Origin of the sequence: Niallia sp. FSL W8-0954 (assembly GCF_038005605.1) — a bacterium.
Lineage (GTDB): Bacteria > Bacillota > Bacilli > Bacillales > Cytobacillaceae > Niallia > Niallia circulans_A.
Window position 1 is genome coordinate 1,032,167 of record NZ_JBBOTN010000001.1, and the last position, 57,671, is coordinate 1,089,837.

Genomic DNA, 57,671 nt, shown 5'->3' on the forward strand with positions numbered 1-57,671 from the left:
TTAAACATCAAGCGAAACGTACTGTTACCGTTGCAGAGTGGGTTAAAAAAGGAAATCAATAATTTGTAAACATAGGAAAACCAGGAGTAGATAGCTTCTGGTTTTTTGTATGCTGCTATTCCAAAGAGGCTTCCGGTGGCAGGACATGAGGTAATTCCTTTTTTGAATGGAGCTTAAAATAACACCGATAATGACACTTGCTCCGCCAATGATCTGGGTCAATGTAACGGTTTCCTCTAGAAGAAAAATGAAAAAGACTATCCCAAGTACAGGAACAAGATTCATTAAGGAAACGGAAGCACTTGCAGACAGCTTTTTTAATCCATAATTATATAAAAGAAAGGCAGCCACAGAGCAGCCAATGCTAATGATCCATGATTTATACTTAATGGAAATATTGGAGAAACATCGTGATATATTAGAAGACTCATTTGGAAAGAATCTGATTGATTTGCGAAGAAAATTCTCTATCTATCCTGATTTCAAAAAGCAAGGATACCTTTACTCCTATGGTGAAGGTATCTTTTTATTTTTAATTACAAAAATAAAAATTTATATTGACACAAATTGAAAATACCATTAAGATGAAAAAAGCAATTCCGACTATATTAATAGGGAAAGGGTGTTTTGGAGTGGCAACTTCAGCAAATGTTCAGTCGACTCAAAAGATAAAGAGTCAAAAAGAACAACCAAAAGGATTAAAGGCTCCACAGATGCCTTTAATCATTGGTGGACTCATTGTAACAGCGATTCTACTAGTCTATTTATTAATGACACAAAAAAGTATGCAGCCGATATTATTAGTTTTGGGCCTCTTACTAGGATATACATTATTTCATGCTCGTTTTGGTTTTACATCCGCATTTCGCAGACTTGCGTCAGTAGGAAATGGGCAGGCGTTACGTGCGCATATGCTGATGTTAGCAGTGGCGGTAACGCTATTTGCCCCAATTTTAGCATACGGCGTTTCCTTTTTTGGAACAGGAGCGACTGGCTATGTATCACCGGTTGGTGTTAGTCTTGTCGTTGGTGCCTTTATGTTTGGGATTGGCATGCAGCTTGGGGGCGGATGTGCTTCTGGTACCTTGTATGCAGTAGGCGGCGGACGTTCTGTTGCATTTGTAACATTACTATTCTTCATTATCGGTTCTACAATTGGTGCAGCTCATCTGTCGTTTTGGACAGAAGACTTACCATCTTTTGCCCCAATTTCATTAGCGACATCAACTGGTCTTGGCTATGGTGGTGCTTGGATTGTATCCATTATTCTATTTGGTGTAATTGCATGGATTACATTGGTTGTGGAAAGAAAAAGAAAAGCGCCAAAAATGGCTCCTCTTCCAACAACAACTGGCTGGAAACGTATTTTCCGCGGTTCATGGCCATTATTTGCGGCAGCGATCGTGTTAGCTGTTCTTAATGCTTTAACCTTAATGACACGCGGTACTCCATGGGGAATTACCTCTGCCTTTGCTTTATGGGGTTCAAAAGTGGCCCAATTTTTTGGTATGGATGTAGCAAGCTGGGGATTCTGGCAAGGGGCAAATGCTCAAGCTTTAGAAGCTTCTATTTTTGCAGATTCTACAACGATTCTAAACTTCGGTGTTATCCTTGGCGCCTTTTTGGCATCGGCAGCTGGCGGTCTTTTTAAATTTTCAAAAGTGACGCTTGGAAATGTGCTTGCTTCCATCATTGGCGGCTTACTAATGGGTTATGGCTCACGTTTAGCATTTGGATGTAACGTAGGTGCTTACTTTGGCGGGATTGCATCATTCAGTGTTCACGGTTATGTGTGGGGAATATTAGCATTAGCTGGGACATTTGTTGCCTTGTATCTTCGTCCATTATTTGGACTTTCTGTACCAAAGTCAAAAGATACATTTTGTTAAGAGAAAAAGCAGGTATCATTTAGCTGATGCCTGTTTTTTTTGGGTGTGAAAATACTTAACTTTTTAAAAAAAGCGTCTAAATAGAAGCTAATAATTTATTGGAATTTGCGCAATTCTTATGTTGGAATCTCACTTATTTCGGGAAGGTACAAATATTTTAGTATATAAGATGATATCTCTTTTTAATAATAGTATGTCTATATTCTGAGATTAGTTTAATTTAATTTTTCTTTCAAAAATTCCTGAAAAAATTTTCGCAAAAGTGTAGACAAAACAAAAAGATGCGTGTAAAATTATCTTTAATTAGAGATAATTTATTTCAAAGTATTTTTGATAGGAATATCTCTAATAAGTTTGCCTTAATATTCAATAAGATTGAGGGAAACTAATTTTTTTAATAAATATCTTGAATTCAAAGTAAATAATAAGAGGAAAATGGGAGGAATTTTAAAATGGCAAAATGGACAGTAGATCAATCACATTCTAGCGTAGGATTTGAAGTAAAACATATGATGGTATCAAAGGTGAAGGGTCAATTCGATTCTTATACAGCAGACGTAGAAGCGGCAGATTTAGCAGATTTAACAACTGCTAGCATTGCATTTAAATTTGATGTAGCAAGCATTAACACACATAGCGAAGATCGTGATAATCACTTGAAATCAGCAGATTTCTTCGATACAGAAAAATACCCAACAATTGATTTTAAATCAACATCGATTACAAAAGATGGCGATGACTATAAAGTAACTGGTGATTTAACTATTAAGGATGTTACAAAGCCAGTAACATTTGACGTAGAATATGGTGGGAAAGGTACAAACCCATGGGGCGTAGAAGTTTACGGTTTCGAAGGAGAAGCAAAAATCAACCGTGAAGACTTCGGACTTACTTGGAACGCAGTATTAGAATCAGGCGGCGTGCTAGTAGGAAAAGACATCAAAATCAAAGTAGAATTAGAAGTAAACCCAGCATAAGGAAACAGAGGGAGGACGGTTCTTATGTATCCTATTGGATGCGGAAGAACTGTCCTATTTAGATAAAAAACTGTTTGGGAAGAAACTTAATTTTTTCTATATAATGAGAATAATGGGACTGCTGACATGAAGAGGATGAAAGCTGAAAAACCGTCAGCAAGAGGGAAAAATGGTGTTCATGAAGAGGATGAAAGCCGAAAAACCGTCAGTAAGAGGGAAAAGTGGTGTTCATGAAGAGGATGAAAGCCAAAAGCTCGTCAGGAAGAGGGAAAAGTGGTGTTCATGAAGAGGATGAAAGCCAAAAGCTCGTCAGGAAGAGGGAAAATGGTGTTCATGAAGAGGATGAAAGCCAAAAGCTCGTCAGGAAGAGGGAAAAATGGTGTTCATAAACACCTAAATTCAAAAGCTCACCAACCACTGTATTCCATCCAAACTTCATACATAGCCACACTCTAAAAATGGCAAGCTATAAACTAAATGAGCATATAAAATCCTTATTTATAATAACACCAACAAGCAGAATAATTGCCATAAAACACCATCACCCTTAATATAGCAATCAAGACAAGTCATTTCGAAGCAGTAAGTTAGTTTTCCGAAAATACCTTATGTAGTTGGTCTAAATAAGAAAAAAGCATAAGGGACTTGTACAAAAAGGAGGAGTTAACGCAAATATGGACAACAAAAAGGAAGGTTCATCCAAAAAAAATGCACAATTTAATATCTTGCGGAATGATCCAACAAAAGGTGATGGCGGCTATGGAGTAGGTTCTATCTCTTTAGAGAATGTTACGCCAATCATTATTGATCGAGAAAGCCAGGAAGTATTTATTGATATAGGCGCTATGCATGGCAGAAGTAAAGTGGAACAAAAAGTATTTTTTAAGAATGTGACAAAAGAAGAAGTACTAGATTTGGATCCGCATAAATATTGGGTTATTTGGATTGCGTTGGACAGAAATGAAGAGGGTGCTTATTATTCTGGTGCTGGTGCTTGCGAAATCTTGGTAGCAAAGAAAATGAAAGAAGGAAGTAGAAAACGTTTTGGCTACAAGGCGATGCCAGAGCACGTAAATAGCCTTGATAGAGCTATCAAACGAAGATTTGCGTTAAATAATATGGATTACGATTCCAAGCAGTCGTTAAAAAAGTTCCTTGTTGATTTTAACAATGAATATTGGGAGAGATCGCCTAAGGAATTAAAGAATAGTTTAAATAATGATGAATAGAAGAAAGGTGAAGAAATTGAAAAAATACGGATTAGATCCAAGCAAAGGATTAGAGTTTGGTATCTATACATTAGGGGATCATTTACCAAACCCACTAACAGGGGAACGAATTTCTGCAGAAGAACGTGTACACGAGATTATCGAATACGCAAAATTAGCAGATCAAGCAGGTCTTGATTTCTTTAGTGTTGGAGAGAGTCATCAGGAATATTTTGTTACACAAGCGCACTCAGTGGTGTTATCAGCTATTGCACAAGCTACGAAAAATATTAAAATAGCTAGCTCGTCTACTATTATAAGTACATCAGATCCAGTCCGGGTATATGAGGATTTTGCAACAATTGATTTAATTTCTAAAGGCCGTGCTGAAATTATTGCTGGTCGTGCTTCAAGAGTTGGTTTATTTGAATTGTTAGGTTACGATCTTCGTAATTATGAAGAATTGTTTGAAGAGAAATTTGAATTATTAATGAAAATTAATGAAGAGGAAGTAGTGAACTGGAGTGGAGAATTCCGTGCACCGTTAAGAAATGCGAGAGTGTTACCACGACCTAAAGATAGTTTTATTCCGATTTGGCGTGCAGTTGGAGGGACACCAGCAAGTGCAATCAGAGCTGGAATGGCAGGAGCTCCAATGTTTATGGCACATTTAGGTGGTCCAGCATCTGTATTCAAACGAACAGTAGATGCTTATCGTGAAGCAGCTCGTAACAGCGGATTTGATCCAGCTGAATTACCAGTAGCTACAGCAGGCTTCTTTTATGCAGCAGAATCATCCCAGCAAGCTTTAAAAGATATGTACCCACATATTAATGAAGGCATGAAAAAAACAAATGGGGCAGGATTTCCAAAACAGCATTTTGCCCAAGGGGTAGATCCGCATAATATTATGAACATCGGAAGTCCACAGCAAATCATAGAAAAAATTCTTTATCAACATGAAATGTTTAATCATCAACGCTATATTGCCCAAATTGATTTTGGTGGTATGCCGTTTAAAAATGTTATGAAAAATGTGGAGATCATTGGTACGGAAATTTTGCCGGCTATTAGAAAATACACAAAAAAATCGGAGGCATAAGGTTATGAAAATTGTTGGATTATCCGGATCAAAGGTCGGATCTAAAACGAGAACAGCGATGGATTACACAATGAAAGCTATTGCGGATAATTATCCCGATATTGAGATAACGTTACTCGATTTGGCGGATTATGATATCCAATTTAGTGATGGGAGAAACTATTTAGAATATGAAGGGGACACTGGGGTTGTTACCAAGACATTGATGGAAGCAGATGCGATTATTATAGGCACACCAGTTTTCCAAGCATCTATTCCTGCTACATTGAAAAATATTTTTGATTTGTTGCCGCAAAATGCGTTTCGCGATAAAGTAGTTAGTATAATTGTAACGGCAGGTTCATCTAAACATTATTTAATTGCTGAACAGCAGTTAAAACCGATTTTGGCTTATATGAAAGCACAGATCGTCCAAACATATGTATTTATTGAGGAAAAGGATTTTCAGCGCAAAGAAATTACAGATGATGATGTGTTATTCCGCATTGAACGATTAGTGGAAGATACAATAGTATTAACAGAGACATATACGGAAATACGAGCGAAAAAGGAAGCCCAATACGATTTTTAATAAGTGAAAATATTTGTAGGATATTTTTTATATATTTTAGTCTAATTAGTATTTATAATTGAGGAAGAAAAATGAAGGAATTAGAAGGAATCGTTGTCATTCAACGAGATATCGGTTCAGATGTATTAGTTATTAATAATGTCCCTGTATCACAGTATTATATGGGCTGCAATGGGGAAGAAATTAAGCTTACTATTGTTTGTGCAAAGGGGAAAACTTATACATTTGAAGGAACAGCTGATATTTTTTACTTTGAAGGCAAGCAACATTACTACAGAGGAACGAAATATGTAGATGACTTTTTTATCGATGATATCGATATTAGAGAGTTATTAGAGCAGCATGAAAATGAATTTGTCAAAATAATCGTTTCAAGTTGAATTCTAAAAAAAGCTAGTACTTTTCGTTGAAGAGTACTAGCTTTTCTGTTCTTAAGAAAGGAAAAATCATTATCTATTATATATAAACGAAATAAAAATTTTCTTTCTCTATGTTTTTCTAGACATTTCCTTACTCACCAGTTTTAAATTTATGCTATCATCAACATAATAGACTAGATAAGACATGGAGGGGCATATGAAACGAACCTTGCTATATAGCTTTTTCCTTCTCTCTTTTCTGATAGCGGTTGCATATTCCTTGTATTTTTATAAGCAAGCTCATACTTTTGATAAGAAAATGAAAGAAGTTCTTTCTGATGAGGTATCTCTACCAACCTATCATTTTGCTTTTATTGGCGAGGAAATGGATCATGATTATTGGCGCTTAGTAGGAGCTGGAGCAAAAAAAGCTGCAGCGGAAAATGATGTTTTTGTTGAATACGAGGGTCCAAAGCGATCCAATCCCGAGGAACAATTAAAACTTCTAGATATGGCCATACAGGCTAAAGTGGATGGAATAATTGTGCAAGCGCTTAATGATTCGTTTACGCCTCTAATTAACAAGGCAGTAAAAGAAGGTATTCCTGTTATTACGATTGATACAGATGCACCAGATAGTTTGCGTCTTGCTTATATTGGCACAGATAATTATGAAGCTGGTCGATTGGCAGGACAAACATTGGTAAAGGATACTGCGGGAAAAGCGAAGATAGGGATTATTACAGGCGGAGTGGATAATGCTTATAAACAGCATCAATTAAGAGTACAGGGATTTAAAGAGGCAATCGAAAAGATAGAAGGAATCAAGATTATTGCGATAGATGAATCTAATCTCACAAGAGTTCAAGCAGAAGAAAAGGCCTATAAGATGCTAAAAAAGCATAAAGATATCACTGCTTTTTATGGAACAAGTTCGTTAGATGGTATTGGAATTGCAGCAGCAGCAAGATCATTAAATAGACAAAATGATTTATATGTCATTTCTTTTGATTCGTTAGAAGAGAATCTTGATTTATTACATAAAGAAGAGATAAATGCCATTGTTGAACAGCAGCCATACGAAATGGGACAAAAAAGTATTGAATTAATGATGCATCTGGTCAAACAGAAGTCTGTTCCTCAGATGCATCATATGAATGCTGCTATTATTCATTCGAAAGATTTAGATAGTATGGTAGAAAAAATGGGGAATGGCCATGATTAAAATTCGTACGAAGCTGCTTATATATTTTGGGGTCATTCTATTGTTATTATTACTATTATTTTGGATTCGAGAAACTAGCAATCAACAAGTAAAGAAATTATACGATGAGAATATGGCCTCTTTCTTCTTACTGAATGAAATGACGAAAGAAACGAATCAGGCCTATCAATCGCTGCAAATCTATGTTCATGAACCATTACCGGAGAATTTAGCCTTGTACAAGGTGGAAATAGAAAAGATAAGCAGGGTGGAACAACAATTTAGAGCAATGGAAAAAGAGGGAATACCGAAGAAAAATCTATTAAATATGATAAATAATTTTCGGAAACAAACAGAAAAAACAGTGCAAGGGATTGAAAACGAAGATATTCAGCAATATTCCACTTCTCTAAAAGAAGTAGAAAAAATATCAGCCTACATTCATGAAAAAGCACTTGATTTAATTGATGAAAAACTGACAAAATACCAAGCAGCCTCTTATTTTTTAGATGAAAAAATTACCCAAACAAAAAATATGGGAACCGCTATTCTTCTATCTATTATTCTCTTGAGTATTTTATTTGCATTATGGTTTTCGAATGGAATCACAATAACTATTGGTCGCTTAACAAAGGAAGCAGAAGAAATTTCTGCTGGCAGATACAATAGGGAAGATATTGTCGTTTCACAAAAGGATGAGCTTTGGTTTTTAACGAAAACATTTAATGAGATGAAAAAAAATATTTTAGAGTCTGTTAAACAAATAGAAGAAAAGGCAAAATTGGCTCAGTTGCTTAAAGAGATGGAATTGAAGAGTTTACAAAATCAAATCAATCCCCATTTTCTTTTTAATACACTTAATACTATCTCTAAAACCGCTTATATTGAGGGAGCTGACAAGACGAGTGATTTAATCTCATCGGTTTCGGCATTGCTTCGCTACAATATAGGCAGTCTTGACCGCCAAACATTGTTGAAAGATGAAGTTGCAATTGTGAAGGAATACTTTTTTATTCAAAAAACGCGTTTTGGTGGGAGAGTGGAATTTACAGAGGATATTGATCCAGAGTGCTTATCGACACCCATTCCTTGTCTAACCTTACAGCCAATTATTGAAAATGCATTTATTCATGGGATTGAAAGGATGGCCAAAGGGGCGAAAATTACATTATCTATTTATGAAAAAGAGGAAAAAGTCTTGATTGAAGTGATAGATAATGGAGTGGGCATGGATCAAGATACCATTGATCGATTGCTGGACGTGAGCGAGGAGACAGATCAGGAAGTTGCCAATAAAGGAGCAGGGCATTCAACTGGTATTGGCATGCGGAATGTCATAAAAAGACTGCGACTATTCGATAAGGACAGCCAAGTAAAGATACACTCCATCGTTGGCGAAGGAACAACAGTGTTGATTAGCTTGAATAAATTAGGAAAGGAGGATACTTTATGCTAAAAGTAATGTTAGTAGATGATGAACCGATTGAAAGAGAAGGATTGAAGCTTATGCTTAGCCGTAATCGTTCTAATTTTGAAATTACTGCAGAAGCGGAAAATGGGAAAGATGCAGTAGAGTTGGCTATTGCTCATAAGCCAGATTTAGTTTTTATGGATATAAAGATGCCAGAGTTGGATGGGATCGAAGCGATTAAACGAATATATGCCTCTGCTCCTATGATTAAATATATTATGGTTTCTGCTTTTGATACATTTGATTATGCCCGAGAAGCAATGAAATTTGGGATAAAGGAATATTTACTTAAACCAAGCAAGGTCTCAGAGGTTTTAGCTGCTTTTGATGGAATGGCAGCAGAAATTGAAAAAGAAAAACGAGAAGTAAGGAATAGGCAGGAAATTCATCATCGACTGGAGAGGGTTAGTTCTGTTATCGAAAATGAATTCATCGTTTCCTTAATAATGGATTATGTGCATGAATTTAATCAGGAGGAATGGGATGAATGGCTTGATCTTGAACAGAAAAAAGGATTTGTTACCGTTTTTTCCTTTGAATCAGAAGACCAGCATCCAAGCAAAGCAGTAAAAGGCCATTGGTATCGCATCCTCAAACAAGCTTTACAGGCATATGATCTCCCTTGTATTGTTGGACCATTAACAGGCTTTCAAGTACCTATACTTGTACTCTTGGATGAAAATATACCACCAGATAAAGAGAGAAGAGACTATTTTGCTCGAAAGATTATCCACGATGTACAAAAACAGCTTGAACAATGTCTTTTATATGCAGGGGTAGGTACAATTGTTTCAAATATTCATCAGTTTTCTGATTCTTATAAAGAAGCAATCTATGCGTTGGAGCTTGTTCACAGCCATCCAAGTGCAGCATATATGACCTATAATGATCGCGTTAAGCAAAAACGGAAACAATTAATTCCCTTTGATGTGGAGAAAGAACTACTAGATGCAGTGAAAAAGGGAGAGAGCCAAAAAGGGTTACAAATGTTTGAAACCTATTTTCAATCTATTCAACAGGCTTCCGACTTCCAGCTAAGAATGATACACAAAGCAATGGAGAGCTTCTTTATCGTCTTAACTCGTTCGCTGAAAGAACTAGGCTTTGAAGAGGAAATTGAAACGAGCTTAGGACAATTTGATCACTCAATGCAAATTAAAGAAGCAGCTAAATCACAATTATTGAGTATTATGAAGCGGTTAGGAGAATGGCGGTCAAAGGGGATACACTCCTTACTATTAGAAGCAAAAGAGTACATCGATAAATATTATGATCGAGCTATTTCTCTCGAGGAAGTTGCGGATCAAATTGGCATCAGTTCTTATTATTTAAGTAAATTATTCAAAGAGCGATTTCAAGTTACCTTTATTGACTATATAACAAATACACGATTGGAAAAGGCAAAGGAACTTCTATTAGTTCCCAATGTATCACTAAAAGAAATAGCTTTAACTATTGGTTACAAGGACCCAAACTATTTTAGCAGAGTATTTAAAAAAGAAGTGGGAATGAGTCCAAGTGAATATCGAACAAAATATCAACAGTGAAACAGCGATTATGGGTCGCTGTTTTTTTCCGTTTTGGAAGATTGGTCTAGACTGCTTATAATGATTTTTAACTAAGCGCAAAGAAACATTTTACAAGAAAGTCTAGCTATTAACAAAAAAGTGAAGATGAAATCGCTATAAAGAATACGCTTTCGTGATAATTTATTTATATGAACGGAATAGAGTATAGGAATTATTAAATAAAAATGAAAACGGAATCATACTGATGCTAGAAAGGGAGGAGATAGTAACGTTGATAGTTACTAGATAGTGCTTTGTGATAATCATTAGCAGATAAGAAAGACGGACAGTATCACAAGAGGAGGGAAGAAAGAGAGTATGTCTCTTTCGAATATATGGTAAATAAAAATAGCTATCTTTATATCGGATTAATTACAATGGTTGCAACACTTGGAGGCTTGTTATTTGGGTATGATACAGCAGTAATCTCCGGCGCAGAAGGTTCACTTCAAGCCTATTTTACTGAGGGATTAGGACTTAGTTCACTTATCCATGGACTAACTGTCTCAAGTGCTTTAATTGGTTGTATTATTGGAGGCTTTATATCTGGATACTTCGCTACCAATTTTGGGAGAAAATATTCGCTTATTATTGCCGCTGTATTATTTCTAGTATCCGCTCTTGGATCTGCATTTCCTGAATTTTTATTTTTCACAAGAGGGGAACCAAGCTATGCGCTGCTCATTACCTTTAATATCTATCGAATTATTGGAGGAATTGGCGTAGGTTTAGCTTCAGCCATCTCCCCTATGTATATCGGCGAAATGGCACCGCCCAAAATAAGAGGCACTTTAGTTTCTTTAAATCAATTTGCTATTATTTTTGGAATGCTTGTTGTCTATTTTGTTAACTGGGGCATTGCTAAAGGACAAACACTAGAGTGGGTAAATGATATCGGTTGGCGCTATATGTTCCTGTCAGAAGCAATCCCAGCAATTTTATTCATGGTTCTATTATTTACAGTGCCAGAAACACCACGCTATCTTGTATCAAAGAACGAAGATGAAAAAGCGATGAATATCCTTTCAAGAATATATGAGAAAACAATGGCGAAAGCGACAATGTTTGAAATTAAAGCATCCTTTAAGGAAAGTAATAAGAAAGCAAAACTATTTACATTTGGTAAAAAAATTGTTGTCGTTGGAATTTTACTATCAGTCTTCCAGCAATTCGTTGGAATTAATGTTGCTTTATATTATGCACCGCGTATTTTTGAAAGCATGGGCGCAGCAAGAGATGCTTCGATGTTCCAAACTATTATTATGGGCTTAGTAAATGTTGTTTTCACCCTTATTGCAATCTTCACAGTCGATAAATTTGGACGCAAACCATTATTAATTATTGGCTCTGTCGGGATGACAATTGGGATGTTTGGGGTAGCAGCAATGGCTTTCTCAAACAAAATCGGAATTGCTACATTAATTTTTATTATTATCTATACAGCATCCTTTATGATGTCTTGGGGACCAGTTGTCTGGGTATTAATTTCAGAAATCTTCCCGAATAGAATAAGAGCACAAGCTGTCGCAATTGCCGTAGCAGCACAATGGGCAGCGAACTACTTTATTTCTTCTACTTATCCTGCAATGATGGAGGTAAGTGGCGGTTTAACCTATTCTTTTTATGGAATCATGAGTTTGCTATCAGCATTGTTCATCTGGAAGTTTGTCCCGGAAACAAAAGGTCGATCATTAGAAGAATTAGAGAAGATCCTAGTTAACTCTCAGAAAAAAGATGAAGATGTAGCGTAAGATGAAGTGGTAAAAGCAGAGGAGACCATCCTCTGCTTTTTAGTATTTTGAGAAGTGGATGGTTTGGCTGAAAAAATAGTAGTTTGGCTGAAAAGAGAGCAGTTTTGGCTGATAAATCAGTAGTTTGGCTGAAAAGGGGGCAGTTTTGGCTGATAAATCAGTAGTTTGGCTGAAAAGGGAGCAGTTTTGGCTGAAAAAATAGTAGTTTGGCTGAAAAGAGGGCAGTTTTGGCTGATAAATCAGTAGTTTGGCTGAAAAGAGAGCAGTTTTGGCTGATAAATCAGTAGTTTGGCTGAAAAGGGAGCAGTTTTGGCTGAAAAAATAGTAGTTTGGCTGAAAAGAGGGCAGTTTTGGCTGAAAAAATAGTAGTTTGGCTGAAAAGGGGGCAGTTTTGGCTGAAAAAAATAGTAGTTTGGCTGAAAAGGGAGCAGTTTTGGCTGATAAAATTAAGTCTTATCTCAAAAAGGCAGCCATAATTGGCTAATTCAATCAGCAATCATAAAAAAGGTCTAAAAAATTTATTTTGTAAGCAAATTGTATCAAAGGTGATGCATATGCTATGATTAATTGGAATATAAATGAAGCGGAGGTTTTCCTTGTGACAGCATCTATGAGACTAAGATTCCCACATTTCATCGTTAACTAAATACGTTTGGATAGTCTTCTTTTGAGAAGAAGTGGGATTGGTCTGTCTGTTTATTGGAAACCTAATAATGGTTAATAAAGAGGGGAGATACCAAGTCTTCGCTCTTTTTTACTGCTCTAATAGATAGACTTATTCACATGACAAAAAAATTAGAATGTGAGGTTTATAAATGAGTACAGTTAATAATAAAGAAAATTGGTATCGGAATATTGTATTATTTCTTAGCAGCCAGACGATATCTTTGTTTGGATCATCGCTTGTGCAATATGCTATTATGTGGCATATAACGTTAACTACTGAATCCGGTTTAATGATGACATTATATATCCTTTGTGGATTTCTTCCCACGTTTCTTTTGTCGCCAGTGGCTGGAGTATGGGCCGATCGCTATAACCGGAAACTCTTGATTATGATATCTGATGGATTAATTGCATTTGCGACATTAATATTGGCGCTGCTCTTTTTAATGGGATATGATTCCATTTGGCTGCTCTTTGTGATGGCAGCAGTTCGAGCGTTTGGAACAGGTGTTCAAACGCCATCTGTTGGGGCGATTTTGCCACAAATAGTGCCAAAAGATAAGCTGACAAAAGTGAATGGTGTTAATGGGAGTATTCAGGCAGTAATTATGTTTGTATCTCCGATGGTTAGTGCTGCTTTATTGACGATGGCATCCATCGAAGCGGTTTTTTTCATTGATGTTATCACGGCAGCTATTGCTATTTTTACTTTGCTTGCCTTTTTAAAGATTCCTGCACATCAAAAGGCATCGCTAGAACAAGCGACTAGTTATTTTAGTGATTTTAAAGAAGGACTGAAATATGTTCATCATCATGCCTTTTTGAAAAAATTCTTTATTTATTTTTCCATCTTTTTTGTGCTGATGGCACCAGCAGCATTCTTAACTCCTTTGCAGGTTACTCGCAGTTTTGGAGATGATGTCTGGCGGCTTACAGCCATTGAAATAGCTTTTTCGATTGGAATGATGGTAGGCGGAGGAGTCATTGCCGCATGGGGTGGATTTGAGAATAAAGTGAAAACAATGACCCTAGCAAGCATTATTATGGGAGTTTGTACTTTTGCACTCGGGATGATTCCATTCTTTTGGATCTATTTAGTATTCATGGCACTATTCGGAGTGGCAATGCCTATATTTAATACACCAACCACGGTCTTATTGCAGGAAAAAATAGAAGAAGGGTTTTTAGGAAGAGTTTTCGGTGTAATGGGAATGATTTCTACCTCTATGATGCCAATTGGCATGTTAATATTTGGACCGCTTGCCGATTTTATTAAAGTCGAATGGTTATTATTAGGAACAGGAATTTTTATTATGATCCTGTCAATTTTTTTAGGAAAAGACAAAGCATTAATCGAAGCTGGAAAACCTTCTATTGAAGGAGTTTGATTCAACTGCTAGGCTTAGTGAGCGCATATTATGTTTGCGCAGCTAAGTCTTTTTTTCTTTTAAAAGGTGGAAGAATTTAAAAGTTCTCTTACGAGGAATGAAATTCGATAGTGTTTCTTGTATAATGGATTAATGTATCGGGAAATGCAACGTTCAAAAACGAAACGTTTAATTGATATTTAAGCGTCAACGAGGGATAGGTATGAAAAGAAGAAGGAAAACTACAACAAATACAATTATTGTCTTAATATTAGTTATATATTTTGGCTATTTATTTGCTTCTACTACAATTAAGCAAAATAAAGAACAAAGATTATTGAAATATTTACCGGAAATTGCCACTCAACTGAAAAAAAATGAATTAAATGCAGAAGAGCTAGCACCCGTTGTGCTTGCTATCATGGATCAAGAAAGTCGCGGAAAAGGAAATGATCCCATGCAGTCCTCTGAATCAGCGGGGCTGAAGAGAAATGCAATTGAAGACCCATCCGAGAGCATTAAGCAAGGAGTATTTCATTTTGCAGAAGTGTACAAGTATGGGCAAAAGCAAGGAGTAGATATTGAAGCAATCATTCAAAGCTATAATATGGGACCTGGTTATATTGATTTCATTGTCAGCAATAATCAAGTCGAACATAGTGAAGAATCAGCCAAAACATACTCAGAATATATGGTTGAACGGTCACCAGACATTTATACATGTAATAATGACAAATTGAATTTTAGATATCCATATTGCTATGGAGACTTTACTTATGCAGATAAAGTGACATCTAAGGTCGATGAGATGAGTAATATAATTGAAAAATATGCTCGTAAATTATAGGAGGAATAAAGAAAAATGAAGCTTTACGATTCTGTACTTGAATTAATTGGCAATACACCAACTGTACGATTGAATAAAATACCTAATACTACTGGAGCAGAGGTTTTTATCAAATTAGAATCTTTCAATCCAGGCGGAAGTGTGAAGGATCGTGCGGCTTTAAATATGATTGAACGTGCCGAAAAAGAGGGAAAGCTTATCCCAGGAAGAAGCACTATTATTGAGCCGACCTCAGGTAATACAGGGATAGGAATTGCTATGGTTGCTGCCGTAAAGGGATACCGTTGTATCATTACAATGCCAGATAATGCAACAAAAGAACGTGTCCAAATATTAAAGGCATATGGAGCAGAGGTATATTTAACTCCAGGTAACAGACGAATGCAAGGGGCAATTGATGAAGCCAATCGTTTAGCTACAGATATTGCTGACAGCTTTATTCCCATGCAATTTGAAAATGCAGCAAATGCCGATGCTCATCGAGGTACTACCGCTGTTGAAATTTTTGAAGCGTTTGAAGGAAAGCTAGATGCACTTGTTTTGACTGCTGGTACTGGGGGAACAGTTACTGGCGTTGGAGAAGAATTAAAGAAAATGATTCCAGACATAAAAATATATGTAGTGGAGCCATTTGGTTCACCAGTATTATCAGGAGGTAAACCAGGTCCTCATAAAATTCCAGGGACAGGCCCAGGATTTATACCGAAAATCTTAAACAGAGATATTTTTGATAAAGTCTTATTAATAAAAGATCATGATGCGGAAGTCATGGCGAGACGTCTTGCAGCGGAAGAAGGAATCTTTGTAGGTGCATCGGGTGCATCTAGCGCGCATTTTGCTGTGCAAATAGCAAGTGAACTACCATCATCTGCTAAAGTGTTATGCATCGCACCTGATACTGGAGAACGTTATTTATCTTCAGATTTATTTTCATAAAAGTATGGAGACATTGGAATAAGCTGTTCCTATTGGGAGAAAAAATTCCAAATGACATTAACTGGCCAGATCATTTATGATTTGGTCTTTTTTTTCTCCAATTAGCATAATAATGTTTTGATTTTATAATACATCTTTAACTCTGTTTTGAATCGTGTGTATAATAATACATATAAACAAATTTTTATACGTAATTAAGGGGATGGAGCTAATGAAATTGATTTGTGAGTCCGGCCAATTAACAGATTACTTATCTGAACAAAAGAAAGTTAATTATTCTAATCCAATTATTAAAGAACAAAGAAAGGAGCTTTTTAATTCAGCTCAAACAGAAATCGAAAAAACTAAAGTAGCCTTTGAATTCGTCCGTGATGAAATATCTCACTCTTGGGATATTCAAGGCAAACGAGTGACTTGTAAGGCATCCGATGTTTTGAAGTACAAAGAAGGAATTTGTTATGCAAAAGCTAATCTATTAGCAGCTTTATTACGTTCTCAGCATATTCCAACAGGTTTCTGTTATCAGCGATTGATGTTGTTTGACTCTCCTGAAAAAGGATATTGTCTACATGCTTTAAATGCCGTTTATTTAAAATCTCTAAATAAATGGATACGATTAGATGCTCGTGGAAACAAAGCTGGCATTGATGCACAATTTTCCTTAGAGGAAGAAAAGTTAGCTTTTACAGTTAATGAAAAAATGGATGAAAAGGACTATCCCGTTATTTATGTTCAGCCAAATACCAAAACAATAAATGTGTTAAAGGGTCATAATGATGCATTAGAAATGTACAAACATCATTTGCCTGATAGCATTTAGTGCAGGTGTTTAATGGTTTACAAGGAGATGAGAAAGAGGAAAATGCATTGCTGTAGGGAGATGATTATCATGCAACATTCAAGTGTGATATTCATAAAAATCCCTTTGACTGTCCAGATAAATTAATTTTATTCAATGAAAAGGATCATGACTACGGATTGATCATACATGATGGTGGTACTTCAAGTATTGGAATTGAATTTAGTCCGTGGTGTAGGTCAAAATTAGCATAGGTTGTGCAGATTTACCTACGTATTGGCCAAGTATCGGTTGGAAGAATGAGAATTAGGACAGCTGAAAATTGCATAAGGTGAAACTTTTTATTCCATATAAGCGTACAATTTATAAACAAATTATTAGGGAGGGAAAGTATTGGGAATTTTACTCGAATTGTTAAATTTTGCTGTTTATATACCTTTTTTTAAGGTCGATGAAGAAGATGTATGCAGAAATGTAAAACATCTAAAAAAACATCAATGGTTCCAAAATTACCTTAATGTTGAAGAGTATCGTGGGCTTATAATTCATGATAAGGATGTCCGACAATGTATTGGGAAATTCAAAAGTAGTAAACTTCATAATCATTCTTATCAAAATAAGTGTCAAGAAAAATTATACAAAGCTCTACTGAAAAATGGGAATATTGTCTAAAGCAGTTGCAGGAAAAAAGGCTGTCAAGATAGTTTTGGCAGCCTCCTTCTTTTCTTCAAAGTGGCAAATATTCCTTTTCATATACAGATTGCACTTGTAGTAAAACTTGGCCAGCATGCTGTTTAAATTTGAATTCTGCAGGCTTTCCTTTTCTAAAATAAAGCCCAGCGTCATGCGGGGATTTTTCTAATCCAGCAAACAACCGATCTGCCCCTACACTAGGATGTGGGCCAAATAAACGGATGAATGGCTGTATAATAAGTGGCAGGCCTCCATTTCTTCCTTTGCGCATTGTATTGTTATTGCCTGGATCTATACTGACAATTGTGACACCCTCTCGCTTTAATTCTTGCGCAAAAGCATATGTCCACAAAGTGATTGCCAGCTTCGTCGATGCATAGGGACCAATCAATTTCTGAAATTTGGGCGGGTTTGCCAATTCCTCTGGTACGAAAGATTTTTTAAAATGAAATGCATCTGAACTAGTTTGTATAACAATAGAAGGCTTTCCTTTTTTTAAAAGATCAAGTAGTTCCATCGTAATGATAAAGGGAACAACAGTCTGAATTTCGTAATGTAGCTCACGCCCTTGTGGGGAAAAGATGAGCTTCGAAAAACTGCCTCCAGCATTATTGAAGAGAGCATCAAGCTTTGTTTCTTCCTCTTTTATTAGCTTCAAAGCAGACTTTAATTGCTTAAAATCAGCTATATCAGCATGATAAACACGGATTTCTCCTGTCTGGATTTTTTGCTGTAGCATTTGTTCTTCTTTGGGAAATTCAGAGCGAATTAAAGCTGCAATTTCCCATCCATTCTCAATTAATTTCTTAGTCAGCTCAAGTCCTATTCCGCTGTTCGCCCCCGTAACAAGAGCTATTTTTCTTTCTGATATAATCATTTTATTACCTCCTATTGGTGAATGAAGGAAGTATAGAACATGGAGTTAACTCCATGTCAATAAAAAGAATTCTCCTTGACCTGGAGTTAACTTCATATCTTATAATGACTTTATAAGAAGGAGGACGAACGAATGTATACCATTAAGAAGGCAAGTGCTCTTACTAGACTAAGCATTGATACAATCAGATATTATGAAAAAGTTGGTTTGCTCCCAAACATTAAACGGCTGCCGAATAAGCATCGGGTCTTTACACAAGCTGATATTGATAGGCTTCAAATGATCACTTGTATGAAAAAGGCAAATCTTAGTTTAGAAGAAGTGAAATTATATCTTGATATTGCGGAAACAAGTAAGATGACTCCTGAAATGATAGCAGGTATGCTTCGGCAAAAAGAAAAAGTAAAAAATCAGATGGCTCAATTACAGACTGTTTTGGATTTTATCGATGAAAAATTAGCCGAAGGAACATGGTTAAAAAGAAAAGTATAAAAACGTATATCATTAATTTAAGGATATTTCTTAAATCAAATAGATTTTGGTATTTCACAACTAAAGTGGAAGGGTTAGTGACATAACTAATAGGAAATTTAATATTCCTATACCCCTGTAATGATATTTAAATCAATATTATTACAGGGGTATAGGTCAGGTACATTAATTACTTTGAAATAATATCTTACTTAATCAGAGTGTGCGACAGCCTTGACTTCAATCAACTGCTCCGGAAACGCCAGATAAGTCACGCCGATGAGGCTGCCGGCTGGTCTGTGTTTTTCCAGGTATTCTTTGAACAGACTGATGACTGGCTCAGTGTGCTCCTGCGGGTTTGTTAGAAAGATTTCCACATAAGCGAGGTTGGACTTCGTGATACCAAATTCATTCAAAACTCGATCGAGGTTTTCTAATGTTTGGCGAGTTTGTGCCTCAATATTATCCTTGCCAACGAACATACCATCCTTATCGTGCGAAAATTGACCTGAAATGTAGATAGTACCGTTGACACTATATCCTTGGGTAATACCGTGGTCCCATAGGTTGTGATTGTAGGTTTTAATAGTAGTCATTTTTTTCTCTCCTTTATCTCGAATTAAGGTAAAGTATAAAATGAATATAAAGAAAAAAATAGTACGCACTATTTAGATAGCTACTATCAGAAAGGAAAGTGTCAATATGAGTATGGCTGATTATAAAGAAAAGGGTAATATCCAAGAGACACCTTTTGGATATACACTGTCAGTTATTGGAGGTAAATGGAAAATGCTAATTCTTTATCTCCTTTCAGAAAGTCAACCTGTTCGCTTTAATGATATGAAAAGAAGAATAGGAACAATTACCTTTAAAACATTAAGTTCACAGCTTAAAGATTTGGAAGCAGATGGGATGGTTATACGAAAGGAATATCCTCAAATTCCTCCTAAAGTGGAATACAGTCTAACACATAAAGCAGAATCGATATTGCCTATTTTAGAACAGTTATGTGAATGGGGAGAAAAAAACCGCAATATTTAAATTTTTTTGTAAGATAATAAGAACTTATTTGGATCAATATGAGCTAAATTTAGTCTCTTGCATTAGAAAACAGAAAACAGTTACCTAATGGTAGCTGTTTTCGTAGTGTGCCTGGCATGTTCACTAGCAGGAGGTGAAAGTCTGCTTTGGACGGTTGGGTTATGAAAACCATTAGTCAAAGGCAAAGATATCCGTGATGACACGGAATTAAAAGGAACCATGGTCGTCACGGCAATGCTGCTCCCTACTCGTTTGCCGCTATTGTGATAGGTAAATATAATAAAAAAAATAGGGATATAAAGTTACTACACAATTAATATTTTTCGAGGAATTGAAACTCATCTTGAAAAATATTAGTTTTTTATCTGCAAATTACGTTCTTTAAAAATTTGTTTAGCAACAAAAATAGCATTAAGAACTTTTGGAAAACCTGTATAAGGAACACAATGAGTAATGGCCTCGATCACTTCTATAGGGGTGAGTCCCACATTCAGTGCAGCATTAATATGGATGTTAAGTTGTGGTTCACACCCTCCTTGAGTAGCAAGTGACGCAATGGTTATAAGTTGACGTTGTTTTAAATTTAATCCCTCTCGAGTATAAATTTCTCCAAAAGCGAATTCAACAACATATTTACCGAGGTCGGGAGCAATATCTTTTAGAGAATTTATAACTCGCTCTCCGCCTTCTCCGTCTATTTCCATTAGTTTTCCCCAACCTCTTTGATAACGGTCATTTGACATTTGATTATCCTCCTTAGTGTTTAAAATCAATAACATAAAATAATTTACACTTTAGACTGCACTCTAAAGCAAGGCTTTTTTTATGCTATAATTAAATTTATGGATAAAAAATATTTTACAATTCGAAATATATCAAATATGACGGAGCTATCCGTACACACCTTACGTTATTACGAAAAAATTGGTCTGCTTAACAATGTAAAACGGGATGTAAATGGTTATCGCCAATATACTAAGTCAGATATTTCTTGGATAAACTTCCTAATTCGTTTAAAAGTAACAGGGATGCCAGTGTCTGAGATGAAAAAGTTTTCTGATCTGCGGAGTAAAGGGGATTCTACGATAAGTTTACGTCGGAAGTTATTAGAAGATCATCAAAAAAGTATCCAGGAACAAATAAAAGACTTACAAAATAATCTTCATAAGATTGAGGAGAAAATCAACTATTATAAGGAATTGGAGTAAATAAAATAATGGTATTCAATTTGCGATTGCTCCTAAAGAAATGATGCAAGGAAATAGAGAATCTACTTTTCCTTCTCTCTCAGGAAGGAAGCTTCAATTACTGGCTAAAGGTTTTAGCAAGTTATACAAATATCTTAGGGCAATCTTCATAAATGGTGAACACCTTTTTTGTTACTACTCAATGGAAATGTGGTATTCATTTAGAGGATGAAAGCCCTCCTTTCACTTTACTTTAGCTTATGTAGTCGAGCTAGATCTACGCCACCACAATTGATTATTTAGGATGAAATAATCAATTAGAAAGCTAGAAGGAACAGTATTTGGGCTGGAATTTGCTCTTCAAAAAAAGGAGTGCTTCCCATTTAAAATGGAAGCACTCCCATATAGTAACCAATAATATTAAAAAGTAAGCACCAAAGAAAAGAACCGATTGCGGCAAATAACATGTATTTTGATAAATTCATGCCAGAAATGCCTGAAAAATAAGAAGTTAATCTTCTGACACCTGGGATGAAATTAGCAATGACTATTGTCCAAGGGCCATATTTATCAAACCAATTTTCCACGCGTTCTAATTTGCTAGGGGTAAGCTTGATCCACTTTCCGTGTGTAAGCAGAAATGGTTTGCCAATTTTCTTGCCTAGTGCGTAATTGATGACCATGGCACTAAGGGCACCAATAAAGCAAATGATATCTGCAGTAAGAAAATTCATTATGGAAATGGAAGAAAGATAGCCTACAAAGGTTAGCAATGCTTCATCTGGAACAGGAATACCTAACCCGCTTAATGCAAAAAGCGCAAAAATGGCAATGTAGCCGAATTGGGAAATGAAATGTATGGATGTACTCATCTATATTACTCCGTTCTTTATTTCTCGTTAACTAGCTAATTTGGAAGAAATCCACAGTATATAGTAGTTAAGTAAAATGCACCTATTCTATGACAAAAAAAGTAAAGAAATAATGCGACTTTCCTATCATACAGGGAAATAAAGAAAAATGGGAGTGAAAAGTTTTAAGAAGTTCATTTTAAGATCACTTTATGAAGAGTTGCTAACGATGTAAATAATAATAATGCAAACAAGAATCAATGATTGTGTCCAGATTACTTTTTGGCTGAGTCCCGCTCTTTTTTCTAGGAAAAAGATATAACCGTTTATGAGAGCAAATCCTAGAATAAGAGTAGGTACAGAAAAGGAGTGCTCGGAGGACAAGAGGGCATTGGCAATAACCAGAGAGATAATCAGCATGCCGATGGAACCCCATACTAATTCGATATACAGACTTCTTTTATTCTCCATAATTTTGACACCTCCTTATGAAAAAGTCACCATTATTTACATTATTAAGCATATCATAAGTATGTTGGTACAAAGAAAGAAATTACACTCGAATGATTTGACTTTGAATCATATTTGGATTACTTTAATGACAAATAGAAAAGTAGTCAATGGGAAAATGAAGCATGCTAGAAAAATATAAGGAGGTTTTTTGAGGATGAGAACAACGATTGAAAAAGCACTTTCCTTAGGTTTAGGTTTAGCGATTGCAGGTAAAGAACAAGTAGAAAAAACAGTTGAAGAGTTGGTGAAAAAAGGAGAGGTAAGCAAAAATGAATCAAAAGATTTAATCAATCATTTGATTCAAAAGGGAGAGGAAATGAAAGGTCAGCTTGAAGCAGTGGCAAAAGAAAAGGTAAATGCTGCTTATGGGGAATTAAAGCTGGCTACTTTAGAGGATGTAAAGAAATTAGAAAAAAGAATAGAGGCATTAGAAAGAAAAAATCTCGACGAATAAAGTAGGTTTGTAAATGGGTGTAAGTAAACGTATTAGACAGATGAAAAGATATCGCAAAATAACGTCTATTCTCGCTCGTAACGGAATAGGCTTTTTTTCCAATAAGATCGGATTGGAGGAGAAGTTTTTCTTTCATAAAGAACATCCTCCTAAAAGCACTGGAAGACGCATCCGCTTAATACTCGAAGAACTTGGAACTACCTTTATTAAACTTGGGCAAATTGCCAGTACTCGTCCTGACTTAATCCCACCAGAAATAATTAATGAATTAAAAGAACTGCAAGATCAAGTACCTCCCTTTACCTATGGAGAAGCCGTTCAGATTTTAGAAGAAGAATTAGGTGATTCTGTCGATCATCTGTTCAAACATTTTTCTGAAACTCCTTTGGCGGCAGCATCCATTGGGCAAGTGCATAAAGCAATCCTTAAAGACGGGACACAAGTTGCTGTCAAAATACAACGTCCTAATATTCATGCTATCATCGAAACAGATTTAGAAATTATCGCCGATTTGGCCCGAATTGCGGAGAATACATGGGGTTGGGCAAAGCAGTATGGGCTTCGCGAAATTGTTGATGAACTAGCAAAAGGTCTGCTGGTTGAATTAGACTATGGAATCGAAGCAAGAAATATGGAGCGTTTTCTAGAGCAGAATAAATCGATAGGATATGTTGTCATCCCGTCAGTTTACTGGAATTATTCCACAAAAAAGGTATTGACGATGGATTATATAGAGGGAATAAAGCTATCTGACCATAAGCGATTAGATGAAGCTGGAATTGATCGCGAACTGCTTGCCGAAAGATTAGCCTATACGATTTTCTATCAAATTCTAGAGGTTGGTCATTTTCATGCAGATCCTCATCCAGGAAATGTACTTGCACTACAGGATGGGCGCATCGTTTTATTAGATTTTGGGATGGTAGGCCAGCTTTCTTCTTATACGAAAAAGAGTTTTGCTTCCTTCGTTGTTGCTCTTCGTAATAAAAGCACGAAAGGAATCATCCGCGCGATTTCTGATTTGGGCATGATTCCCGAAAATGTTGATATAAAAAAATTAACAGCTGATGTGGAAGAACTGCGCGATAAATATTATGATATTCCGCTGAAAGACGTAAGTGTGGGTGAAGCAATTAATGATTTATTTATTATTGCCTTTCGTCATAATATAAGAATTCCTTCCGAATTAACCCTTTTAGGAAAGTCGCTCATGACGATGGAGGGAGTTGTCGTTGCACTAGATCCTACTTTTAGTGTATTTGATGTGGCGGAGCCATTTGGAAGAAAGCTATTTCTTGATAAGCTAAAGCCATGGAAAATAGTGAAAAATATAGTAGATGAAATACCAGAATATTTTGCTTCTCTGAAAGATATTCCGATTACCGCTAAACAGTTAATGGGAATTCTTCGCAAGGGAAAGGTGCAGGTAGAGTTTACCTCCCCACAGTTGGATTTGTTAATCAAAAAGATTGATCGATTCAGTAATCAAATCGCGTTTAGTATAGTGCTGCTGGCATTAAGTATCGTGATGGTCGGTCTCATTATTGGTGTCGCACTTAGCGGAGTACAAACCGTTCTCTGGAAATTTCCAATCATTGAAATTGGCTTTTCCATTGCCATGTTGATGGTTGCATGGCTTATTTACTCGATTTTTCGGTCTGGCAGGTTTTAGAATAATGAAAATGAAAAGTGTCAAAGACTCTCTATTCGAGTTTTTGACACTTTTTTCGGTCACGTTTTTTTATATGGTCTTTTTGTAAACTTGTTGCTTTTAGATATTAAGGGGAGTGTGTTTGGAAATCTTTTGGAATAATATTCCTTCGCGCTTTGTTGTGTTAGAATAGGGATGTATGTTCGGTTGTGTAGAAGGGGGATAACTTTAAAATGTTAAAGAATAGAGAAGATGTAATAAAGCTAATCCAAAGCGATGAAAAAATGATGGAGATTATAAAGGTTGCGGGTTCCTTGAAATTGCCTGATTGGTGGATATGTGCAGGATTTGTACGTTCAAAAATCTGGGACACATTGCACGGGTTTATTGAAAGAACTGAGACGCCAGACGTAGATGTTATTTATTTTGATAACACAAAAATTGATGAGAATTTTGAAAAGGAATTAGAGAATAAGTTGAAAAGCATAATGCCTAATATACCTTGGTCTGTTAAAAATGAAGCAAGAATGCACGTCATTAATAATCTTCCTCCTTATTCTTCTTCGGAAGATGCTATTTCAAAGTTTCCAGAAACTGCAACTGCCATCGGAGTAAAGATAGACAAGGATAATAAACTGGTTCTTACTTCTCCTTGTGGAATTGATGATGTCATTAATTTAGAACTGAAACCGACTCCCTATTTTATCGAAACAAAAGAACTTGCTGCAATTTACGAGGAGCGAATTATCAAAAAGAATTGGAAGGCTATTTGGCCTAAAATTAAAGTCCAAAACATATTAAAAAACTGATTAGGAAATATGGCGTTTTATTTTTTTATACCTCCCGCAAAAAGATTTACAGTGATTGTGTTTGAGTTCTGGCAAGCACTGAGAAACATTTGATTAATCCGTTCCTTCTCTTCAATTTTCTTGTTTTGTTGAAGAAAGCTAAACCAATAAAGGTAGTTGTCCAGATATTTAGTCGCCATCCCTTGAAACCTTTCCATCCAATCATTTAACCGTTTTTGATAGTTGGTTTACATTATTCAGGTGGTGGATACCTTTTTGAACATATCCTTCTTTTCTAAGATTAATAGGCTCGTGTTTCAATGTCTTTATCAGAGCGAATTTCTGATAGTATGTAGTATTAGTGCATAGCAAAGAAGCCGGTTCATTATCATTCCCTATAACCGCATTTATTTCCTCCGCTCGCACTCGGCCTTGAGATATAACCTGCAATTACGGTTTTGAGCTACCACAACTGCAATTTTAAGGTTACTAATCCGTCTCTTCCTCCACACGTTTCTTTGGTTTTCTGTCTAAGGCTTACATCCTTTTAAAGACTCCTTAAAAAAGGATTAATCACTTTCCGCAATTCCTTTCAACATTAGAAATCCTTGGGATGTGTAGCTATATCAAGTGAAGTAGTAGATTTTTCTATTTTGATCCTAACCGTCATCGTTACTCCAAATCTAGTCTTTTAATCGGTGGTTATTCCTAAAATTAACCGCACTAGGAATCTAATCCTACAGTAAATCGCGGAAATATTTGGATGTTTGTAGCTTCTTCTGGAAATGGTATAGATAAACAATCAACTAAAACAGGAGGAGTTTGCAGATGAAGGCTGTTACATTTCAAGGAACGAAGGATGTACAAGTAAAGGAAGTGGCAAATGCGAAGCTTCAAAAAAAGGATGATATCGTCGTTCGTATTACATCTACGGCTATTTGCGGATCTGATTTACATATTTATCAAGGAGCGTTACCAGCTGAAAAAGACTATGTTATAGGACATGAACCAATGGGAATTGTTGAAGAAGTAGGACCTGAAGTAACAAGAGTAAAAAAAGGAGATCGTGTGGTACTGCCATTTAACATTGCTTGCGGACATTGTTACTATTGTGAGCACGATATGGAAAGTCAATGTGATAATGCTAATCCCAATAAGGATATTGCAGATACGGGAGCATATTTTGGCTTTACAGAACGGTATGGGGATTATCAAGGTGGACAAGCCGAATTGTTAAGAGTTCCATACGGGAATTTTGTCCCTTTTGTTATCCCGGAGTCCTGTGAATTAGAGGATGAAGCCTTGTTATTTATGTCCGACGTCCTTCCAACGGCATATTGGAGTGTCGAAAATTCAGGCGTAAAAGATGGTGATACGGTCGTCGTTTTAGGTTGTGGACCTGTTGGATTAATGACTCAAAAATTTGCTTGGATGAAGGGTGCGAAGCGCGTTATAGCAGTTGATAATATTCCATATCGCTTAAACCACGCTCAAAAAATGAACCAAGTAGAAATTGTCAATTTTGATAATCATGGAGATACAGGCAACTATATAAAGGAACTGACTTCAGGTGGAGCAGATGTCGTAATCGATTGTGTAGGAATGGACGGAAAGAAATCGCCTATGGAAGCAATAGGTCAAAAGTTGAAGATTCAGGGCGGAACAATCAGTGCTATCGAAATTGGCATGAATGCTGTGCGCAAGTTTGGTACCATGCATTTAACAGGTGTTTATGGATCTAAATATAATATGTTCCCATTAGGAAATATTTTTGAACGAAATATTACTGTGAAAACAGGACAAGCACCAGTAATACACTATATGCCTATGTTATTTGATTGGATTACTACAGGCAAAATTGATCCAACGGAGATTATTACCCATCGCATTGCATTAGATGATGCGAGCAATGCGTATCAAATGTTCAATGATCACCAAGATGAAGTAATCAAAGTTGTCCTTAAACCTTAATAGTTCGAAAAAGCCATCGATGGAAGACGACCGATTGCTTTTCACTTTTTTATCAAGCCCGTCCGAACATATGGCAATTTATCGACGATTTGACGCTATCCATATGTTTCTACTATCTAACCCTTTATAATAAAAGTGTAAACTAGCTAACACAGAGAGGGACGTTTTCGATGAGAAAATACTCCAAGATGATTAAGCCTTTTGATATTATTATGGTTGTTCTCCTCTTAATCATTTCATTTGTCCCAATGGCCGTATTTGCGATGAACCAAGGGAAGGAAGAAGAAGGGAATAAAGTCATGGCCGTTATTACACAGGACGGGAAAGTCATTCGTGAAGTAGAACTAACAGGTCATACGGAAAATGAACAATTTATGATAAAAGGAAAAGGAAAACAATATAATTTAATCGAAGTGGAAAATGAACAAATCAGAATTAAAGAAGATAATAGTCCAGACCAAATTGGCGTCAAAATGGGATGGAAAGGCATACCGGGCCAAACAATTATTTGTTTGCCCCATAAAGTTTTAATTGAAATAGTAGCAGAGAAACCAGAAAAGACGAATGAGGATGGATTGATTTTGTCCCATTAGTTAATTGATTTGTGTGGAAAGCGATGTTCAATCATCGCTTTCTTTTTGTTTTTGTGATGTTGGTGGTTTGGCTGATAAGGGAAGGAGTTTGGCTGATAAGGGAAGGAGTTTGGCTGATAAGGGAAGGAGTTTGGCTGATAAGGGAAGGAGTTTGGCTGATAAGGGAAGAAGTTTGGCTGATAAGGGGAGGAGTTTGGCTGATAAGGGAAGAAGTTTGGCTGATATCCGCAAAATTAGCCTTTAATATATTCTCTTATAGCGAAGGAAAAAAGGGAACTGATCCAAAAAATAATAAAAAACCGATTTCACACTCTGATATTCCAAGGAGAATCGGCTCTTTTTAATAAAAATGTTTATTTTTCGTCGTCTTCCATAAAAGGCTTATTAACGTAATAATACATAACCCCCATAAAACCAACCCCGCCAATTAAATTCCCTATTGTTACGGGCACTAAGTTGCGAATAATGGCTGGGATAGTGACAGCTGGATTCTGATCTAGTACATAAGAAATAGAGAATGTTGCCATATTGGCAATGCTGTGTTCATAACCTGAGATAAAAAAGCAGAAAACGAATAAAATCATTACCGTTATTTTAGCGATATCTTCCTTTAAAGCCATTGGGATAAAGAATGCTAAACACACAAGCCAGTTACATAAAATTCCTCGAAAGAAAAGTTCACTTATGGGTGCTTGCAATTTAGTTTCTGCAGCGTGAAGCAAAAAGTCATTGACACTAGGTGACTTAAATAGCCCTGTTAGTAAGATGAAAACAGCAAAGAAAATTGCTCCGACTATATTTCCTGCATAGCTAGTTCCCCAAACTTTAAAGACATCGGTCCACTTGATTTTTTTTCTTAGTGCAGCATAAGTATAGTAAAAGGTGTTTCCTGTAAATAAATCTCCGCCACCATAAGCGATAAGAATAATAGCTGCACCGAATACTAATGCTGCCATAGGATACGCAAAAGGAGATTCTACTGCATAGAAGAAGTTCCCTGTCTTAAATGCAACAATTACTCCAAATCCAATAAACATACTGGCGACAACGGCACGCATAAAAAAGCGAAACTTACTGCGTTTATAAATTTTTAATTTTTTTAAGGCTAATTTTTCTACTTCATAAAGAGATGCGCCTTCCATATTCTAATCCTCCTGAAAAAAGGTTTTCTTTGTTTTCACTGTAATAATGTTTCTTACCCTATTATTATCATGTTGATTCCTTAAGAGGTCAATAAAATTATGTGAAAAAAATCACAATAATAATATATATTCGAAATTTGTTCACATTTCTACTGAAAAGTTAACGATCTTATTATATTCCCAAATAGACTAAATTAAAAATATTCATAAAATATGCAACATTTTTCTGAAAATACTGTTAATTAAGACTGAGCTATGTATTGGAAAATAGAATAAAACGCGTAATATCAGCTTGGAATAATTTGTCGAAGAATTCATGTTATATTTTCTTACAAATGTATAGACTTTATATTTATTCAATCATAAAATAGAAGATGGAAACTAACAAGGGAGTGAAGAGCTCATGACTTCAGCATATCGCATTTCGATGCTTGTAAACGATCAGCCGGGAGTTCTGGCTCGTATATCCAGCTTATTTGGAACGCATCATGTTAATATTGAAGATATCAAAACGAAAAAATATAAACGAGAAGCAACGACTAGAATACAAATTTCTAGTTCGGCAGAAGAGAAGCAAGTACAAAACCTTATCCTAGGATTACAGGGATTAATGGATGTTGTAGAGGTGGATGCAGATGCTATTCATCAATCGGCTTTTCAGCAACGACTGCTTCAACGTACAAATACTATTCAAACCCTAAGAGAGCAAAAAACACTAAGTAAAAAAGTATCTTACTGGCTAGTTGCCTGTAGCTTGTTCTTAACATTATTCGGTACGAATATTCCTGCCTCCCTGTATTCGCTTTACCGTGTAGAATGGGGACTTACATCGGGAATGATTACCCTTGTATTTGCTATTTATGCTTTTACGGTTATTCCAGCAATTGTGATTGCGGGGCAATTATCCGACCAGATTGGAAAAAAGAAAGTACTTATCCCGGGAATTTTCTTTTCCCTTATAGGAACTCTTTGCTTCACCGTAGCGAATGGTCTGGGAATGCTGCTTATTGGTCGCTTATTCCAAGGATTATCTGTTGGTATTTTAAATGGGGTAGCAGTAGCTGCTTTAACGGAGCTTGATGAGAATAAAAATACAAAAAAGACTGCGTTAATATGTGCTCTTGCTGTTACGCTTGGGAATGCATTCGGCCCAATTCTCTCCGGATTACTTGGTGATTTTGCTCCAATCCCATTGAGATTATCCTATTATGTACATTTATTATTTATCATTCCATGCTTTATCTTCCTATTTTTCTTAAATGAAAATATTAAACCTGGTTTAAAGCCTGTTCAATTGAAGAAGCCATTTGTTCCAAAAGAGATTATGAAACCATTCTTACTAGCATCATTTACTTCTTTTGTAGCATGGTCGATTATTAGTATGTTTATGTCGTTAATTCCGTCTAATCTGTCTAGCTTTACAACGGTAACTAGTTTAACAATATCAGGCGTAGTTGTAGCACTTGGATTAATCGCTGCTGCTTTTAATCAAATTTTATTAAAACAATTATCACTAATGAAATTAATGACAATTGGATATGTGTTTCTTGCATTGGGTCTTATCTTTCTAGTTATTACGATTGATACGAAATCACTGACCTTACTGTTGATTTCTGCTGTATTGATTGGTGGAGGAAATGGACCAGCTTATGCAGGAAGTCTGGCACTAGTTAATGAAGTAGCTCCAAGTAAAACGAAAGGAAATATTGTATCTACTTTCTTTGTCATTACTTATCTTGGTGTGAGCCTGCCAGTTATTGGTCTTGGCTATTTATCTCAGTCTTTCGGGGTAGCGGGGGCTGTAACGACTTATGTACTCATTATGGGAGTACTGTTAGTAGGAATTGCAGGCTTTGCATGGAAAGAGGGGAAATCCATTTTTCCTAAATGAAATATTCTAAATTAAAAGGCCGGATTTACTTTTAAAAAGTAAACTGGTCTATTGTCATCCCTATCAATTAAAAGTAAAAGAATTGTAAAGGAATAAAAAAGTATTAATAATTATCTCGATGTTGAATAGAATGTTGATGTAGAAGATTTGGCAAGGGAATCTGCTATGATATATCATAGAAACGAATTGGATGGCCCCATAGACAGAGACGATCTAGGAGGCTAGCTTGAAGGTTTGAAAAGATAGGTAGATTCCCTTAACCAATGAAAACTATATGCAGTAGATTGGTGCAAGAAATAGAAACGGAAAGAAATAATAAAAAATTTGTCGAAAAAAAGGTTGCATTTTTTACATGATGGTTATATAATAAAAAACGTGTTAAGGACATGTTAAAAAACAGTAAAGAAAACTTAATAAATGCGGGTGTAGTTTAATGGTAAAACCTCAGCCTTCCAAGCTGATGTCGTGGGTTCGATTCCCATCACCCGCTCCATACATAACTCACAACGCAGTGTTTCGTTTCATTAAGAACGAAGCATTGCGTTTTTTATATTTTACGAAGAAAATAGTTGGAAGAGGCGTTTTATAAAAAACGCTTCTCCCAACTATATTATTCCACAATGGAAAATGTGGCTTCTCCTCCATGAACTTGTAGAAACATTTTAAGTAGAGATTCTACCATTTGTTTGGCTTTTTCATTTGCAATAGAGGGTGGGAGATAAATGATTTGAATGGCATTTTTCGTAGATGATTGGACAGGGGCTCTGTCTGAATCGACAAAGGGGCTTCCAAATGGACCAAGTTCATCTTCTGATACAATCAAATTTTCAATCGAATTTATTCTTCCGTTAAGACCAGCGTATTGTTCGCTTTCTTTTCCGATACGTATGTTTATTTTTCCTTGAAGATTGGCACAATCATAAATACCGATCGGAATACCATATTGAAGGGAAAAGAAGTTATTAATATCAATACTACTATTAATTGGTTCTAAGTAATTCTGTTTTTTGATGCGTCTCAGCAGGCTTTCGGCTGAATGACGATAACGATTTGGATCTTTGCCTGTCTTTTTAAAGATTTCCCGCCATTCTTTTATAGAAGGGATATCCGTTACATTACTATCTTCTAAATCAAAAAAAATAGACTCTTGAAAAAGTCGCATCCGCCCTTTAATCATTTGCGGGGTGTCCATTACTTGCATGCCTTGATAATGAATGAAGCCAATCTTAAAATTGGGTATACGTTCTTTAATCTCTTTTGCGATTGAAATATCCAATATATACACCTCCAATATAATAGTTGTCTATGTTATTCTATATTTTAGCGTAATCTTTATAAAAAACCAATGAAAAGGAAGGAGGGGGCCCTATGGATTACCGTGAATTCAAGAAAGATATCATTGCATATAGTAAAACGATCGGGATCGATAAAATAGGCTTTACGAGTGCGAGCACCTTTGAAGAAATGAAAGTACGACTAATAACCCAGCAGGAGTTAAACTATCAATCTGGTTTTGAAGAGAAGGATATTGAGAAGCGGGTAAATCCCTCCCTTCTATTACATCAGCCAAAGTCCATTATTTCGATTGCATTAGCTTATCCTTCTAAAATGAAGGAAAGAGTAGTTAGCAAAAAAGGGGAGCGCAGAGGGATTTTTTGTCGTGCTTCCTGGGGAACAGATTACCATGTTGTTTTAAAAGATCGCTTGCAAAAGCTTGAAGATTATATAAAAGAACGAATTCCAGATGCTTTGTGTAAGTCAATGGTTGATACCGGGGAATTAGTGGATCGTGCAGTTGCCCAGCGAGCGGGAATTGGTTGGTCTGGAAAAAACTGTGCAATCATTACTCCTGAATTTGGTTCGTATGTTTATTTAGGCGAGATGATTACCAATCTTCCAATCGAGCCTGATACACCGATGGAGGATCAATGTGGAACTTGTAATAAATGCATTGATGTATGTCCAACAGGTGCCCTTGTTCAAGGTGGACAATTAAATGCACAAAGATGTATAGCATTTCAAACACAGACAAAGGGCTTTTTAGCGGAAGAATTCAGAGAAAAGCTTGGAAATCGAATTTATGGCTGTGATACATGTCAAACGGTTTGTCCAAAAAATAAGGGCATTGATTTTCATAATCATCCAGAAATGGAACCAGACCCTGAAATCGCAAAACCATTGCTTCAACCACTTCTTTTTATCAGTAATAAAGAATTTAAAGAAAAATATGGTCATATTTCTGGTTCATGGCGTGGGAAGAAGCCGATCCAGCGTAATGCGATTATTGCACTTGCCCATTTTAAAGAAGAAGGTGCAATCGGTGATTTAATTACAGTCATGAACAAAGATCCAAGACCAGTAATAAGAGGAACAGCCGCTTGGGCACTTGGGAAAATCGGCGGCGATGAATCAAAGACAGCCCTAGAATCAGCCAAACAACAAGAATCTGATCATGAAGTATTAAAAGAAATGGACGATGCATTACAGCGGTTAGCAAAATAATTAATAGGAATGAATGCTGAAATTTTTCGGAGGAAGAGGAAAAGAGGCGTTCATAAGTCGGATGAAAGCCGAAATCCCGTGGAGGAAGAGGAAAAGAGGCGTTCATAAGTCGGATGAAAGCCGAAATCCCGTGGAGCAAGAGGAAAAGTGGTGTTCAGCAGTTGGATGAAAGCCGAAATCCCGTGGAGGAAGGGGAAGAGTGGTGTTCATAAGTCGAATGAAAGCCGAAATCTCGTGGAGCAAGAGAAAAAGTGGTATTCATAAGTCGAATGAAAGCTGAAATCCCGTGGAGCAAGGGGAAAAGTGGTGTTCATAAGTCGAATGAAAGCCGAAATCTCGTGGAGCAAGAGAAAAAGTGGTGTTCATCAGTTGGATGAAAGCCGAAATCCCGTGGAGCAAGAGGAAAAGTGGTGTTCAGCAGTTGGATGAAAGCCGAAATCCCGTGGAGGAAGAGAAAAAGTGGTTTTCAGCAGTTGGATGAAAGCCGAAATCTCGTGGAGGAAGAGAAAAAGTGGTGTTCATCAGTTGGATGAAAGCCGAAATCCCGTGGAGGAAGAGGAAAAGTGGTGTTCATAAGTCGAATGAAAGCCGAAATCCCGTGGAGCAAGAGGAAAAGTGGTGTTCAGCAGTTGGATGAAAGCCGAAATCCCGTGGAGCAAGAGAAAAAAAAGTGGTGTTCAGCAGTTGGATGAAAGCCGAAATCCCGTGGAGGAAGAGAAAAAGTGGTGTTCAGCAGTTGGATGAACGCCGAAATCCCGTGGAGGAAGAGGAAAAGTGGTGTTCATAAGTCGAATGAAAGCTGAAATCCCGTGGAGCAAGGGGAAAAGTGGTGTTCATAAGTCGAATGAAAGCCGAAATCTCGTGGAGCAAGAGAAAAAGTGGTGTTCAGCAGTTGGATGAACGCTAAAAATCCACAGAGCAAGCAGAAAACAGGCGTTCATTAGAAAAATACTCTTTATCATTTTAACAAATTAATACGAGAAGAAAAAAGAAGGCTAGCAATGCCTTCTTTTTTTGTATACTTCTACTCCGCTTTAACATAGTTATTAATGAAGGGAGTAGATGGAATGAGACAACAATTAATGGAGTTAATCGAGAAAAGGATTCAGCAATGCGTTACAAAGGATAGGGAAGCAATAGTGGATGAAAAATTAGAGAGAAAAAGAAATAGCATGTATAAAAGAAAGGCTGAAATTGTTCATGTAAAGGCAAAAGGGAAAATTGAAGATATGGAAAAAAAGGCGGATGAGACAGAAGAATTAGTGTATTCTGTTCATCTTCAATATTTTATCAAGCAAGGCGAGCTTTTTTTGATTGAAGAAGAGGTGGAAAATAGAAAAGCTGTTGTTTACAAGGGGGTAATAATTGAAGATACAGAGGTTCTCCCAGCTTATCCAGAAGACTATCGAGAGGTGCCATTAGCGGAAGAATGGCGAGAAACGAAAGAAAGAGAAAGCCGCTATAAGTATGATCGTTTAAAGGCTGTTCAATATGCAGAAAAATGGTGGAATAGCTATAATCCGAAATACCATCAATTTGAAGTAGATTGCACCAATTATATATCTCAGTGTGTCCATGAAGGCGGGGCACCAATGAGAGGCTATCCTAATCGAAATAAAGGCTGGTGGATGCAAAATAATAATTGGAGTTATAGCTGGGCCGTAGCAAATGCGTTCCCAAGATACTTAGAAACCTCTACTGCTGGCTTGCGGGCAAAGCGGGTGGATAGTGCCATGGAGTTAAAGCTTGGAGATGTCATTTGCTATGATTTTGAAGGTGATGGGAAATATAATCATACAACGATTGTTACGGGAAAAGATGCGAATGGCGAGCCATTAGTAAATGCGCATACGTATAATAGTCGCATGCGTTACTGGAAATATGAAGATTCGACAGCTTATACACCGAATATTAAATACAAATTTTTTACGATTATTGATGGATAAAAAAGAGATTTATCTCTTTCGCATTTCCTTTTCACAAAGTGTATAATGGAACGGAAAGTAATAGTTAGAGGTGACAAACTTGGCAATACATATTGTTTTATACCAACCACAAATTCCTTCCAATACAGGCAATATAGCCAGAACATGTGCGGGAACAGACACGGTGCTTCATTTAATTCGACCATTTGGATTTTCTATGGAGGATAAAGCGTTAAAGAGAGCCGGCTTAGATTATTGGGAGTTTGTTAAGATTTATTATTATGACTCTTTAGAGGAATTTTACGATAAAAATGAAGGTGGAGCTTTTTACTATGTGACGAAGGCAGGGGAAACTCCATATGACTCCTTCGATTACAGTGCGATAAATAAAGAGCATTATTTTATTTTCGGAAGTGAAACAACAGGTCTCCCTGAAGAAGTCATTCAGAATAATGTAAATAAAACGTTACGAATTCCAATGACGGACAATATTCTTTCCTACAACCTTTCGAATACAGCAGCTGTCCTTATTTATGAGGCTTTAAGACAGCAAAACTTCGCTCATTTAAAATAAAATGAAACCAGAAAACTGGATAAATCGAAACAAGTATACGAAGATTCTACGTATACTTGTTTATTTTTTTGAAATACAGTGAAAAAAGCAGCTAGTTTAGCAAGCTAATTCTTTTGGTCTAAAAGATTATTGGTATATTATATTATAGTTACTATCAGTAATTTTGGGAGACAATAAGAAAAAACAAAGGAGAAGATCTCATGAATCAAACAATCGAAACCATACTCAATCATCATTCTGTTAGAAAATTTACAGATGAGGAGTTAACACAAGAGCAAATTCGTCTCCTTGTTGAAGCTGCGCAAAGTGCTTCTACCTCTAGCTTTGTACAAGCATATAGTATTATTGGGGTAAAGGATAAGGAGAAAAAGAAAAAACTAGCAGTCCTAGCCGGAAATCAGCAATACGTAGAGAATAATGGTCATTTATTTATTTTCTGTGCTGATTTATATCGTCATACAGTTGCTGCTGAAATGGAAGGAAAGAAGGAAGCCGCTCAGGACTCCATTGAAAGCACGGAAAAGTTTATGGTAAGCCTTATTGATGCTGCGCTTGCTTCGCAAAATATGGCCATTGCTGCAGAATCATTAGGACTTGGTATTTGTTATATAGGTGGTATTCGCAATAATTTAGTGGAAGTAAGTCAGCTATTGAAAACGCCTGATTATGTTCTGCCGTTATTTGCTTTAGTAGTAGGTCATCCAGACCAACAAACAGAGAAAAAGCCTAGAGCTCCTTTTCATCATATTTATCATGAAGATCAATATGAGCAAGATGAAGCACAATATAAAAAAGGTCTACAGGAATATAATGAAGAAATCAAAGCTTATTATCAGGAAAGAACAAATGGAGCAAGATCGGATACATGGACTGCGCAAATGGCTGCTAATTTTGAGCAAAAATCACGTATGTATATGAAGGAATTTGTGCAGCAGAAGAAGTTTGATTTGAAATAAGTAAAAAAACAGTGTCGAGGAATACTGAAGGGTTTCGTTTTAAGATGCAAATCGATAAAATGACAGAAATGACGTGTGAATTTGACACGTCATTTTTCTCGCTTTAAAAATGATTAATGAACTTTTAATAAATAGTGGCATTAAGATGTTCTTTATAACGTACTTGTTTCATTATTAGCTTCGTCAAAATTTATTTCTAAAAGTTCTCCAGCATGAACCAAACCTGAACCAAAGCCGTACATTAGTACTTTGTCCCCGTTCATTACTTTTCCTTCTCGAATACCTAGGTCAAGTGCTAAAGGGATGGAAGCAGCAGAAGTATTGCCAAATTTGGTTAAGCTATATAATGTTTTTTCCATCGGATACCCCAATTTATCACAAATAGGTTCGATTAGCCTTAAATTAGCACTATGAGGTATAAACCAATTTATTTTATCCATACTGATATGTGTTTTATCTAAAATTTTCTTAACATTGTTTGGCACATTCCTAACAACCCATCGAAAAACTTCTCTACCATTTTGAACAAGATACTCTGTATCTATTAATTCAATATCATTTACTTTTTTTGTCAAGCCAGGACGATATACAAATTGTGCTCCGCTTCCATCACTTCCTAAATGAAATCCAATGAAACTGCTTGTTTTCTCGTCTCTTTCCACTAAAACAGCTCCTGCACCATCTCCAAATAATATACAGGTACTTCTATCGTTGTAATCCGTAATCTTTGATAATGTATCCGCACCTATAACAAGTATCTTTTTGTGTAGTCCGGATGCGATATATCCGTGTGCGGTGTGTAAGGCATAAACAAATCCTGCGCAAGCTGCACTTAAATCAATGGTACCTGTATTGGATATTTCTAATTTATTCTGTATAATGCTTGCTACAGAGGGAAATGGAAAATCAGGTGTACTTGTTGCTACAATAATCATATCTACATCATTAACTTTTTTATTGTACCTTTGCATTAAATCTTTAACAGCAGAGATACATAAATCGCTAGTGAATTCATCAGAACGAGCTATTCGGCGTTCTTCTATTCCAGTCCTTTGAATAATCCATTCATTATTTGTATCAACCATTTGCTCAAGTTCTAAATTAGTTAATCTTCGTTTAGGTACATAAGTACCGATAGCTGTTATTCTCGCTCCGACCATTTGATCCACCTCATATTTTATTATTAGTTAGTATTAGTACCTAGTGCTAATTATAAAGGTATATTTTTACAAGTCAATTTTTCTTTTTTGATGGTTTTAACTTCTAATACAAGAGCGTAAGAAATTAGTGATTATAAGATAGCGGTCCCCCTACGAAAGAAAAGGTTTTTCCTCCAATTAGTTCGCTTCACTAAAAAAACTATTCCCTCTTTTAAGCATGTTCGTATTCGCTGGTGCATAGATTATATTAATCGTCTCTGATAAAGTGACAGGGGAGGTCCATATGAGTATATTAAAGAAAATCGAGATGCATAGACAAGAAGAAGAGTTGTTGAAGTGGGAAGGGACATTTGAAGAGTACCTAGAAATATTGAAGGAAAAGCCATGGGTTGGTCAATCCGCGCATTCAAGGGTTTATAACATGATTAAAGATGCAGGTATTGATGAAGTAAATGGAAAAAAACAATATAAATTTTTCTCTGATCAGCTCTTTGGTTTAGAAGAGCCGTTAGAAAGATTAGTAGAGGAATATTTCCATCCAGCTGCTAAGCGTTTAGATGTAAGGAAACGTATTCTATTACTAATGGGTCCAGTCAGCGGTGGGAAATCGACATTGGTAACCATGTTAAAAAGAGGCTTAGAAGCATATACGTACACGGATCGTGGAGCGGTATATGCGATTAAAGGCTGCCCAATGCATGAAGATCCACTTCATATGATCCCACATAGTCTAAGAAAAGATTTTTATGATGAATATGGAATCCGCATTGAAGGAAACTTATCACCACTTAATATGATGAGACTTCAGGAAGAATATAATGGAAAAATCGAAGATGTAATCGTCGAAAGAGTATTTTTCTCAGAAGATAAGCGAACTGGAATAGGAACCTTTAGTCCATCTGATCCGAAGTCCCAAGATATTGCTGACTTAACGGGAAGTATTGATTTCTCGACAATTGCTGAATATGGATCTGAATCAGATCCAAGAGCCTATCGCTTCGATGGCGAGCTGAATAAGGCAAACCGAGGGATGATGGAGTTCCAGGAGATGTTAAAATGCGATGAGAAATTCTTATGGCATTTATTATCCTTAACACAAGAAGGAAACTTTAAAGCGGGAAGGTTTGCTCTCATTTCTGCTGATGAGTTGATTGTGGCCCATACAAATGAAACGGAATATCGCTCCTTTATTTCCAATAAAAAGAATGAAGCACTGCATTCCCGGATTATTGTCATGCCAGTTCCATATAATTTAAAAGCATCAGAAGAGGAAAGAATCTATGAGAAAATGATTCGCGAAAGTGATGTTGCCGATGTTCATATTGCCCCACACACTTTAAAGATAGCCGCTATCTTTACGATTTTAACTAGATTAAAGGAGCCGAAAAAAGGTGATATTGATTTAGTGAAAAAAATGCGTCTATATGATGGCGAAAGTGTAGAAGGCTTCAGTTCGGCTGATTTGAAGGAACTGCAAAATGAATATGGCGATGAAGGAATGAGTGGCATTGATCCCCGTTATGTGATTAACCGGATTTCTTCTACCATTATTCGCAAAGATGTCACAAGCATCAATGCATTAGATGTGCTTTTATCTATAAAAGAAGGCTTGGATCAGCATTCTTCTATTACGAATGAATTAAAAGAAAAGTATTTAAATTGCATTTCCTTAGCACGGAAGGAATATGATGAAATTGCGAAGAAAGAAGTACAAAAGGCATTTGTTTATTCGTATGAAGAGTCAGCGAAAACGTTAATGGATAACTATTTAGATAATGTAGAAGCCTATTGCAATAAAAATAAGCTTCGTGACCCATTAACGGGCGAGCCGATCAATCCAGATGAAAAACTAATGCGTTCGATTGAAGAGCAAATTGGTATTTCCGAAAATGCAAAGAAATCTTTCCGTGAAGAAATCTTGATTCGCATTTCTGCCTATGCAAGAAAAGGAAAAAGATTTGATTATAACTCTCATGATCGCTTACGGGAAGCTATCCAGAAGAAGTTATTCGCAGATCTGAAAGATGTTGTAAAAATTACTACATCTACTAAGACACCAGATGAACAGCAATTGAAGAAAGTAAATGAAGTGGTTGCACGCCTTATCGATGAACACGGCTATAATTCCACTTCAGCAAATGAGTTGCTGCGTTATGTAGGAAGCTTATTAAATCGTTAATTAAATTGGTCAAGGAGGAACAGGCTAAAAGACGTCTGTTCCTCTTTTCGCCTAAAGATAAAGAAAAGTGAATAATTGGAGCATATCTAAAGCTTTTTCTAAAAAAAGTAAAATTATCGAAATTATTAGTAAATTATTTAAGACAACTGCATATGATAGAGTAATCACTTTATTTAGATAGAGTGATACCCAAATTAGTGTATGCGCAAAGGACTTCATATGTGCACAAAACGTAGAAAAAATTTTTAGGAGGGGTAAAATGACCGAAAAGCAAAATAAACATCAGTTTGTAATATCCCAAGAAAATTGGTCCCTCCATCGCAAAGGCCACGATGATCAACAGCGACATCAGGAAAAGGTGCAGGAGGCCATTAAAAATAACCTCCCTGATTTAATTACAGAAGAAAACATCGTCATGTCAAATGGGCGAGAAGTTGTAAAAATTCCGATTCGTTCATTAGATGAATACAAGATTCGATATAATTACGATAAAAACAAACATATTGGGCAAGGGAATGGAGACAGTCAAGTTGGCGATGTGGTCGCACGCGATGGTTCTGGAAATCAAAAAGGCCCAGGAAAAGGGCAAGGAGCAGGAGATCAAGCAGGAGAAGATTATTTTGAAGCAGAGGTCTCTTTAATGGAATTAGAAGAAGCTCTATTTAAGCAATTAGAATTACCGAATTTAAAACGAAAAGAACAAGATCAAATTGTTGTGGAAAATATTGAATTTAATGATATTAGAAAAGTAGGCTTAATGGGTAATATTGATAAGAAAAAAACAATGATCTCAGCATTTAAGCGCAATGCCATGTCTGGGAAACCAGCATTTCACCCGATTTATCCCGAGGATTTAAAATTCAAGACGTGGAACGAAGTACAAAAACCAGAGTCCAAAGCAGTTGTCCTTGCGATGATGGATACGAGCGGCTCGATGGGGTTATGGGAAAAGTATATGGCAAGAAGCTTTTTCTTCTGGATGACGAGATTTCTTCGCACCAAATATGAAACAGTAGAAATAGAATTTATTGCCCATCACACGGAAGCAAAAGTTGTGTCGGAAGAAGATTTCTTTTCTAAAGGAGAAAGCGGTGGCACGATTTGTTCTTCTGTTTATCGCAAAGCATTAGAATTGATTAATGATAAGTATGATCCAGGCAGATTTAATATTTATCCCTTCCATTTTTCAGACGGAGACAATTTAACGTCCGATAATGCTCGATGTGTCAAGCTAGTAGAAGAGCTGATGGAAGTATCCAATATGTTTGGCTATGGGGAAGTTAACCAATACAATCGACACAGTACGCTCATGTCTGCCTACAAAAATATTCAAGATGAAAGATTCCGCTACTACTTACTAAGACAAAAAGCCGATGTGTTCAATGCTATGGCAAGTTTCTTCCGGAAAGAGGAGGAGGGACAGATGTACGCATAAAAAATAGAAGCACAACTCATCAAATGGGTTGTGTTTTTTTGATAGGACAAGTGTGATGGAATAGGACGTCTATGTTATAATACTTTTTTCTTAAGAGCACTCTCTCATTTGGCCATTATTAGACTCTTTTTGACAAAATGGTACTTATGTAGGCCTAACAAGTCTAAATGTATACAAAATTTAATGACTGATACAAGTCTTTACTTTTACAAAGATTAAAACTTAGAGAGACCATCACTTTGTGAAGAATGACTAGTAAGAAAGAGTAAAAAGGAATATTTTTGTGTTTTCTTATTTAAGCTTGTTTGCATCTTCTTCAACAGTACTTCTATTTTTTAATGTTTTTTTAAATTCAGAGACACCGATAAATAGCATCCAAATACTCAAAGGAATAAAGGCTATGACAAAAAGTTTATCGGTAATCATATCCATCATAAATAAAATCAGAATAAAAATTGTTAATATAGTAGCAAGAGAAAATCTATTCATTTTCATCCCCAATTCTTAAGTAGATTGTTTACCGTTTGGTAATTGATATTATACAATACTAGCAAATATTAAAAAAGAGTAGGTTTTACTCCGATATTAAATTAATTCTAGAGAAAGAAGTGGAAAAATGACGAGTCATTATTTTATTGCTACCATGCGAGCTATTCCTGAATTTCATGAAGGAGACAATAACTACTCTTTTCTAAGTGGTGAAGCATATAAAGAGGTATTACCTTTTACATTACCATATGTTTATGAAGTGGATGAAGATGATAGAGAGTTAATAATCTTTCTTGATGACTTTATGCAATTAGGGGATGTTGTGGAACACTATATTTATGAAGAAGGACGAAATGGTATAACGCTCTCTGAAAATTTTCCAGAAGAAGCAAGAACCATTAATCTTTGGAAGAAAACGTATAAGGATCAATATGGTGCATATCAATTGGATCCTAAAAGATGGCGGGAAGATCTTTCAAGCCGAACCATTGCTTCTAAAAGAAGTGTCACTACATTTGTGAAAATATAGCTAAGAAGTTACTTATTTGAATGGCAGAGAAACTTTCCATGCATCCTCAAATAAACTGTATACGATTAAATATGGTTGCGATTGAATATCTTATCATTTGCCTGCCTTTTTCTTCCTCTTTTCAAGAAAAGTTAAAATCGTTGTTTTCATAGAAGCATAGGAACCAATGGCTGAATAGCCGTAAAACCAGCCCATAAACAAACCAGCAACAAGACTATGTCTATGACTAATAAAGACAGAAATCAATAATCCCAAAGCTAGGGCGATGGTCGGAACATATTTTTTCGGTATCTTTATCATCATTTTCAGTAATTGTGTCATAATCATCACTACAGGGACTGCGATGACAGCATCCCAGAAGTTTGTTTGTATAGTTGGGAAATCCATTACATCCACCACCTTTACGGTTTAGTATTCCATTTACCTTTGTAACTAATACATAATTCAAAAGTATCGAATAAACCGCTCAAGGAAGCGCATATTAATGCTGAGGTGGTATTTAATGGAGAAAAATAAAATGGAGAAACGATTTTTAAATGGATTACTTATCGGGAATTTATTGATCCTGCTGCCGATTTTATATAGAAACCCCCCAATTAGAGATTGGATTATTGTGTTTGTGTATAATGCTATTACCAATGGTTTGCTTGATATGCTTTTAACATCTCATAAAGTAATTAGATATCCAGTTCGCTTTCTGCCGAAGATATTTAATATACATATATTATTTGATTTCTTAATTTATCCGACATTTACTGTTTTCTATAATCAATTAACGAAGAGAGATAAGCCCTTTGCTATTTTCTATAAATTGATTTTTTTTACTCTTCCCTTTTTTATTATTGAATTATGGGCTGAAAATAAGACAAAATTAATTGAATGGAATAAGTGGTGGAAATGGTACTATTCTTTTCTAAGCATAATTCTTAAGTCATTAATAACAAGATTCGTTATCGAAATGTTAAGGAAAATGAACTTTTTGACAAAATGAGCTAATTTGCTTTCTCTAAAGTTTATGTATTTACAAACAAGGGGAAAATATTGGAGACAGACTAAATCTTTCTATCCCATTTTAAAAGAAAACATAGTTATTTCCTTCTTTTTATTGTAAAATGGCGAAGTAGAATAGTGTAACGTAGATTGTTTCATTCAATAATAGTAATTACATACTGTACGTGATTAGGATAGAAGTTAATCCTAAGAAAGGAAAGCAAATGACAAAAATCGTAAATATCATTCTGTTAATTAATGTCATTGGAATTGTTCTTTATGCAGCAGGAGTGCTTGATACGGATATCTTCCGTGTGGAGTTTTTATCCTCTGGTGTAATTATGCTTCTTTTTGGTTTAAGAGATGTTGTTAGAGGAGCGAAAAGAAAAAGACGTTAGGAATTTGGCCGTTTATGAAATGGAATGTTGCTTAAAAAGGGTAGGAAGGGAGCAAAAGATGAAGCCTATTTATCGATGGATCTATATATTTCTAGGGACAGTTTTTTTGGTTTTAGGAATAATTGGAGCCTTTTTGCCTTTGCTGCCAACTACACCTTTTTTATTATTAACATCCTTTTTCTATACACGGGGTTCTGAGCGTATTAATAAATGGTTTCGTTCTACAACGTTTTATCGTGACTATGTGAAAGGATTTCGTAAAGGCGAATTGACGAAAAAGCAGAAAATCAAAATCATTATCACGTGCTATATCTGCTTAGCTGTCAGTGCTATCCTTGTAGATCATTTCTATACTCGAATCATGCTGGGCTGTATTGCGATTGTTCAAGCCATTTCAATGTTTATCATAAAGACGAAAAAAGAGGAACCGGAAGTAATCATAAAAGAATAAGAAAAAAAACAGTGGATGACCTTTTTTAAGGAATCCTTTTTTTGTACTTATAGGTTAATAGTTGAAAAAAATACTTATTTAATAGTAAAATAGGATTCTAGTAATTTCCAATTAATAGCCTCAAGATAATTCCCCAGTTATACTAACATTTCCTATTGGAGGTAAAGATGAATAAAATTTCACAAGCAGAAGCAGTTAAATTAAAAAGTGTCCTTTCTAAGCGAATTCATGAACTAGAGGAGGAAATGGATAGAGTTGCATTTGTACAAGTTGAAGCAGGCAAGCCTATTCCGAAGCAAAAACGAACAATCCTTGATGTAGAGAAAGAGCTAGAAGAAGTACGAGCTGATTATCGATTGCTTGATAAATTAATGTATTGTGCCAATATCGAAAACGAAATTAGCTTTGAAAATACGAATATCACCATTGTGGAAGCAATTGAACTGGCGACACAGCTCCGCGCAAAGGCACGAAAATATAAAGAGTTTGCGGCAGCGGAAAAGGAAGAATACGTCTATTCTTATAGTGAAACAGTTCAACTAATGAAGGTAGCGACCTTTGAACCAGAGGAATATCGTATAAAAAGCTTAGAATGTGAACGAAAAGCAAACCGTTTATCCAATTTAATTAACAGCAAAAACTATCAAATTGAGCTAGAATTTGATGGGGAAAAATATTTTTAATTTTTTTTAGCATGCTTAACGGGCAGGCATCAAAATTGCTGCTCCTGCCTTGAAAAAGTGCGGAAGGAACGCCACTTACTTATCCATTTTTGCCTTGAATAGGTGAGACTCCTATTCAAGGATAGAAGGATTTCTCTTTTTGTGTACAAAGGTACGTTTACATGGTGCTGGCTAAACCAATGACCACTAACCTATTACTCGTTTACCCTTTACTTTTTACCAATTATTGCAATGGTGGTTGCGGACCATTTAGTCCTCTAATCCTTCTATGACGAAGCCGATCAAAGAATAGATTTTATTCTTTGGTTGGCTTTATTTTTGTTTATCATTAAAATGATTAGAAAGGAGGGAGTCTAATGCCAAATATATGGGAGCCCGAATACACCATAACAAAGGAGCAAGCTTCTCAATTGGTGGAGGAACAGTTTCCAATCAGTGTGTATTCTATTAGAGAAATAGGGGAAGGGTTTGATAATACAATCCTTCTCGTTAACGATTGTTATACGTTTCGCTTCCCAAGAAGAGAAATAGCGGTGAAACTTTTAACAAGTGAATGGGAGCTATTGCGGATTATTGCAGATCAGCTGCCTATCCCCATACCTAAGCCGGTTTATATAGGGTCAGCGAGCAGGATCTTTCCGCGAATTTTTATAGGATATGAGCATTTACCAGGAAATACTCCAGAAGGTTTAACGAATAAGGAAAGAATTCAGATGGCAAAGCCATTAGCACGCTTCTTGAAAAAATTGCATTCTTTCTCCACCGAGCAATTCAAGCTTGTTCCATACGATGAATTTGATCGACTTCATATTGATAAAAGAAAATCCCGCTTAATCGATTCGATTAAGAAGCTGCGTATGCATGAAGATATAGCTTTATTCCATTTAGTAGAAGACTATGCAAAAAAATTAACCCATATAGCAGTCCCAACTGTTCATGTCCTTACACATGGTGATCTCCATATTCGCAATATGCTTATTAATGAAAAAAAGGAACTAACGGGAATTATTGATTGGGGAGATACGCATATTGGTCATCCTGCCGTGGATTTATCGATTGCCTACAGTCTGTGCCCTTCTGAAGGGAGAAAACAATTTTTTACTAACTATGGCGAAGTAGATGATACTACGTTGAAACTCGCTCAGTTTAAAGCAATATTTACGACAATAACCTTGCTTATCTACAGTATAGATAAAAAAGATTGGGAACTTTATCAAGAGGGGAAAATTAGCTTATCTTTCGCTTTAATGGGAGAAAACTAATTTTTTTCCCTTTTTTAAAATAACCGGACGAACATTAATGGTTACGCCCGGTTAAAAAAAATTATTTGAACCCTAGAACTGGATGTGGGACATATGGTTCTTCTAAGCTAGCGATTTCTTCGTGTGACAATTGTAAAGAAAGTGCAGCAACCGCATCTTCTAGATGATGCAGTTTCGTTGCACCAATAATTGGAGCAGTAACAGGCTCTTTTTGTAAAACCCATGCAAGGGCAACTTGGGCACGAGGCACACTGCGTTTTTCTGCTATTGCTTTCACTCGCTCGACTACTTGACGGTCTGCTACTTCTGTTTGGGAGTATAATGTTCTTGCAAAGGCATCCATTTCTTTACGCGTACTTGTGTCTTCCCAATCTCTAGTTAAGCGGCCGCGTGCCATCGGGCTCCAAGGGATAACTCCAATACCTTCTTCTTTACAGAGGGGCAGCATTTCTCGTTCTTCTTCTCGGTAGAGCAGATTTAAGTAATTTTGCATGGAAACAAAACGAGTCCAGCCATTTTTCTCTGCTACATGATTTGCTTTTAAAAATTGCCATGCAAACATGGAGGATGCACCAATGTAGCGGGCTTTGCCAGCTTTGACAACATCATGTAATGCTTCCATTGTTTCTTCAATAGGTGTTTCATAATCCCATCTATGTATTTGGTAGAGGTCAACATAGTCGGTGCCAAGCCTTTTTAAACTATTATCAATTTCACTCATAATTGCTTTGCGGGAAAGACCAGCTCCATTAGCACCTGGACGCATTCTTCCATGTACCTTTGTAGCAAGCACAACTTCATCACGATTGGCAAAATCACGCAATGCCCGTCCTACTATCTCTTCACTTGATCCATCAGAGTAGACGTTAGCAGTATCAAAAAAGTTAATGCCAAGCTCCAATGCTTTTTTGATAAAGGGACGACTATCATTTTCTGTTAATGTCCATGCATGTCCGCCACGATCGGGTTCCCCATAACTCATACAACCAAGACAAAGACGAGAGACTTCTAAACCAGTAGATCCTAATTTAACATAATCCATTTGCTACTCCTCCTTTTGTTTTATTATAAAAGAGTGGCTATTCATTATGCGAGAGAAATGAATTAGGTCTTAAATAAAGAATCCATGTTAGTCTTTTTTAAAGAGTAATATAAAAATAATTGGAGAAGCAGCTGGAGTTTAAGGGATTTTGATAAAGGAATGATTTAATTCTTCCATATTATTCAATAGGTATGATATATTAACAAAAAAACATGGAACAGAGTGATGATATGTTAAAGGAATTTTTATTAGATACTTCCGAGAAAAATAATATCAAAAAACAAATTTATAAATACATTCATTTACATAAAAGAGCCTCTAAGAACGAGATGTTACAAGTATTTCATTTACCTCAAACAACTTTAACAAGAATTATCTATGAATTACATGATAAAGGATATATATACAATGATGGAAAAGGAGAACCAACAGGAGGAAGGCCACCTACCTATTATGCGGTTCTGCCAGATGCTGCATATGTGATTGGGATTGATATATCTAGGACACATGTAACTTGTATTCTTACTAATATTGCCTTTGAAGAATTAGGAAAGATACAAACAAAGCTTGAGACTACAGATACACCAGATAGATTAGTTCCTAAATTGATTTCGGATTTAAGGAAGTTATTAGAGATGCATAAGATTGAGGAAGAGTACTTACTCGGAATAGGGATAGGTTCTGTTGGCCCGCTGGATAGGGAAAAAGGAATCATTCTTAATCCTGATAGTTTTGCAGCTAGTGCATGGAATAATGTACGAATTGTAGATATTCTAAAACAGGAATTTCCTGTGCCAATCACTTTAAACAATGGTGCAAATACAGCAGCATATGCAGAATACTACTTAAACAGTTTGTTAGATGATTCTATTTTGTATTGTATCAATGGATATGGTGTTCGAACTGGATTTTTAGAAAGAGGAATAATCGGCAATAATCATGAAGGTGATTCGAGTGCAGCTGGGCATATCGTTATTGATATTAATGGAAGACAATGTATTTGTGGAAAAAAAGGATGCTTAGCCACTTATACAACCTATGAAGCACTATTGGAAAAAATAATGGAGAAAAAGGAAGTTTCTTTTCCAAAAAAGGAAATCAATGCTTTTGAATATATTATAGAAGCAATAGAAAAGAATGATCCATTAGTAAAAGAGTTAGTTTTAGAATCAGCCTATTACTATGGTATTGGGATAAGTAATATGGTTAATATATTGCATCCTACAAAAGTGTTTTTGCATGGAAAATTAATATATCAATATCCTTCTTATTATCAAGAAGTAGTAAAAACGATTAAAAATAATGTATATCAAAAAGATACTATTATTATTCAAAAAAGCACTATAGGAGAAAAATCCGTTGCTTTAGGCGGTGCAATCGAGCTTTATAATACTTATTTTAATATGCATAACTAATTACATCCATTAGTTAATTTGTTCTGCATATTACGAGGTGGGATGAGGAGAATATTCTTCATCCTTATTTCTATTTTGGTAATAATCAAAGATAAAGAGATAACTTTCATCCATTTTGAAAAAAAGTTGTGATAATATAATTACATATAGTTTTAGGAATACTAGAACTTAAAAAGGTGGATAAAGGGGTTATCTAATGAAACTCGAAAGTTTGGTAAATGAACGATATAATTCTTTTAGCGACGGAGAAATGGAAATAGCAAAATATATCTTACAAAATAAAGAAATCATCCATACGTTAAGCATTAACCAGCTTGCAAATAACAGTTTGTCATCTAAATCATCAGTCCTGCGATTTGCTCAAAAACTAGGTTTTTCTGGATTTACCGAGCTGAAAAATTTCATGAAATGGGGGAATTTTTTTTCAGATAATCCTGTTGTTAATAGTAGTCTAGGCGAACAAATCGTAAATAGTGTTACTACTACAATTGAACATTTAAAAAATATGAATATGGACGAAATGTTTCAAGCAATTGATAGCAGTGAACATATTTATATTATTGGCACAGGCTGGGCACAACAGAACCAAGCCTCTGAATTACAAAGAATGTTCTTAGGTGTGGGGAAAGAGATGCAGGTGCTTCCTTTTGGGCATACAAGCCTTTATCAACTAATGATCGAAAGAATGTGTGATAAAGACTTACTTATAGTCTTTTCCGGATCGGGCAATAATCCGATTCTAAAGGAAGCATTGACTACCCCTATTCTAAAGAATGTCAAAATAGTTGGGATTACTGCCAACTCCAATAATTGGTTAGCCAATCATTCGACATTTAATATTTATGCCTATATAGATTCACCAACAAGTATGAGAAATATTTATTCTTTATATAGTCCAATTCATGCCATTATTGAAATGTTAGTCTATAGTTATGCCGAATATCTGAATAGAAAAACATAATTACTGTTTAGTTATGATCAAGAGATTAAACTTCAAATAAATTACGATTCCAGTCATAAATATAATAAAGCTATTTTTATGGCTTCGTCCTTATTCAAACCTAGTCCTTATAAAAAGGCTAGGTTTTTTTGTATATAAAAGGAAGAATCACATCGAAGATATAGTTTGGATATCTAGAATATTCCCAAACTATGAAGCGCTTTCCCAAGATTGCTAGAAATGATCCACAAATAGCAGGAATAAATTATAATTCGTTTAGAAGGCGCTTTCGTAAATGAAAAGAATTAAACATTATTATTTCATTGTATAAAGGATAAACAAGAAACAAGGTATTAGAGCGAGTGAATTAGTAATCTAGAAGGATAGTTACAGGCAAGATTCTAGAAGAGCAAAGAAAGGGAGACGCAGAATGAGTTTACCAAAGGACTTTTTATGGGGTGGAGCCATTGCCGCTAACCAGGCTGAAGGTGCTTATCAAGAAGGCGGAAAAGGACGAGCGTTAGTAGATATTTTGCCTGCAGGAAAAGAACGCTGGGAGGCATTATATAATCCTAAAAAAGCTTTAGAAACAAAATATGACTATTATCCAAGTCATAGGGCAATTAATTTCTATCATACGTATAAAGAGGATATAAAGTTATTTGCTGAAATGGGATTTAAAGTCTTTCGCACATCTATTTCCTGGCCGCGGATTTTTCCAAATGGGGATGAACTGGAGCCCAATCAGGAAGGACTTAAATTTTACGATGATCTCTTTTCTGAATGCCATAAGTATGGAATGGAACCACTTGTTACAATAAACCATTTTGATACACCGCTATATTTGGTTGAAAAGTATGGTGGCTGGAGAAACCGTAAACTCATTGAATATTATGAACGATATGCAAAGGTAGTTTTCGAGCGTTATAAAGATAAAGTGAGATATTGGTTAACATTTAATGAGATTAATATGCTTCTTCATATTCCGTTTTTTGGTGGAGGATTAATAATCGATGATGATGAAAATGCTGATCAAATAAAATTTCAAGCAGCACATCACCAGCTTGTTGCCTCCAGTTTGGCAACGAAAGCAGCAAGAGAAATAAATGGCAGCAATTTTAAGATTGGATGCATGTTAGCTGCTGGTGAAATTTATCCATACTCTTGTCATCCTCATGATCTATTGAAATCAGTGAAAGAAAATCAAAAACAATATTTCTTTATTGATGTTCAGTCACGCGGTGCTTATCCGTCTTATACTAAACGGATGTTTCGTGAATTAGGTGTGAATTTGCAGATGGAAGCAGATGATGAGCGATTACTGAAAGAATATACAGTTGATTTTATTTCGTTTTCTTATTATTCGTCGCGCTTAACGAGTGCAGATCCTGCTATCAATGCAGGTAATAAATCTGGTAATGCGTTTGGTTCCCTACGAAATCCGTATCTTGAAGTATCTGAGTGGGGATGGCAAATTGATCCAATCGGGTTACGAGTAACGATGAATAACTTGTATGATCGTTATCAGAAGCCACTATTCATTGTAGAAAATGGATTAGGTGCGGTAGATAAACTGGAGAATGAAACGATTGAAGATGACTACCGAATTGATTATATGAGAGAACATCTTAAACAAATGATGGAAGCGGTTGATGACGGAGTAGACTTGTTAGGCTACACCTCTTGGGGATGTATAGATCTTGTTAGTGCAGGATCTGGTGAAATGAAAAAACGCTATGGTTTCATTTATGTAGATCTAGATAACGAAGGAAATGGGACAGGCAAACGATATAAGAAAAAGTCATTTGATTGGTATAAAAAAGTAATTGAGACAAATGGGGAAGAATTGTAATTCCAGTTAAAAAACCAAGCGTTCCAGCATTGATGAGATTATTGGAAAGCGCTAATAGTTTTACTGGTTAATATTTATGCCTATTAGTGGGGTTGGATATCTCTAGTTTTAGAAAAATTAGAAAGAGGGCTCAAAGATGAAATATGAACAATTGGCGAAAGATATTATTAAAAACGTCGGTGGAAGAGAGAATGTCAACAGTGTTGTCCATTGTGTAACGCGATTACGGTTTAAATTAAAAGATGAAAGTAAAGCGAATACAGACATACTAAAGAACATGGAAGATGTTATCACTGTTATGAAAAGCGGCGGGCAATATCAGGTAGTAATTGGAAATCATGTACCTGAGGTATATAAAGCGGTTGTAGAAGTTGGTAATTTTCAATCTAATTCATCTTTAGTAGAAGAAGATTCAGGAGAGAAGCAAGGACTTTTTAATAAATTTATAGATTTGATTTCTGGTATTTTTGCTCCGACGCTAGGTGTATTAGCAGCAACTGGTATGATAAAAGGGGTAAATGCTTTATTTGTAGCATTGGGCTGGTATGCAAATACATCAGGGACATACCATATTCTTAATGCCGTTGGGGATTCCTTATTTTACTTCTTCCCTATTTTCTTAGGATATACAGCAATGAAGAAATTTGGTGGTAATCCTTTTATTGGAATGGCAATCGGAGCTGCATTAGTTTATCCGACATTATCCGGATTGACTGCAGGTGATCCGCTGTACACCTTATTTGCAGGAACACTTTTTGAATCGCCAATTCATATAACATTTCTTGGAATACCGGTCATTTTAATGTCTTATTCTTCTTCTGTAATTCCTATAATAATTGCAACCTATGTTGGATCAAAGCTAGAAAAGTGGTTCGCACAAGTAATTCCAGCAGTTGTTAAAACTTTCTTAGTACCTTTCCTTACGTTGTTAATTAGTGTACCATTAACATTTATTTTTATTGGCCCAATTGCAACTTGGTTAGGTAAGCTATTAGGAGAATTGACTCTGTGGGTCTATGATTTAAGCCCGATTATTACAGGTATTGTAGTTGGTGGTTTGTGGCAAGTATTTGTTATGTTTGGCTTGCATTGGGGATTAATTCCGATTGCTTACAATAATATTGCAGTACATGGCAGTGATTATATCTTAGCATTTAATTCAGCAACATCTTTAGCAACAGCTGGGGTTGTGTTAGGTGTTTTAGTCCGTACAAAGCAAAAAAAATATAAAACATTAAGTATTCCAGCTTTTATCTCCGCGATATTTGGTGTTTCCGAGCCTGCTATTTATGGAATTACCCTGCCGTTAAAAAGACCATTTATTATTACCCTTATTACTTCTGCTATAGGTGGATGTATTATGGGAATTATGGGAACAAAGGCATATACAATGGGAGGACTTGGTATTTTTGGTTTGCCGACCAAAATTAACCCCACTGATGGCTTCGATATGGGATTCTGGGGAGCAGTCCTCGCGATGACATCCAATTTAATAGTAGGGTTTATTCTAACATACTTATTTGGCATCGATAAGAATAAAGAAAAAGAAGAATTAGCAAAACAAGAACAAGCTGCAAAGGAAAAAGAAAGTCCAAACAATCCGCAAGGTACTGCTAGTAATGAAGAAATATATAGCCCTCTTAAGGGAGAAGTAAGAATGTTAGCAGATGTAGAAGATGCAGCATTTTCTTCGGGGACACTTGGAAAAGGGGTTGCCATTAATCCCGCAGAAGGAAAATTAATATCGCCGGTGGGCGGAACAGTTACGGCCCTCTTTCCTACGAAACATGCTATCGGGATTACAACAGACGCAGGAGCGGAAATTTTAATTCATATAGGAATGGATACGGTACAATTAGGAGGGAATTACTTCACAGCTTATGTTAAAGATGGAGATCGAGTAGAAAAGGGCCAGTTATTAATAGAATTTGATATGGATAAAATCCAAGAATCAGGTTATTCATTAATTACGCCAGTTGTTGTTACTAACTATGATCAGTACAGAGATATAATAGTTGCAGCCGGACACAAGATTAATTTTGGCGGAACCTTAATGGCGCTAGAAGCCTAATATAACATGGAAAAGGAAGGTATATCCTTCCTTTTTTTTATTACTAAACAGTGAGCAGCGCACAACATTTTTTGTATTTTTTACCACTTCCGCAAAAACATAAACTATTACGGTCTGGGAGAGGATGACCTTCTCTTATCAATTGCTGTTTCCATTGGCTTTTAATGGTCCTAGTTAATCTATTCATCCGGTCAGATGAATATTGGTAGATGATCTTAAAACTTTCGCAAAAGTAATCATAATTAGCATCTTCTGTCCAATTACGATTTCGGGGACATCCTCCATGGCAGAATGATAAGAACTCACAATCAAGGCATCTTTCAGCTAAATCCTCTTTCTTAGTTAGGAATGTATTATAGATAGGGCTTGATAAGATATCAGTTAGGCTATCTTCTCCGATGTTTCCTAACCGAAGATCTTCTGTGATATAAAAATCACATGGATAGGCATCGCCATTTGATTCTAGTATTAGTGTTTTGGGACAAGTTTTTCGATGTGTGCATAAGGCAGCCTGCTGATGCAAGGATACACTTAAATATTCATCAAAAAAACGAATAGAAGTTTCAGGGCTACCATCATTGAACCAAACATCGAAGACATCACATAAGAATTTTCCATATTCTTTTGGAGTAATTAAAAATTTTCCTGGTGCATCTATATCTTGAGATTGAAAATCCATACAAGGAATGAACTGAATATAACGGAAATCCTCTTCCTTATAAAAAGCCATTAATTCTTGACCTTTTAAGACATTATCTTCATGGACAACCGTTAGAATATTAAACTCCACACCTGCTGCTTTTAAATGAGAAATCCCGCGCATTACTTGCGCAAAACTGCCTTGTCCCCCTCTATTTGGCCGTCTTTTATTGTGTATTTCTTTAGGACCATCAATACTTACCCCAATTAGAAAATTATATTCCTTAAAGAAATCAGCCCATTCTTTTGTAATAAGGGTCGCATTTGTCTGCAAGGAGTTACTAATAATTGACCCATTTTTGCCATATTTCTTTTGTAACTCAATTACTTTCTCAAAAAAGGGAAGCCCTGCTAATAAAGGTTCACCACCTTGCCACACAAAAGTCATAAATCCATTGCTATAGGAGGAATACTCCTTTATAAATTTTTCTAAAACGTCTAAATCGAATGTTTGAATTGTACTCTTATTTTCACACTTACTGTAATAGCAATAATCACAAGCCAGGTTGCAAGCCTCTGATACCGTTTTTAAAAGTACAGTAGTTAAGGGTGCTGCTATTGGAGAATGAATCATATTAAACTACCCACCTTATCCATGTATTATCTATTTATTACAGCATAAAGCATTGTATTTATATATGATTAAAGTCACAGTGAAAATATACCAAATAGAAATTAGTCTTTATTGTCCCAAAATGATGGATAATTTCCCAACCTGCCTGAAACCGACCAAAAATAGGGAATGCAATTATATAATAAATTTATGTTATTCATAAAATAGTACTTACACAGAGAGGAGAAGAAATAATAAAATGCGAGCAGTTATGATAATGTTTGATACTTTATCTCGAAATTTTCTTCCGAATTATAATAACAATTGGGTGCATGCTCCCAATTTTAAGCGATTACAGGATAAAACAGTAACATTTGATCATTTTTATGGTGGCAGTATGCCTTGTATGCCAGCAAGAAGAGAACTGCATACAGGGAATTATAACTTCCTGCATCGTCAATGGGGTCCCCTCGAGTCGTTTGATCGTTCTGTATTTGAAGAATTGCAGAAAAATGATGTGTATACACATTTAGTAACAGATCACTCTCATTATTTTGAGGATGGAGGTGCTACTTATCATAATCGCTATTCTACCTGGGAAGGATTTCGCGGGCAGGAAGGCGATAGATGGATTGCAAGGGGGGAAGCACTCCCAAACGAAAACAACCATAAATTAAATAAGCAAGGATTGTCTGTGATCCAGCATTTTGCAAACAGAACAAGACAACAAGAGGAAGAAGAGATGTCAAGTGTTCAAACAATTGCAGCTGGTTTAGACTTCTTACACACACATAAGGAAAAAGATAATTGGTTCTTACAGATTGAATGCTTCGATCCACATGAACCGTTCTATGTACCAGAGAAATATAGAAAAATTTATGATTGTGAAGATAAAAAAGATATCCCATATTGGCCAGCCTATCAGCAATTAAAAGAAGGAGATTATGAAGAAAAAGATATAGAAGACATGCAAAAAGAGTATGCTGCTTTAATTAGTATGTGTGACTATCACCTCGGTAAGGTACTAGATTATATGGATGAACATGATATGTGGAAAGATACGATGCTTATTGTCAATACAGATCATGGATTCTTATTAGGAGAACATAATTGGGTTGGTAAGAATATTGCTCCCTTATATGAAGAAATTATTCATATTCCATTCTTTATTCATGTACCTAAAATTACTATAGGTGGAACTAGATGTTCGGCGTTATCGCAAACGATCGATATTCCTGTGACTTTGATGGATTATTTTCATGTTCCCTATGATAATAAACTCCTGCTAGGGAATTCGCTCCTGCCGATTCTTGAAAAAGAGAAAGAAGAAAATCATAAGTCCATTTTGTTTGGCACTCATGGTTCTTATGTAAATATTCATGATGGAAGATATACTTATATGAGAGCTTCCAGTCAGGAAGAAAATGGTCCCTTATATAATCATACTTTAGCAGTCACCGCGATAAGGGGGTTCTTAGATCAAGAGGCAATAAATAAAGCGGAATTAAAACCAGGAACAAGATTTACAAACTATTCCCCTTACTTAAAAATTCCAGTGAAGAGTTATTATAATTCTTATAAGACTGGCAGCTTATTATTTGATATCCAAAATGACCCGAAACAAGAAAAGCCTATAGTTGATAAAGAATTGGAAAAGGAAATGAGTCATAAATTAGTAGATCTAATGCGGAAGAGCGATGCACCAGAAGAGCAATATATACGTTTAGGATTGGATAGAAGATAATTTATAAATTTAAGTGAGGACTCTTTGGTTATGCATATATAATTAAGGAGTTCTCATAGAGTAAGACAAGATTTATAGATAGTTCATGACTAGAAGTTTTATGAATTTCTAGATGTTTATTGCTTAATTTGCACACTTTTATCCAAAATGGATAAAAGTGTGCTATAATGAAAGAAAGAACAGAAAACTCATTCGTTCTATTCTGAAATAGACGGAGGGAGATTATATGAAGTTGAAAGTATCGTTGTTTCAAATATTTTGGGTGTTCTGCAAGATGAGCCCTGTTACCTTTGGCGGTGGCTATGCGATGATCCCCATTATAGAGAAAGAAATAGTAGTCCGAAAAAAATGGATGAAAATGGGAGAGATATCAGATACGTTAGCACTTGCGGGAACAGCACCTGGAGCTATTGCAGTAAATGCGTCTATATTTATTGGATATCGCCTAGGCGGAATTCTAGGAGCATTGGTTGCTATGCTAGGCGCCCTTCTTCCAACATTTCTGATTGTATTAATTCTAGGCAGTCTATATTTATATTTTCAAGACAATGTCTTTGTAAATGCAGCATTTAAGGGGATTAGTGGAGCAGTAGTGGCGCTTATCGGTTATGCGGCAATAAAGATAGGAAAGACGTCCATTATTGATAAATCAACCGCCGTATTATCAATTGTGATGATAGTAAGTATGATTATATTTAATCTTCATCCTATCGTGGTTATCCTACTAGGTGCTTTACTAGGAATCATGATTGCAAAAGTTAAAGAGAAACTAGGCATGGCTGTGAAGCTGGAAAAAGAGGAGAGTCAAGTTCACGAAGCAGATCAAGCAAGTTAGGGGGAGGATAGCATGCTCGTTCAACTATTTTTATTTTTTTTATTAATCGGAACTGTTTCTTTCGGCGGCGGCTATGCAATGATCCCTGTTATTGAGCAGGGGGTATCTGCTAGAGGCTGGATAAGTACGAATGAATTTACTGATATAAT

General features: G+C 35.9%; 60 protein-coding genes, 1 tRNA gene and 2 pseudogenes (2 of these 63 running past the window's edge). 49 read left to right on the forward strand and 14 right to left on the reverse strand.

Annotation, left to right across the window (positions count from 1 at the left end):
- Positions 1–62: the 3' portion of an NAD(P)H:quinone oxidoreductase gene (wrbA, locus tag NX902_RS05070; protein WP_095334135.1), read on the forward strand. 550 nt of this gene lie to the left of the window's left edge; only the last 62 of its 612 coding nucleotides appear in the window; its start codon lies beyond the left edge, outside the window; its stop codon occupies positions 60–62.
- Here the strand turns inward: wrbA and NX902_RS05075 are convergent.
- Positions 43–351, reverse strand: a complete 309-nt coding sequence (locus tag NX902_RS05075) for a DMT family transporter (protein WP_341122672.1) — start codon at positions 349–351, stop codon at positions 43–45. The two genes, wrbA and NX902_RS05075, sit on opposite strands and share 20 nt — an antisense overlap.
- Positions 352–364: 13 nt before the next feature.
- On the opposite strand from NX902_RS05075, the pseudogene NX902_RS25800 reads away from it, so the two are divergent.
- The 18 genes and pseudogenes from NX902_RS25800 to NX902_RS05160 form a co-directional block, all read left to right on the forward strand.
- Positions 365–490, forward strand: a pseudogene (locus NX902_RS25800) (TrmB family transcriptional regulator); the annotation flags it as partial.
- Positions 491–557: 67 nt separating this feature from the next.
- A complete protein-coding gene (locus tag NX902_RS05085) occupies positions 558–1,889 on the forward strand; it encodes a YeeE/YedE family protein (protein WP_341160590.1) in 1,332 nt (443 codons plus the stop codon).
- Positions 1,890–2,341: 452 nt separating this feature from the next.
- Positions 2,342–2,866: a YceI family protein gene (locus NX902_RS05090; protein WP_095334102.1), complete on the forward strand. Its 525-nt coding sequence runs from the start codon at positions 2,342–2,344 to the stop codon at positions 2,864–2,866.
- A gap of 239 nt (positions 2,867–3,105) precedes the next feature.
- Positions 3,106–3,255: a hypothetical protein gene (locus tag NX902_RS05095; RefSeq protein ID WP_204259945.1), complete on the forward strand. Its 150-nt coding sequence runs from the start codon at positions 3,106–3,108 to the stop codon at positions 3,253–3,255.
- 285 nt (positions 3,256–3,540) lie between these two features.
- Positions 3,541–4,095 (forward strand): YwhD family protein, encoded by a 555-nt coding sequence (locus NX902_RS05100; RefSeq protein ID WP_163188439.1) that lies wholly within the window; start codon positions 3,541–3,543, stop codon positions 4,093–4,095.
- A gap of 16 nt (positions 4,096–4,111) precedes the next feature.
- The gene (locus tag NX902_RS05105) at positions 4,112–5,176 is read left to right on the forward strand and encodes an LLM class flavin-dependent oxidoreductase (RefSeq protein WP_095334133.1); all 1,065 of its coding nucleotides are present in this window, start codon (positions 4,112–4,114) and stop codon (positions 5,174–5,176) included.
- 4 nt (positions 5,177–5,180) lie between these two features.
- Complete coding sequence (locus tag NX902_RS05110; protein WP_095334098.1) at positions 5,181–5,747, forward strand: NADPH-dependent FMN reductase; 567 nt, start codon at positions 5,181–5,183, stop codon at positions 5,745–5,747.
- A 71-nt stretch (positions 5,748–5,818) separates the two neighbouring features.
- Positions 5,819–6,127 carry a hypothetical protein gene (locus NX902_RS05115; RefSeq protein ID WP_095334096.1) on the forward strand — a complete coding sequence of 103 codons (309 nt, stop codon included), beginning with the start codon at positions 5,819–5,821 and terminating at the stop codon, positions 6,125–6,127.
- 196 nt (positions 6,128–6,323) lie between these two features.
- Complete coding sequence (locus NX902_RS05120; RefSeq protein WP_123259011.1) at positions 6,324–7,331, forward strand: sugar-binding protein; 1,008 nt, start codon at positions 6,324–6,326, stop codon at positions 7,329–7,331.
- Positions 7,324–8,766 carry a sensor histidine kinase gene (locus NX902_RS05125; protein WP_123259012.1) on the forward strand — a complete coding sequence of 481 codons (1,443 nt, stop codon included), beginning with the start codon at positions 7,324–7,326 and terminating at the stop codon, positions 8,764–8,766. Before NX902_RS05120 ends, NX902_RS05125 begins: the two co-directional genes overlap by 8 nt.
- Positions 8,760–10,328 carry a response regulator gene (locus NX902_RS05130; RefSeq protein ID WP_123259013.1) on the forward strand — a complete coding sequence of 523 codons (1,569 nt, stop codon included), beginning with the start codon at positions 8,760–8,762 and terminating at the stop codon, positions 10,326–10,328. Before NX902_RS05125 ends, NX902_RS05130 begins: the two co-directional genes overlap by 7 nt.
- 356 nt (positions 10,329–10,684) lie before the next feature.
- Positions 10,685–12,100 carry a D-xylose transporter XylE gene (gene xylE / locus NX902_RS05135; protein ID WP_095334088.1) on the forward strand — a complete coding sequence of 472 codons (1,416 nt, stop codon included), beginning with the start codon at positions 10,685–10,687 and terminating at the stop codon, positions 12,098–12,100.
- A gap of 815 nt (positions 12,101–12,915) precedes the next feature.
- Positions 12,916–14,154, forward strand: coding sequence for an MFS transporter (locus NX902_RS05140; RefSeq protein ID WP_172859955.1), 1,239 nt, complete (start codon positions 12,916–12,918; stop codon positions 14,152–14,154).
- Between the two features lie 202 nt (positions 14,155–14,356).
- Positions 14,357–14,980 carry a lysozyme family protein gene (locus NX902_RS05145; protein WP_172859954.1) on the forward strand — a complete coding sequence of 208 codons (624 nt, stop codon included), beginning with the start codon at positions 14,357–14,359 and terminating at the stop codon, positions 14,978–14,980.
- A gap of 15 nt (positions 14,981–14,995) precedes the next feature.
- Positions 14,996–15,916 (forward strand): cysteine synthase A, encoded by a 921-nt coding sequence (gene cysK / locus NX902_RS05150; protein ID WP_095330260.1) that lies wholly within the window; start codon positions 14,996–14,998, stop codon positions 15,914–15,916.
- Positions 15,917–16,127: 211 nt separating this feature from the next.
- A complete protein-coding gene (locus tag NX902_RS05155; protein WP_095330259.1) occupies positions 16,128–16,736 on the forward strand; it encodes a transglutaminase-like domain-containing protein in 609 nt (202 codons plus the stop codon).
- Positions 16,737–16,861: 125 nt separating this feature from the next.
- Complete coding sequence (locus NX902_RS25805; protein ID WP_420915972.1) at positions 16,862–16,969, forward strand: DUF6980 family protein; 108 nt, start codon at positions 16,862–16,864, stop codon at positions 16,967–16,969.
- Between the two features lie 139 nt (positions 16,970–17,108).
- A complete protein-coding gene (locus NX902_RS05160) occupies positions 17,109–17,387 on the forward strand; it encodes a hypothetical protein (RefSeq protein ID WP_095330258.1) in 279 nt (92 codons plus the stop codon).
- 55 nt (positions 17,388–17,442) lie between these two features.
- On the opposite strand, the gene NX902_RS05165 is transcribed toward NX902_RS05160, so the two are convergent.
- Positions 17,443–18,285 carry an SDR family NAD(P)-dependent oxidoreductase gene (locus NX902_RS05165; protein WP_123259014.1) on the reverse strand — a complete coding sequence of 281 codons (843 nt, stop codon included), beginning with the start codon at positions 18,283–18,285 and terminating at the stop codon, positions 17,443–17,445.
- A gap of 132 nt (positions 18,286–18,417) precedes the next feature.
- On the opposite strand from NX902_RS05165, the gene NX902_RS05170 reads away from it, so the two are divergent.
- Positions 18,418–18,777: a MerR family transcriptional regulator gene (locus tag NX902_RS05170; RefSeq protein ID WP_095330256.1), complete on the forward strand. Its 360-nt coding sequence runs from the start codon at positions 18,418–18,420 to the stop codon at positions 18,775–18,777.
- A gap of 191 nt (positions 18,778–18,968) precedes the next feature.
- Here NX902_RS05170 and NX902_RS05175 read toward each other — a convergent pair whose 3' ends face one another.
- The gene (locus NX902_RS05175; RefSeq protein WP_047942862.1) at positions 18,969–19,352 is read right to left on the reverse strand and encodes a RidA family protein; all 384 of its coding nucleotides are present in this window, start codon (positions 19,350–19,352) and stop codon (positions 18,969–18,971) included.
- A 106-nt stretch (positions 19,353–19,458) separates the two neighbouring features.
- Here NX902_RS05175 and NX902_RS05180 point away from each other — a divergent pair, with 106 nt between their 5' ends.
- The gene (locus NX902_RS05180; RefSeq protein ID WP_095330255.1) at positions 19,459–19,797 is read left to right on the forward strand and encodes a winged helix-turn-helix transcriptional regulator; all 339 of its coding nucleotides are present in this window, start codon (positions 19,459–19,461) and stop codon (positions 19,795–19,797) included.
- Between the two features lie 353 nt (positions 19,798–20,150).
- On the opposite strand, the gene NX902_RS05185 is transcribed toward NX902_RS05180, so the two are convergent.
- On the reverse strand, positions 20,151–20,540 hold the full coding sequence (locus NX902_RS05185; protein ID WP_095330254.1) for a carboxymuconolactone decarboxylase family protein: 390 nt from the start codon (positions 20,538–20,540) through the stop codon (positions 20,151–20,153).
- 99 nt (positions 20,541–20,639) lie between these two features.
- Here NX902_RS05185 and NX902_RS05190 point away from each other — a divergent pair, with 99 nt between their 5' ends.
- Positions 20,640–21,005: a MerR family transcriptional regulator gene (locus tag NX902_RS05190; RefSeq protein ID WP_095330253.1), complete on the forward strand. Its 366-nt coding sequence runs from the start codon at positions 20,640–20,642 to the stop codon at positions 21,003–21,005.
- 362 nt (positions 21,006–21,367) lie between these two features.
- Here the strand turns inward: NX902_RS05190 and NX902_RS05195 are convergent, their stop codons facing one another.
- Both NX902_RS05195 and NX902_RS05200 read right to left on the reverse strand, forming a co-directional pair.
- Positions 21,368–21,856: a DedA family protein gene (locus tag NX902_RS05195; RefSeq protein WP_095330252.1), complete on the reverse strand. Its 489-nt coding sequence runs from the start codon at positions 21,854–21,856 to the stop codon at positions 21,368–21,370.
- 189 nt (positions 21,857–22,045) lie between these two features.
- Positions 22,046–22,306, reverse strand: coding sequence for a hypothetical protein (locus NX902_RS05200; RefSeq protein WP_095258679.1), 261 nt, complete (start codon positions 22,304–22,306; stop codon positions 22,046–22,048).
- 196 nt (positions 22,307–22,502) lie between these two features.
- Between NX902_RS05200 and NX902_RS05205 the strand changes: the two genes are divergently transcribed.
- From NX902_RS05205 to NX902_RS05215, 3 genes are all read left to right on the forward strand, one after another.
- A complete protein-coding gene (locus NX902_RS05205; protein ID WP_047942858.1) occupies positions 22,503–22,802 on the forward strand; it encodes a phasin family protein in 300 nt (99 codons plus the stop codon).
- A 13-nt stretch (positions 22,803–22,815) separates the two neighbouring features.
- On the forward strand, positions 22,816–24,474 hold the full coding sequence (locus NX902_RS05210; RefSeq protein WP_095330251.1) for an ABC1 kinase family protein: 1,659 nt from the start codon (positions 22,816–22,818) through the stop codon (positions 24,472–24,474).
- Positions 24,475–24,686: 212 nt separating this feature from the next.
- On the forward strand, positions 24,687–25,262 hold the full coding sequence (locus NX902_RS05215; RefSeq protein WP_095330250.1) for a nucleotidyltransferase family protein: 576 nt from the start codon (positions 24,687–24,689) through the stop codon (positions 25,260–25,262).
- Positions 25,263–25,287: 25 nt separating this feature from the next.
- Here NX902_RS05215 and NX902_RS05220 read toward each other — a convergent pair.
- Positions 25,288–25,849 (reverse strand): annotated as a pseudogene (locus tag NX902_RS05220) (IS1595 family transposase); the annotation flags it as partial.
- A gap of 220 nt (positions 25,850–26,069) precedes the next feature.
- On the opposite strand from NX902_RS05220, the gene NX902_RS05225 reads away from it, so the two are divergent.
- From NX902_RS05225 to NX902_RS05235, 3 genes are all read left to right on the forward strand, one after another.
- On the forward strand, positions 26,070–27,212 hold the full coding sequence (locus NX902_RS05225; RefSeq protein WP_095330249.1) for a zinc-dependent alcohol dehydrogenase: 1,143 nt from the start codon (positions 26,070–26,072) through the stop codon (positions 27,210–27,212).
- Between the two features lie 170 nt (positions 27,213–27,382).
- On the forward strand, positions 27,383–27,805 hold the full coding sequence (locus tag NX902_RS05230) for a NusG domain II-containing protein (RefSeq protein ID WP_095330248.1): 423 nt from the start codon (positions 27,383–27,385) through the stop codon (positions 27,803–27,805).
- 53 nt (positions 27,806–27,858) lie between these two features.
- Entirely contained in the window at positions 27,859–28,149 is a 291-nt protein-coding gene (locus tag NX902_RS05235) for a hypothetical protein (RefSeq protein WP_341160591.1), read from the forward strand.
- A gap of 9 nt (positions 28,150–28,158) precedes the next feature.
- Here NX902_RS05235 and NX902_RS05240 read toward each other — a convergent pair whose 3' ends face one another.
- A complete protein-coding gene (locus NX902_RS05240) occupies positions 28,159–28,947 on the reverse strand; it encodes a formate/nitrite transporter family protein (RefSeq protein WP_047942853.1) in 789 nt (262 codons plus the stop codon).
- 403 nt (positions 28,948–29,350) lie between these two features.
- Between NX902_RS05240 and NX902_RS05245 the strand changes: the two genes are divergently transcribed.
- Both NX902_RS05245 and NX902_RS05250 read left to right on the forward strand, forming a co-directional pair.
- Complete coding sequence (locus NX902_RS05245; RefSeq protein ID WP_095330246.1) at positions 29,351–30,838, forward strand: MFS transporter; 1,488 nt, start codon at positions 29,351–29,353, stop codon at positions 30,836–30,838.
- A gap of 419 nt (positions 30,839–31,257) precedes the next feature.
- Positions 31,258–31,331: transfer RNA gene (locus tag NX902_RS05250), tRNA-Gly, on the forward strand.
- Positions 31,332–31,448: 117 nt separating this feature from the next.
- On the opposite strand, the gene NX902_RS05255 is transcribed toward NX902_RS05250, so the two are convergent.
- A complete protein-coding gene (locus NX902_RS05255) occupies positions 31,449–32,114 on the reverse strand; it encodes a B3/B4 domain-containing protein (protein ID WP_095330245.1) in 666 nt (221 codons plus the stop codon).
- 92 nt (positions 32,115–32,206) lie between these two features.
- Here NX902_RS05255 and queG point away from each other — a divergent pair, with 92 nt between their 5' ends.
- From queG to nfsA, 4 genes are all read left to right on the forward strand, one after another.
- Positions 32,207–33,340 (forward strand): tRNA epoxyqueuosine(34) reductase QueG, encoded by a 1,134-nt coding sequence (gene queG / locus NX902_RS05260; protein ID WP_095330244.1) that lies wholly within the window; start codon positions 32,207–32,209, stop codon positions 33,338–33,340.
- A 1,067-nt stretch (positions 33,341–34,407) separates the two neighbouring features.
- Entirely contained in the window at positions 34,408–35,286 is an 879-nt protein-coding gene (locus NX902_RS05265) for an amidase domain-containing protein (protein ID WP_095330240.1), read from the forward strand.
- A 79-nt stretch (positions 35,287–35,365) separates the two neighbouring features.
- On the forward strand, positions 35,366–35,839 hold the full coding sequence (trmL, locus tag NX902_RS05270; RefSeq protein ID WP_163188428.1) for a tRNA (uridine(34)/cytosine(34)/5-carboxymethylaminomethyluridine(34)-2'-O)-methyltransferase TrmL: 474 nt from the start codon (positions 35,366–35,368) through the stop codon (positions 35,837–35,839).
- A 200-nt stretch (positions 35,840–36,039) separates the two neighbouring features.
- Positions 36,040–36,795 carry an oxygen-insensitive NADPH nitroreductase gene (nfsA, locus tag NX902_RS05275; RefSeq protein WP_123259020.1) on the forward strand — a complete coding sequence of 252 codons (756 nt, stop codon included), beginning with the start codon at positions 36,040–36,042 and terminating at the stop codon, positions 36,793–36,795.
- A gap of 152 nt (positions 36,796–36,947) precedes the next feature.
- On the opposite strand, the gene NX902_RS05280 is transcribed toward nfsA, so the two are convergent.
- Entirely contained in the window at positions 36,948–37,955 is a 1,008-nt protein-coding gene (locus NX902_RS05280) for a ketoacyl-ACP synthase III (protein WP_095330237.1), read from the reverse strand.
- A gap of 283 nt (positions 37,956–38,238) precedes the next feature.
- Between NX902_RS05280 and NX902_RS05285 the strand changes: the two genes are divergently transcribed.
- Together NX902_RS05285 and yhbH are read left to right on the forward strand one after the other, a co-directional pair.
- On the forward strand, positions 38,239–40,134 hold the full coding sequence (locus NX902_RS05285; RefSeq protein ID WP_047942845.1) for a PrkA family serine protein kinase: 1,896 nt from the start codon (positions 38,239–38,241) through the stop codon (positions 40,132–40,134).
- A 259-nt stretch (positions 40,135–40,393) separates the two neighbouring features.
- Positions 40,394–41,569, forward strand: coding sequence for a sporulation protein YhbH (gene yhbH, locus NX902_RS05290; protein WP_047942843.1), 1,176 nt, complete (start codon positions 40,394–40,396; stop codon positions 41,567–41,569).
- Between the two features lie 291 nt (positions 41,570–41,860).
- Here yhbH and NX902_RS05295 read toward each other — a convergent pair whose 3' ends face one another.
- Entirely contained in the window at positions 41,861–42,058 is a 198-nt protein-coding gene (locus NX902_RS05295; RefSeq protein WP_123259883.1) for a hypothetical protein, read from the reverse strand.
- A 127-nt stretch (positions 42,059–42,185) separates the two neighbouring features.
- Here NX902_RS05295 and NX902_RS05300 point away from each other — a divergent pair, with 127 nt between their 5' ends.
- Entirely contained in the window at positions 42,186–42,587 is a 402-nt protein-coding gene (locus tag NX902_RS05300; protein ID WP_095330235.1) for a hypothetical protein, read from the forward strand.
- A 93-nt stretch (positions 42,588–42,680) separates the two neighbouring features.
- Here the strand turns inward: NX902_RS05300 and NX902_RS05305 are convergent, their stop codons facing one another.
- Entirely contained in the window at positions 42,681–42,974 is a 294-nt protein-coding gene (locus NX902_RS05305; protein WP_095258692.1) for a hypothetical protein, read from the reverse strand.
- Between the two features lie 115 nt (positions 42,975–43,089).
- Here NX902_RS05305 and NX902_RS05310 point away from each other — a divergent pair, with 115 nt between their 5' ends.
- The 5 genes from NX902_RS05310 (at position 43,090) to NX902_RS05330 (ending at position 46,371) form a co-directional block, all read left to right on the forward strand.
- Entirely contained in the window at positions 43,090–43,578 is a 489-nt protein-coding gene (locus NX902_RS05310; protein ID WP_163188043.1) for a CBO0543 family protein, read from the forward strand.
- 223 nt (positions 43,579–43,801) lie between these two features.
- Positions 43,802–43,975: a hypothetical protein gene (locus NX902_RS05315; RefSeq protein WP_163188045.1), complete on the forward strand. Its 174-nt coding sequence runs from the start codon at positions 43,802–43,804 to the stop codon at positions 43,973–43,975.
- Between the two features lie 58 nt (positions 43,976–44,033).
- Positions 44,034–44,426 carry a DUF454 family protein gene (locus NX902_RS05320; protein ID WP_163188047.1) on the forward strand — a complete coding sequence of 131 codons (393 nt, stop codon included), beginning with the start codon at positions 44,034–44,036 and terminating at the stop codon, positions 44,424–44,426.
- Positions 44,427–44,593: 167 nt separating this feature from the next.
- On the forward strand, positions 44,594–45,109 hold the full coding sequence (locus NX902_RS05325) for a hypothetical protein (protein ID WP_123259882.1): 516 nt from the start codon (positions 44,594–44,596) through the stop codon (positions 45,107–45,109).
- A 356-nt stretch (positions 45,110–45,465) separates the two neighbouring features.
- On the forward strand, positions 45,466–46,371 hold the full coding sequence (locus NX902_RS05330; RefSeq protein ID WP_163188049.1) for a phosphotransferase: 906 nt from the start codon (positions 45,466–45,468) through the stop codon (positions 46,369–46,371).
- 61 nt (positions 46,372–46,432) lie between these two features.
- Here NX902_RS05330 and NX902_RS05335 read toward each other — a convergent pair whose 3' ends face one another.
- Complete coding sequence (locus tag NX902_RS05335; protein WP_163188051.1) at positions 46,433–47,413, reverse strand: aldo/keto reductase; 981 nt, start codon at positions 47,411–47,413, stop codon at positions 46,433–46,435.
- A gap of 212 nt (positions 47,414–47,625) precedes the next feature.
- Here NX902_RS05335 and NX902_RS05340 point away from each other — a divergent pair, with 212 nt between their 5' ends.
- The 4 genes from NX902_RS05340 to NX902_RS05355 all read left to right on the forward strand — a co-directional run bounded on the left by NX902_RS05340 (position 47,626) and on the right by NX902_RS05355 (position 53,691).
- Complete coding sequence (locus NX902_RS05340; protein ID WP_123259025.1) at positions 47,626–48,828, forward strand: ROK family protein; 1,203 nt, start codon at positions 47,626–47,628, stop codon at positions 48,826–48,828.
- Between the two features lie 196 nt (positions 48,829–49,024).
- Entirely contained in the window at positions 49,025–49,789 is a 765-nt protein-coding gene (locus tag NX902_RS05345) for an SIS domain-containing protein (RefSeq protein ID WP_163188055.1), read from the forward strand.
- Between the two features lie 409 nt (positions 49,790–50,198).
- The gene (locus NX902_RS05350; protein WP_095330227.1) at positions 50,199–51,620 is read left to right on the forward strand and encodes a 6-phospho-beta-glucosidase; all 1,422 of its coding nucleotides are present in this window, start codon (positions 50,199–50,201) and stop codon (positions 51,618–51,620) included.
- A gap of 136 nt (positions 51,621–51,756) precedes the next feature.
- Positions 51,757–53,691, forward strand: a complete 1,935-nt coding sequence (locus tag NX902_RS05355; protein WP_095330226.1) for a beta-glucoside-specific PTS transporter subunit IIABC — start codon at positions 51,757–51,759, stop codon at positions 53,689–53,691.
- Between the two features lie 43 nt (positions 53,692–53,734).
- On the opposite strand, the gene NX902_RS05360 is transcribed toward NX902_RS05355, so the two are convergent.
- Positions 53,735–54,964: an anaerobic sulfatase maturase gene (locus NX902_RS05360; RefSeq protein ID WP_095330225.1), complete on the reverse strand. Its 1,230-nt coding sequence runs from the start codon at positions 54,962–54,964 to the stop codon at positions 53,735–53,737.
- A 256-nt stretch (positions 54,965–55,220) separates the two neighbouring features.
- Between NX902_RS05360 and NX902_RS05365 the strand changes: the two genes are divergently transcribed.
- The 3 genes from NX902_RS05365 to NX902_RS05375 form a co-directional block, all read left to right on the forward strand.
- Entirely contained in the window at positions 55,221–56,687 is a 1,467-nt protein-coding gene (locus NX902_RS05365) for a sulfatase (RefSeq protein WP_341160592.1), read from the forward strand.
- A 226-nt stretch (positions 56,688–56,913) separates the two neighbouring features.
- Positions 56,914–57,522: a chromate transporter gene (locus NX902_RS05370; protein ID WP_095330223.1), complete on the forward strand. Its 609-nt coding sequence runs from the start codon at positions 56,914–56,916 to the stop codon at positions 57,520–57,522.
- A 12-nt stretch (positions 57,523–57,534) separates the two neighbouring features.
- Positions 57,535–57,671: the beginning of a chromate transporter gene (locus NX902_RS05375; protein ID WP_095330222.1), read on the forward strand. Its footprint extends 400 nt past the window's final position; only the first 137 of its 537 coding nucleotides appear in the window; the start codon lies at positions 57,535–57,537; its stop codon lies beyond the right edge, outside the window.

Bases quoted from the DNA above. Each gene is read 5' to 3' on its own strand.
- NX902_RS05090 (WP_095334102.1), top strand. From the start codon at position 2,342: ATGGCAAAATGGACAGTAGATCAATCACATTCTAGCGTAGGATTTGAA.
- NX902_RS05095 (WP_204259945.1), top strand. From the start codon at position 3,106: ATGAAAGCCAAAAGCTCGTCAGGAAGAGGGAAAAGTGGTGTTCATGAA.
- NX902_RS05100 (WP_163188439.1), top strand. From the start codon at position 3,541: ATGGACAACAAAAAGGAAGGTTCATCCAAAAAAAATGCACAATTTAAT.
- NX902_RS05110 (WP_095334098.1), top strand. From the start codon at position 5,181: ATGAAAATTGTTGGATTATCCGGATCAAAGGTCGGATCTAAAACGAGA.
- NX902_RS05115 (WP_095334096.1), top strand. From the start codon at position 5,819: ATGAAGGAATTAGAAGGAATCGTTGTCATTCAACGAGATATCGGTTCA.
- NX902_RS05120 (WP_123259011.1), top strand. From the start codon at position 6,324: ATGAAACGAACCTTGCTATATAGCTTTTTCCTTCTCTCTTTTCTGATA.
- NX902_RS05125 (WP_123259012.1), top strand. From the start codon at position 7,324: ATGATTAAAATTCGTACGAAGCTGCTTATATATTTTGGGGTCATTCTA.
- NX902_RS05130 (WP_123259013.1), top strand. From the start codon at position 8,760: ATGCTAAAAGTAATGTTAGTAGATGATGAACCGATTGAAAGAGAAGGA.
- xylE (WP_095334088.1), top strand. From the start codon at position 10,685: ATGGTAAATAAAAATAGCTATCTTTATATCGGATTAATTACAATGGTT.
- NX902_RS05140 (WP_172859955.1), top strand. From the start codon at position 12,916: ATGAGTACAGTTAATAATAAAGAAAATTGGTATCGGAATATTGTATTA.
- NX902_RS05145 (WP_172859954.1), top strand. From the start codon at position 14,357: ATGAAAAGAAGAAGGAAAACTACAACAAATACAATTATTGTCTTAATA.
- cysK (WP_095330260.1), top strand. From the start codon at position 14,996: ATGAAGCTTTACGATTCTGTACTTGAATTAATTGGCAATACACCAACT.
- NX902_RS05155 (WP_095330259.1), top strand. From the start codon at position 16,128: ATGAAATTGATTTGTGAGTCCGGCCAATTAACAGATTACTTATCTGAA.
- NX902_RS05165 (WP_123259014.1), bottom strand. From the start codon at position 18,285: ATGATTATATCAGAAAGAAAAATAGCTCTTGTTACGGGGGCGAACAGC.
- NX902_RS05170 (WP_095330256.1), top strand. From the start codon at position 18,418: ATGTATACCATTAAGAAGGCAAGTGCTCTTACTAGACTAAGCATTGAT.
- NX902_RS05175 (WP_047942862.1), bottom strand. From the start codon at position 19,352: ATGACTACTATTAAAACCTACAATCACAACCTATGGGACCACGGTATT.
- NX902_RS05180 (WP_095330255.1), top strand. From the start codon at position 19,459: ATGAGTATGGCTGATTATAAAGAAAAGGGTAATATCCAAGAGACACCT.
- NX902_RS05185 (WP_095330254.1), bottom strand. From the start codon at position 20,540: ATGTCAAATGACCGTTATCAAAGAGGTTGGGGAAAACTAATGGAAATA.
- NX902_RS05190 (WP_095330253.1), top strand. From the start codon at position 20,640: ATGGATAAAAAATATTTTACAATTCGAAATATATCAAATATGACGGAG.
- NX902_RS05195 (WP_095330252.1), bottom strand. From the start codon at position 21,856: ATGAGTACATCCATACATTTCATTTCCCAATTCGGCTACATTGCCATT.
- NX902_RS05200 (WP_095258679.1), bottom strand. From the start codon at position 22,306: ATGGAGAATAAAAGAAGTCTGTATATCGAATTAGTATGGGGTTCCATC.
- NX902_RS05205 (WP_047942858.1), top strand. From the start codon at position 22,503: ATGAGAACAACGATTGAAAAAGCACTTTCCTTAGGTTTAGGTTTAGCG.
- NX902_RS05210 (WP_095330251.1), top strand. From the start codon at position 22,816: ATGGGTGTAAGTAAACGTATTAGACAGATGAAAAGATATCGCAAAATA.
- NX902_RS05215 (WP_095330250.1), top strand. From the start codon at position 24,687: ATGTTAAAGAATAGAGAAGATGTAATAAAGCTAATCCAAAGCGATGAA.
- NX902_RS05225 (WP_095330249.1), top strand. From the start codon at position 26,070: ATGAAGGCTGTTACATTTCAAGGAACGAAGGATGTACAAGTAAAGGAA.
- NX902_RS05230 (WP_095330248.1), top strand. From the start codon at position 27,383: ATGAGAAAATACTCCAAGATGATTAAGCCTTTTGATATTATTATGGTT.
- NX902_RS05240 (WP_047942853.1), bottom strand. From the start codon at position 28,947: ATGGAAGGCGCATCTCTTTATGAAGTAGAAAAATTAGCCTTAAAAAAA.
- NX902_RS05245 (WP_095330246.1), top strand. From the start codon at position 29,351: ATGACTTCAGCATATCGCATTTCGATGCTTGTAAACGATCAGCCGGGA.
- queG (WP_095330244.1), top strand. From the start codon at position 32,207: ATGGATTACCGTGAATTCAAGAAAGATATCATTGCATATAGTAAAACG.
- NX902_RS05265 (WP_095330240.1), top strand. From the start codon at position 34,408: ATGAGACAACAATTAATGGAGTTAATCGAGAAAAGGATTCAGCAATGC.
- nfsA (WP_123259020.1), top strand. From the start codon at position 36,040: ATGAATCAAACAATCGAAACCATACTCAATCATCATTCTGTTAGAAAA.
- NX902_RS05280 (WP_095330237.1), bottom strand. From the start codon at position 37,955: ATGGTCGGAGCGAGAATAACAGCTATCGGTACTTATGTACCTAAACGA.
- NX902_RS05285 (WP_047942845.1), top strand. From the start codon at position 38,239: ATGAGTATATTAAAGAAAATCGAGATGCATAGACAAGAAGAAGAGTTG.
- yhbH (WP_047942843.1), top strand. From the start codon at position 40,394: ATGACCGAAAAGCAAAATAAACATCAGTTTGTAATATCCCAAGAAAAT.
- NX902_RS05295 (WP_123259883.1), bottom strand. From the start codon at position 42,058: ATGAATAGATTTTCTCTTGCTACTATATTAACAATTTTTATTCTGATT.
- NX902_RS05300 (WP_095330235.1), top strand. From the start codon at position 42,186: ATGACGAGTCATTATTTTATTGCTACCATGCGAGCTATTCCTGAATTT.
- NX902_RS05305 (WP_095258692.1), bottom strand. From the start codon at position 42,974: ATGGATTTCCCAACTATACAAACAAACTTCTGGGATGCTGTCATCGCA.
- NX902_RS05310 (WP_163188043.1), top strand. From the start codon at position 43,090: ATGGAGAAAAATAAAATGGAGAAACGATTTTTAAATGGATTACTTATC.
- NX902_RS05315 (WP_163188045.1), top strand. From the start codon at position 43,802: ATGACAAAAATCGTAAATATCATTCTGTTAATTAATGTCATTGGAATT.
- NX902_RS05320 (WP_163188047.1), top strand. From the start codon at position 44,034: ATGAAGCCTATTTATCGATGGATCTATATATTTCTAGGGACAGTTTTT.
- NX902_RS05325 (WP_123259882.1), top strand. From the start codon at position 44,594: ATGAATAAAATTTCACAAGCAGAAGCAGTTAAATTAAAAAGTGTCCTT.
- NX902_RS05330 (WP_163188049.1), top strand. From the start codon at position 45,466: ATGCCAAATATATGGGAGCCCGAATACACCATAACAAAGGAGCAAGCT.
- NX902_RS05335 (WP_163188051.1), bottom strand. From the start codon at position 47,413: ATGGATTATGTTAAATTAGGATCTACTGGTTTAGAAGTCTCTCGTCTT.
- NX902_RS05340 (WP_123259025.1), top strand. From the start codon at position 47,626: ATGGAACAGAGTGATGATATGTTAAAGGAATTTTTATTAGATACTTCC.
- NX902_RS05345 (WP_163188055.1), top strand. From the start codon at position 49,025: ATGAAACTCGAAAGTTTGGTAAATGAACGATATAATTCTTTTAGCGAC.
- NX902_RS05350 (WP_095330227.1), top strand. From the start codon at position 50,199: ATGAGTTTACCAAAGGACTTTTTATGGGGTGGAGCCATTGCCGCTAAC.
- NX902_RS05355 (WP_095330226.1), top strand. From the start codon at position 51,757: ATGAAATATGAACAATTGGCGAAAGATATTATTAAAAACGTCGGTGGA.
- NX902_RS05360 (WP_095330225.1), bottom strand. From the start codon at position 54,964: ATGATTCATTCTCCAATAGCAGCACCCTTAACTACTGTACTTTTAAAA.
- NX902_RS05365 (WP_341160592.1), top strand. From the start codon at position 55,221: ATGTTTGATACTTTATCTCGAAATTTTCTTCCGAATTATAATAACAAT.
- NX902_RS05370 (WP_095330223.1), top strand. From the start codon at position 56,914: ATGAAGTTGAAAGTATCGTTGTTTCAAATATTTTGGGTGTTCTGCAAG.